The 54,606-nt window shown below is 70.7% G+C and carries 60 protein-coding genes and 1 tRNA gene (2 of these 61 only partly in view); 27 read left to right on the forward strand and 34 right to left on the reverse strand.

Annotated elements, in window-relative coordinates:
* The 4 genes from ABRP24_RS01095 to ABRP24_RS01110 all read left to right on the forward strand — a co-directional run.
* Positions 1–205, forward strand: the 3' portion of a protein-coding gene (locus ABRP24_RS01095; protein ID WP_027466565.1) for a CoA ester lyase. 668 nt of this gene lie to the left of the window's left edge; 205 of the gene's 873 nt are visible here — the last part of the coding sequence; its start codon lies off the left edge, out of view; it ends in the stop codon at positions 203–205.
* Between the two features lie 10 nt (positions 206–215).
* Complete coding sequence (locus tag ABRP24_RS01100) at positions 216–683, forward strand: DUF6264 family protein (protein ID WP_071244096.1); 468 nt, start codon at positions 216–218, stop codon at positions 681–683.
* Between the two features lie 144 nt (positions 684–827).
* Positions 828–2,075, forward strand: coding sequence for an FAD-dependent oxidoreductase (locus ABRP24_RS01105; RefSeq protein ID WP_349847778.1), 1,248 nt, complete (start codon positions 828–830; stop codon positions 2,073–2,075).
* 76 nt (positions 2,076–2,151) lie between these two features.
* Positions 2,152–3,030, forward strand: coding sequence for an aldo/keto reductase (locus ABRP24_RS01110; protein WP_349847777.1), 879 nt, complete (start codon positions 2,152–2,154; stop codon positions 3,028–3,030).
* 95 nt (positions 3,031–3,125) lie between these two features.
* On the opposite strand, the gene ABRP24_RS01115 is transcribed toward ABRP24_RS01110, so the two are convergent.
* On the reverse strand, positions 3,126–3,578 hold the full coding sequence (locus tag ABRP24_RS01115; RefSeq protein ID WP_027466569.1) for a hypothetical protein: 453 nt from the start codon (positions 3,576–3,578) through the stop codon (positions 3,126–3,128).
* 149 nt (positions 3,579–3,727) lie between these two features.
* Between ABRP24_RS01115 and ABRP24_RS01120 the strand changes: the two genes are divergently transcribed.
* Positions 3,728–4,693, forward strand: a complete 966-nt coding sequence (locus tag ABRP24_RS01120) for an NAD(P)H-quinone oxidoreductase (protein ID WP_176709410.1) — start codon at positions 3,728–3,730, stop codon at positions 4,691–4,693.
* On the opposite strand, the gene ABRP24_RS01125 is transcribed toward ABRP24_RS01120, so the two are convergent.
* From ABRP24_RS01125 to ABRP24_RS01150, 6 genes are all read right to left on the reverse strand, one after another.
* Positions 4,690–5,466: an amino acid ABC transporter ATP-binding protein gene (locus ABRP24_RS01125; RefSeq protein WP_349847776.1), complete on the reverse strand. Its 777-nt coding sequence runs from the start codon at positions 5,464–5,466 to the stop codon at positions 4,690–4,692. The genes ABRP24_RS01120 and ABRP24_RS01125 overlap by 4 nt on opposite strands.
* Positions 5,463–6,341 carry an amino acid ABC transporter permease gene (locus ABRP24_RS01130; protein ID WP_110862374.1) on the reverse strand — a complete coding sequence of 293 codons (879 nt, stop codon included), beginning with the start codon at positions 6,339–6,341 and terminating at the stop codon, positions 5,463–5,465. The genes ABRP24_RS01125 and ABRP24_RS01130 overlap by 4 nt, the downstream gene beginning before the upstream one ends.
* A 4-nt stretch (positions 6,342–6,345) precedes the next feature.
* Complete coding sequence (locus tag ABRP24_RS01135) at positions 6,346–7,167, reverse strand: ABC transporter substrate-binding protein (RefSeq protein WP_027466573.1); 822 nt, start codon at positions 7,165–7,167, stop codon at positions 6,346–6,348.
* A gap of 83 nt (positions 7,168–7,250) precedes the next feature.
* Positions 7,251–7,769: a cupin domain-containing protein gene (locus tag ABRP24_RS01140; protein WP_250895887.1), complete on the reverse strand. Its 519-nt coding sequence runs from the start codon at positions 7,767–7,769 to the stop codon at positions 7,251–7,253.
* The gene (locus ABRP24_RS01145; protein WP_349847775.1) at positions 7,766–9,151 is read right to left on the reverse strand and encodes an amidohydrolase family protein; all 1,386 of its coding nucleotides are present in this window, start codon (positions 9,149–9,151) and stop codon (positions 7,766–7,768) included. Before ABRP24_RS01145 ends, ABRP24_RS01140 begins: the two co-directional genes overlap by 4 nt.
* Positions 9,148–10,866, reverse strand: a complete 1,719-nt coding sequence (locus ABRP24_RS01150; protein WP_349847774.1) for an adenosylhomocysteinase — start codon at positions 10,864–10,866, stop codon at positions 9,148–9,150. The genes ABRP24_RS01145 and ABRP24_RS01150 overlap by 4 nt, the downstream gene beginning before the upstream one ends.
* An 81-nt stretch (positions 10,867–10,947) precedes the next feature.
* Here ABRP24_RS01150 and ABRP24_RS01155 point away from each other — a divergent pair, with 81 nt between their 5' ends.
* Both ABRP24_RS01155 and ABRP24_RS01160 read left to right on the forward strand, forming a co-directional pair.
* Positions 10,948–11,217 carry a glutaredoxin family protein gene (locus ABRP24_RS01155; RefSeq protein ID WP_017888006.1) on the forward strand — a complete coding sequence of 90 codons (270 nt, stop codon included), beginning with the start codon at positions 10,948–10,950 and terminating at the stop codon, positions 11,215–11,217.
* Positions 11,218–11,320: 103 nt separating this feature from the next.
* Complete coding sequence (locus ABRP24_RS01160; RefSeq protein ID WP_027466577.1) at positions 11,321–11,596, forward strand: GlsB/YeaQ/YmgE family stress response membrane protein; 276 nt, start codon at positions 11,321–11,323, stop codon at positions 11,594–11,596.
* 215 nt (positions 11,597–11,811) lie between these two features.
* Here the strand turns inward: ABRP24_RS01160 and ABRP24_RS01165 are convergent, their stop codons facing one another.
* Together ABRP24_RS01165 and ABRP24_RS01170 are read right to left on the reverse strand one after the other, a co-directional pair.
* Positions 11,812–12,405: a TetR family transcriptional regulator gene (locus tag ABRP24_RS01165; protein WP_349847773.1), complete on the reverse strand. Its 594-nt coding sequence runs from the start codon at positions 12,403–12,405 to the stop codon at positions 11,812–11,814.
* Between the two features lie 77 nt (positions 12,406–12,482).
* Positions 12,483–14,543, reverse strand: a complete 2,061-nt coding sequence (locus ABRP24_RS01170) for an MDR family MFS transporter (protein ID WP_027466578.1) — start codon at positions 14,541–14,543, stop codon at positions 12,483–12,485.
* A 169-nt stretch (positions 14,544–14,712) separates the two neighbouring features.
* Between ABRP24_RS01170 and ABRP24_RS01175 the strand changes: the two genes are divergently transcribed.
* Positions 14,713–15,663: a phosphotransferase gene (locus ABRP24_RS01175; protein ID WP_349847772.1), complete on the forward strand. Its 951-nt coding sequence runs from the start codon at positions 14,713–14,715 to the stop codon at positions 15,661–15,663.
* 72 nt (positions 15,664–15,735) lie between these two features.
* Entirely contained in the window at positions 15,736–16,125 is a 390-nt protein-coding gene (locus ABRP24_RS01180; RefSeq protein ID WP_027466580.1) for a hypothetical protein, read from the forward strand.
* A gap of 34 nt (positions 16,126–16,159) precedes the next feature.
* Here the strand turns inward: ABRP24_RS01180 and ABRP24_RS01185 are convergent, their stop codons facing one another.
* Positions 16,160–17,617: an SPFH domain-containing protein gene (locus tag ABRP24_RS01185; protein WP_071244079.1), complete on the reverse strand. Its 1,458-nt coding sequence runs from the start codon at positions 17,615–17,617 to the stop codon at positions 16,160–16,162.
* A gap of 177 nt (positions 17,618–17,794) precedes the next feature.
* On the reverse strand, positions 17,795–18,622 hold the full coding sequence (nadE, locus tag ABRP24_RS01190) for an ammonia-dependent NAD(+) synthetase (protein ID WP_071244153.1): 828 nt from the start codon (positions 18,620–18,622) through the stop codon (positions 17,795–17,797).
* 452 nt (positions 18,623–19,074) lie between these two features.
* Between nadE and ABRP24_RS01195 the strand changes: the two genes are divergently transcribed.
* Both ABRP24_RS01195 and ABRP24_RS01200 read left to right on the forward strand, forming a co-directional pair.
* Positions 19,075–19,512, forward strand: a complete 438-nt coding sequence (locus ABRP24_RS01195; RefSeq protein ID WP_349847771.1) for a MarR family transcriptional regulator — start codon at positions 19,075–19,077, stop codon at positions 19,510–19,512.
* A 227-nt stretch (positions 19,513–19,739) separates the two neighbouring features.
* Complete coding sequence (locus tag ABRP24_RS01200; RefSeq protein WP_349847770.1) at positions 19,740–21,167, forward strand: MATE family efflux transporter; 1,428 nt, start codon at positions 19,740–19,742, stop codon at positions 21,165–21,167.
* A gap of 204 nt (positions 21,168–21,371) precedes the next feature.
* Here the strand turns inward: ABRP24_RS01200 and ABRP24_RS01205 are convergent, their stop codons facing one another.
* A complete protein-coding gene (locus ABRP24_RS01205) occupies positions 21,372–21,971 on the reverse strand; it encodes a copper resistance CopC family protein (RefSeq protein ID WP_176709421.1) in 600 nt (199 codons plus the stop codon).
* A gap of 41 nt (positions 21,972–22,012) precedes the next feature.
* Entirely contained in the window at positions 22,013–22,180 is a 168-nt protein-coding gene (locus ABRP24_RS01210; protein WP_155896891.1) for a hypothetical protein, read from the reverse strand.
* 231 nt (positions 22,181–22,411) lie between these two features.
* On the opposite strand from ABRP24_RS01210, the gene ABRP24_RS01215 reads away from it, so the two are divergent.
* A complete protein-coding gene (locus tag ABRP24_RS01215; RefSeq protein ID WP_349847769.1) occupies positions 22,412–23,125 on the forward strand; it encodes an alpha/beta hydrolase in 714 nt (237 codons plus the stop codon).
* Between the two features lie 91 nt (positions 23,126–23,216).
* On the opposite strand, the gene argG is transcribed toward ABRP24_RS01215, so the two are convergent.
* Positions 23,217–24,659 carry an argininosuccinate synthase gene (gene argG / locus ABRP24_RS01220; protein WP_042540079.1) on the reverse strand — a complete coding sequence of 481 codons (1,443 nt, stop codon included), beginning with the start codon at positions 24,657–24,659 and terminating at the stop codon, positions 23,217–23,219.
* A gap of 147 nt (positions 24,660–24,806) precedes the next feature.
* On the opposite strand from argG, the gene ABRP24_RS01225 reads away from it, so the two are divergent.
* The 5 genes from ABRP24_RS01225 (at position 24,807) to ABRP24_RS01245 (ending at position 27,255) form a co-directional block, all read left to right on the forward strand.
* Positions 24,807–25,325, forward strand: coding sequence for an RNA polymerase sigma factor (locus tag ABRP24_RS01225; protein WP_371836722.1), 519 nt, complete (start codon positions 24,807–24,809; stop codon positions 25,323–25,325).
* Between the two features lie 32 nt (positions 25,326–25,357).
* Positions 25,358–26,236 carry a hypothetical protein gene (locus ABRP24_RS01230; RefSeq protein WP_349847768.1) on the forward strand — a complete coding sequence of 293 codons (879 nt, stop codon included), beginning with the start codon at positions 25,358–25,360 and terminating at the stop codon, positions 26,234–26,236.
* A gap of 44 nt (positions 26,237–26,280) precedes the next feature.
* Positions 26,281–26,436: a hypothetical protein gene (locus tag ABRP24_RS01235; protein ID WP_349847767.1), complete on the forward strand. Its 156-nt coding sequence runs from the start codon at positions 26,281–26,283 to the stop codon at positions 26,434–26,436.
* A gap of 17 nt (positions 26,437–26,453) precedes the next feature.
* Complete coding sequence (locus ABRP24_RS01240; RefSeq protein ID WP_371836723.1) at positions 26,454–26,693, forward strand: HTH domain-containing protein; 240 nt, start codon at positions 26,454–26,456, stop codon at positions 26,691–26,693.
* A 118-nt stretch (positions 26,694–26,811) separates the two neighbouring features.
* Positions 26,812–27,255, forward strand: coding sequence for a type ISP restriction/modification enzyme (locus ABRP24_RS01245; protein WP_349847766.1), 444 nt, complete (start codon positions 26,812–26,814; stop codon positions 27,253–27,255).
* Positions 27,256–27,287: 32 nt separating this feature from the next.
* Here the strand turns inward: ABRP24_RS01245 and ABRP24_RS01250 are convergent, their stop codons facing one another.
* The 3 genes from ABRP24_RS01250 to ABRP24_RS01260 all read right to left on the reverse strand — a co-directional run bounded on the left by ABRP24_RS01250 (position 27,288) and on the right by ABRP24_RS01260 (position 29,805).
* Positions 27,288–28,628 (reverse strand): hypothetical protein, encoded by a 1,341-nt coding sequence (locus ABRP24_RS01250; protein ID WP_349847765.1) that lies wholly within the window; start codon positions 28,626–28,628, stop codon positions 27,288–27,290.
* Between the two features lie 388 nt (positions 28,629–29,016).
* Positions 29,017–29,283, reverse strand: coding sequence for a hypothetical protein (locus ABRP24_RS01255; protein ID WP_349847764.1), 267 nt, complete (start codon positions 29,281–29,283; stop codon positions 29,017–29,019).
* A gap of 288 nt (positions 29,284–29,571) precedes the next feature.
* A complete protein-coding gene (locus tag ABRP24_RS01260; RefSeq protein ID WP_349847763.1) occupies positions 29,572–29,805 on the reverse strand; it encodes a hypothetical protein in 234 nt (77 codons plus the stop codon).
* Positions 29,806–29,878: 73 nt separating this feature from the next.
* On the opposite strand from ABRP24_RS01260, the gene ABRP24_RS01265 reads away from it, so the two are divergent.
* Entirely contained in the window at positions 29,879–30,058 is a 180-nt protein-coding gene (locus ABRP24_RS01265; protein ID WP_349847762.1) for a hypothetical protein, read from the forward strand.
* A gap of 3 nt (positions 30,059–30,061) precedes the next feature.
* Here the strand turns inward: ABRP24_RS01265 and ABRP24_RS01270 are convergent, their stop codons facing one another.
* Positions 30,062–30,706: an RES family NAD+ phosphorylase gene (locus ABRP24_RS01270; protein WP_349847761.1), complete on the reverse strand. Its 645-nt coding sequence runs from the start codon at positions 30,704–30,706 to the stop codon at positions 30,062–30,064.
* Positions 30,703–31,542, reverse strand: coding sequence for a hypothetical protein (locus ABRP24_RS01275; RefSeq protein ID WP_349847760.1), 840 nt, complete (start codon positions 31,540–31,542; stop codon positions 30,703–30,705). The genes ABRP24_RS01270 and ABRP24_RS01275 overlap by 4 nt, the downstream gene beginning before the upstream one ends.
* A 255-nt stretch (positions 31,543–31,797) precedes the next feature.
* Here ABRP24_RS01275 and ABRP24_RS01280 point away from each other — a divergent pair, with 255 nt between their 5' ends.
* Positions 31,798–32,043, forward strand: a complete 246-nt coding sequence (locus tag ABRP24_RS01280; protein ID WP_371836724.1) for a hypothetical protein — start codon at positions 31,798–31,800, stop codon at positions 32,041–32,043.
* A gap of 52 nt (positions 32,044–32,095) precedes the next feature.
* Positions 32,096–32,713, forward strand: coding sequence for a tyrosine-type recombinase/integrase (locus ABRP24_RS01285; RefSeq protein WP_349847758.1), 618 nt, complete (start codon positions 32,096–32,098; stop codon positions 32,711–32,713).
* 144 nt (positions 32,714–32,857) lie between these two features.
* Here ABRP24_RS01285 and ABRP24_RS01290 read toward each other — a convergent pair.
* The 3 genes from ABRP24_RS01290 to ABRP24_RS01300 form a co-directional block, all read right to left on the reverse strand.
* A tRNA-Arg gene (locus ABRP24_RS01290) sits at positions 32,858–32,929 on the reverse strand.
* Positions 32,930–32,942: 13 nt separating this feature from the next.
* Positions 32,943–34,046, reverse strand: coding sequence for an epoxide hydrolase family protein (locus tag ABRP24_RS01295; protein ID WP_349847757.1), 1,104 nt, complete (start codon positions 34,044–34,046; stop codon positions 32,943–32,945).
* 48 nt (positions 34,047–34,094) lie between these two features.
* Complete coding sequence (locus ABRP24_RS01300; RefSeq protein WP_214521592.1) at positions 34,095–34,820, reverse strand: GntR family transcriptional regulator; 726 nt, start codon at positions 34,818–34,820, stop codon at positions 34,095–34,097.
* Between the two features lie 176 nt (positions 34,821–34,996).
* Here ABRP24_RS01300 and ABRP24_RS01305 point away from each other — a divergent pair, with 176 nt between their 5' ends.
* The 3 genes from ABRP24_RS01305 to ABRP24_RS01315 are packed head-to-tail and all read left to right on the forward strand — an operon-like array spanning position 34,997 to position 37,873.
* Positions 34,997–35,692 carry an HAD family hydrolase gene (locus ABRP24_RS01305; protein ID WP_349847756.1) on the forward strand — a complete coding sequence of 232 codons (696 nt, stop codon included), beginning with the start codon at positions 34,997–34,999 and terminating at the stop codon, positions 35,690–35,692.
* Entirely contained in the window at positions 35,689–36,756 is a 1,068-nt protein-coding gene (locus tag ABRP24_RS01310; RefSeq protein ID WP_349847755.1) for an alcohol dehydrogenase catalytic domain-containing protein, read from the forward strand. The genes ABRP24_RS01305 and ABRP24_RS01310 overlap by 4 nt, the downstream gene beginning before the upstream one ends.
* A 7-nt stretch (positions 36,757–36,763) precedes the next feature.
* The gene (locus ABRP24_RS01315) at positions 36,764–37,873 is read left to right on the forward strand and encodes an alpha-D-ribose 1-methylphosphonate 5-triphosphate diphosphatase (RefSeq protein ID WP_349847754.1); all 1,110 of its coding nucleotides are present in this window, start codon (positions 36,764–36,766) and stop codon (positions 37,871–37,873) included.
* Between the two features lie 28 nt (positions 37,874–37,901).
* Here the strand turns inward: ABRP24_RS01315 and ABRP24_RS01320 are convergent, their stop codons facing one another.
* The 10 genes from ABRP24_RS01320 to ABRP24_RS01365 form a co-directional block, all read right to left on the reverse strand.
* Positions 37,902–39,002, reverse strand: coding sequence for a TIGR03364 family FAD-dependent oxidoreductase (locus ABRP24_RS01320; RefSeq protein WP_349847753.1), 1,101 nt, complete (start codon positions 39,000–39,002; stop codon positions 37,902–37,904).
* Entirely contained in the window at positions 38,999–40,744 is a 1,746-nt protein-coding gene (locus ABRP24_RS01325; RefSeq protein WP_349847752.1) for an ABC transporter permease subunit, read from the reverse strand. Before ABRP24_RS01325 ends, ABRP24_RS01320 begins: the two co-directional genes overlap by 4 nt.
* Positions 40,741–41,577, reverse strand: coding sequence for a phosphonate ABC transporter ATP-binding protein (phnC, locus tag ABRP24_RS01330; RefSeq protein WP_349847751.1), 837 nt, complete (start codon positions 41,575–41,577; stop codon positions 40,741–40,743). The genes ABRP24_RS01325 and phnC overlap by 4 nt, the downstream gene beginning before the upstream one ends.
* A gap of 35 nt (positions 41,578–41,612) precedes the next feature.
* Positions 41,613–42,554, reverse strand: a complete 942-nt coding sequence (locus ABRP24_RS01335) for a phosphate/phosphite/phosphonate ABC transporter substrate-binding protein (protein ID WP_349847750.1) — start codon at positions 42,552–42,554, stop codon at positions 41,613–41,615.
* 192 nt (positions 42,555–42,746) lie between these two features.
* The gene (locus tag ABRP24_RS01340; protein WP_349847749.1) at positions 42,747–43,619 is read right to left on the reverse strand and encodes an EamA family transporter; all 873 of its coding nucleotides are present in this window, start codon (positions 43,617–43,619) and stop codon (positions 42,747–42,749) included.
* 371 nt (positions 43,620–43,990) lie between these two features.
* Positions 43,991–44,857, reverse strand: coding sequence for a CPBP family intramembrane glutamic endopeptidase (locus ABRP24_RS01345; RefSeq protein WP_349847748.1), 867 nt, complete (start codon positions 44,855–44,857; stop codon positions 43,991–43,993).
* A complete protein-coding gene (locus ABRP24_RS01350) occupies positions 44,854–45,738 on the reverse strand; it encodes a CPBP family intramembrane glutamic endopeptidase (RefSeq protein WP_349847747.1) in 885 nt (294 codons plus the stop codon). The genes ABRP24_RS01345 and ABRP24_RS01350 overlap by 4 nt, the downstream gene beginning before the upstream one ends.
* A gap of 172 nt (positions 45,739–45,910) precedes the next feature.
* Positions 45,911–46,405 carry an HNH endonuclease gene (locus ABRP24_RS01355; protein ID WP_349847746.1) on the reverse strand — a complete coding sequence of 165 codons (495 nt, stop codon included), beginning with the start codon at positions 46,403–46,405 and terminating at the stop codon, positions 45,911–45,913.
* 352 nt (positions 46,406–46,757) lie between these two features.
* Positions 46,758–47,729 carry a C40 family peptidase gene (locus tag ABRP24_RS01360; RefSeq protein WP_349847745.1) on the reverse strand — a complete coding sequence of 324 codons (972 nt, stop codon included), beginning with the start codon at positions 47,727–47,729 and terminating at the stop codon, positions 46,758–46,760.
* Between the two features lie 242 nt (positions 47,730–47,971).
* On the reverse strand, positions 47,972–48,667 hold the full coding sequence (locus ABRP24_RS01365; protein WP_027466592.1) for a metal-dependent transcriptional regulator: 696 nt from the start codon (positions 48,665–48,667) through the stop codon (positions 47,972–47,974).
* A 184-nt stretch (positions 48,668–48,851) separates the two neighbouring features.
* On the opposite strand from ABRP24_RS01365, the gene serC reads away from it, so the two are divergent.
* Positions 48,852–49,967 (forward strand): phosphoserine transaminase, encoded by a 1,116-nt coding sequence (serC, locus tag ABRP24_RS01370; protein ID WP_349847744.1) that lies wholly within the window; start codon positions 48,852–48,854, stop codon positions 49,965–49,967.
* Positions 49,968–50,045: 78 nt separating this feature from the next.
* Here the strand turns inward: serC and ABRP24_RS01375 are convergent, their stop codons facing one another.
* Positions 50,046–50,921 (reverse strand): DUF3027 domain-containing protein, encoded by an 876-nt coding sequence (locus ABRP24_RS01375; RefSeq protein WP_349847743.1) that lies wholly within the window; start codon positions 50,919–50,921, stop codon positions 50,046–50,048.
* A gap of 4 nt (positions 50,922–50,925) precedes the next feature.
* Positions 50,926–51,303, reverse strand: coding sequence for a cold-shock protein (locus ABRP24_RS01380; protein WP_017888041.1), 378 nt, complete (start codon positions 51,301–51,303; stop codon positions 50,926–50,928).
* Positions 51,304–51,412: 109 nt separating this feature from the next.
* Here ABRP24_RS01380 and ABRP24_RS01385 point away from each other — a divergent pair, with 109 nt between their 5' ends.
* The 3 genes in view from ABRP24_RS01385 to ABRP24_RS01395 are tightly spaced (at most 48 nt apart) and all read left to right on the forward strand, a layout consistent with a single transcriptional unit that may run on beyond the window.
* Entirely contained in the window at positions 51,413–51,658 is a 246-nt protein-coding gene (locus tag ABRP24_RS01385; RefSeq protein ID WP_035809225.1) for a hypothetical protein, read from the forward strand.
* A gap of 28 nt (positions 51,659–51,686) precedes the next feature.
* Positions 51,687–53,453, forward strand: a complete 1,767-nt coding sequence (locus ABRP24_RS01390) for a helicase-associated domain-containing protein (RefSeq protein ID WP_349847742.1) — start codon at positions 51,687–51,689, stop codon at positions 53,451–53,453.
* Positions 53,454–53,501: 48 nt separating this feature from the next.
* Positions 53,502–54,606, forward strand: the 5' portion of a protein-coding gene (locus tag ABRP24_RS01395) for a DNA repair helicase XPB (protein ID WP_349847741.1). It continues 593 nt past the right edge of the window; 1,105 of the gene's 1,698 nt are visible here — the first part of the coding sequence; it begins with the start codon at positions 53,502–53,504; the stop codon falls past the right edge of the window.

Raw genomic sequence — 54,606 nt, forward strand, 5'->3', positions numbered from 1 at the left:
CAAGCTGTGCCTGGACACCGAGCAGCTCCCCGTCATCAACGAGGTCATCTCTCCCACGCCGACCGACGTCGCCTGGGCGCAGGACTTCCTCGACGACTTCGAGGCCCGCGGTCGGGTCATCCGCGACGGTTCCGACCTGCCGCGGCTGGGTCGGGCGCAGAAGATCCAGCGGCTCGCACAGGCGTTCGGGGTCGAGGCGCGGTAGGACTGCACGCATGACCTGGTCCAACGTCCCCGGCCCTCCGCCGCAGTCCTCCTCCGGCCCCACGGACGCGCAGCGCGCGGCGTGGGAGCGCGGTGGCACCACGCTGTTCCCGCCGGCGAAGCTCGCCGACCGGATCTCGACGGTGCTGCTCCTGGTGTTCGGTGCCGTCATGACCGCGATCACGGCGGTCGTCGGCATCGTCGCGATCGCCTCGGCCACGGCAGAGTGCGACGCCGCGGCCGGGTGCACACCCGGTGGGTACTTCGGTGGCGCGGCCATCGCGGTCGGTGGCGCCTTCGTGATCGGGGTCGCCACGATCGTGCTGTCGATCGGCGCGTGGATCCGACGGAAGCCGTCGTGGTGGATCGCGGCGATCGGCTTCGTGCTCGCGATCGTCGTCATCGCCTGGGGCGGGGTCGTCTTCGTGAACGCAGTCGACAGCGGGTCCGGATCGTCGTCGGTGTCCGCCAGCGCCTGACCGGCGCGCACCGAATCCACCCTTCCGACCGGACACCGGTCGTCCGCCGCGTGTCGGGCCTGCGAACGCGTGTGCGTTCCGGCCTGGAGGCGCGGGTCGGGGCCGCCACGCGCCTCCGGTCCGGACCGGGGTAGCGTCCCGGGCATGGTGACGGTGTCGCGGACGACGGTCGCGGTGGTCGGTGGCGGCCCCGCAGGGGTCGTCCTCGGCCTGCTGCTCGCCCGCGCCGGCATCGACGTGCGCGTGCTCGAGCGGCACGACGACTTCAACCGGGACTTCCGGGGCGACACGGTGCACGCCTCGACCATCCGGCTGCTCGACGAACTCGGACTCGGTGCAGCGTTCCGGGCGTTGCCGCAGTCACGCCTCGACGACTTCTCGCTGCCGATGCCCGACGGCTCGCGGCTGCTGCTCGGTGACTTCTCGCGTCTCGCGCCCCCGTACGACCACGTGGCGATGGTGCCGCAGTGGGACCTGCTCGACCTGCTCGTGACCGCCGCCCGTCGGGAACCGTCGTTCCGCATCGCGATGGGCCTCGCGGCGACCGGACTCATCGAGGAGAACGGAGTCGTGACCGGGGTTCACCTGCGGCCGAGGGACGGGGCCGACGAGCCCGAGGAACTCCGCGCCGACGTCGTGATCGCCTGCGACGGGCGGAACTCGGTGCTGCGTCGCGGCGCCGGGCTCGTGCCGCGAGCGTTCCGGGTGCCGTTCGACACCTGGTGGTTCCGGTTGCCCCGGCACCCCGGGGACGCGGCGAGCGCCCTCACCCCCGCGTTCTCGGACCGGGACGTGCTGCTGAGCTTCCCGCGGCCGGACTACCACCAGGTCGCGTACTTCGCGCCGAAGGGCTCGGACGCGGCCCTGCGCGCCGCGGGGGTGGCGGCCTTCCGTGCCCGGGTGGCGCGGCTCCGACCGGACTTCGCGGACCGGGTCGACGCGATCGCCTCGATGGACGACGTGCACGTGCTCGACGTCCGCATGGACCGCCTGCGCCGGTGGTGGCGCCCGGGGCTGCTCTGCATCGGGGACGCCGCACACGCGATGTCCCCCGCCGGCGGGGTCGGCATCAACCTCGCGGTGCAGGACGCGGTGGCGACGGCGACGATCCTGGTGCCGGCACTCCGACGGGGGCTCCGCGGTGGCGGCCTCGCCCGGGCGCTCGCAGCCGTCCAGCGTCGTCGGACCCCGCCCGCAGCCCTGGTGCAGGCCGCGCAGGCCGTGCTGCACCGGGTCGTGTTCGAGCGAGCCTTCGCCGGCCACCTGCAGGACGGTCCGCCGCTGCTCCCGGTGCTGCTCGCGCGCTGGGTCCCGCCGGTCCGGGGCCTCTACGCCCGCGGCATCGCGTTCGGTCCGCTGCCGGAACACGCGCCGGAATGGGCGCGTCGGTGACCGGGGCTCGTCGGTGCGGGCGCCTCGTCGTGCGGGAACTGGGCGTCGGCGTCGGGGCCGGGCGCATGCTGGGCCGATGAAGCAACGAGTCATCGGAGACGTGTCCGTCAGTGCCATCGGTCTGGGCGGGATGCCCATGTCGATCGAGGGCCGGCCGGACGAGCGTCAGTCCATCGCCACGATCCACGCAGCGCTCGAGAACGGTGTCACGCTCATCGACACCGCCGACGCGTACCACCTGGGCGGCCACGACGAGGTGGGGCACAACGAGGAGCTCATCGCGCGGGCCGTCCGGGAGTTCCACGACGACACCTCGGACGTGCTCATCGCGACGAAGGGCGGACACCTGCGCCCCGAGGCCGGCAACTGGGCACAGAACGGGCACCCGGAGTACCTGAAGGAGGCGGCGAAGGCCTCGGCGAAGCGGCTCGGCGTCGAGCAGATCGGCCTGTACCAGTTCCACCGCCCCGACCCGGCCGTGCCGTACGCCGACTCGATCGGGGCGCTCGCCGAGCTGCTCGACCAGGGCGTCATCCGGATGGCGGGCATCTCGAACGCCGACCCGGATCAGATCCGCACCGCGAACGAGGTGCTCGGCGGACGCCTGGCGTCGGTGCAGAACCAGTACTCGCCGAAGTTCCGGTCGAGCGAGCCGGAGCTCGAACTGTGCGACGAGCTCGGCATCGCGTTCCTGCCGTGGAGCCCCCTCGGTGGCATCGGGAGCGCGGCGGACCTCGGGACGGCGTTCGAGGACTTCGCGTACATCGCCCGCGACCGTGGGGTCACCCCGCAGGTCATCGCGCTGGCGTGGGAGCTGCAGAAGAGCGACGTCGTCGTGCCGATCCCCGGTGCGTCGCGGCCGCAGTCGATCCTGAACTCGATCACGGCGCCGACCGTGCGGCTGCGGCCGGAGGACGTCGCACGCCTCGACGCCTCGCAGCCCGCGGCGGTCTGACGCCAGTTCCCCCGACGGGGGAAGCACGACGCCCCGCCGCTCCTGGTCCAGGAGCGGCGGGGCGTCGTCACGTGCGGGGCTGCGCGTGGGACCGCTCAGCTCTTGGCGGGGCAGACCGCCGAGACCTGGTCGAGGGTGGTCTGCACCTCGGTCTGGGCCTTCTTGACCTCGGCGGAGTCCTCGGCCGCACCGGAGCGGATGGCGGAGCTGTAGCCCTTCGCCGCGCCGGAAAAGTCCTCGAACGTGTCGTGGACCTGGTCGTTCGAGACCTTCGTCAGCGCCGAGTCGATGCGCTGGACGAACTCGTCGACGAGCGCCGCACGGGCCTTCGGGTCGGCCGGGGCAGAGCTGGAACCCTGCTCCTTGAGGAACGACGCGAGTTCGTTCTCGAGCAGGGAGCAGGCTTCCCCCTTGGTCTGAGCGGGTGCCGCGGCGGCGGTCTTCGAGGCCGACGGTGCGCTGGACGAGCCCGAGTCGCCGCCGGAGCAACCGGCGAGCAGCGTGAGTGCGAGGCCGGCGGTGGCCAGCGCGATGAGCTTCTTGGGCATGGTGGAGAGTCCCCCTCGATCTGTCCGCACTCCCCCGGATGAGGTGCAGATCCGTCGTCGAGCGTACAGGGAACCTCCATAGGGACACCGGCGGCGGTTGTGGGCGACCGGCAGCCGGCCGGAGGCGGGTGGCGCGTACCGTCGAGGGCATGCGAGCCATCACGTTCGACGACGCTTCCATGTCCGTCACCGACCTGCCCGACCCCGAACCCGGCACGGACGAGGTCCTGATCGAGGTCGCCGCGGCCGGCGTCAACAACGCCGACCTGCAGCAGCGCGCCGGGAACTACCCGCCGCCGCCCGGGGCGTCGGAGATCCTCGGGCTCGAGGTCTCCGGCACCGTGCGGGCCGTCGGCGCGGGCGTCACGACCGTGGCGGTGGGCGACCGGGTGTGCGCGTTGCTCTCCGGCGGCGGGTACGCGGCACTCGTGGTCGCGCCGGTCACCCAGGTGCTGCCGGTCCCCGAGGGCGTCGACCTGGTCGAGGCGGCCGGACTGCCCGAAGCCGCGTGCACGGTCTATTCCAACATCGGCATGCTCGCCGGACTCCGTCCCGGGCAGACGCTCCTGGTGCACGGGGGTACGGGCGGCATGGGGTCGCACGCGGTGCTGTGGGCGAAGGCCCTCGGGGCGACGGTGATCGCGACGAGCGGCGGCGACCGCAAGGTCGCCGCGTCCCGGGACCTCGGCGCCGACCTGGTCATCGACCACCGCACGGAGGACTTCGTGGAACGCGTCATGGCGTTCACCGACGGTGTCGGCGTCGACGTCGTGCTCGACGTCGTCGGACCGTCCTACCTGGAGCGGAACCTGCAGGCCCTCGCCCCGAACGGGCACGTCGCGGTCATCGCCTCGGGCAGCGGCCGCACCGCCGAGCTCGACTTCGGGGTGCTGATGCGGAAGCGCGCGACGATCAGCGGCACGACCCTGCGCGCACGGCCGCTCGCCGAGAAGGCCGCCATCGTCGAGGCGGTCCGCTACAACGTCTGGCCGCTGGTCGCCGACGGCCGGGTGCGCCCGGTCATCGACTCGGTGCTGCCCCTGGCCGACGTCGAGGAGGCCCACCGCCGCGTGCGCGACGGCGAGGTGATCGGCAAGGTGCTGCTGACGCCCTAGGCGTGCACGCGGGCGAGGAACTCGACGAGCGCCGGGTGCTGCGGGTGGTCGAGGACGTCGGCGGGGGAACCCTGTTCGACGACCTCGCCGCGGTGCAGGAACACGATCCGGTCGGCGACGTTCCGCGCGAAGTGCATCTCGTGCGTCGTCATCAGGATCGTCGAACCCTGTCGCTTCAGCTCCGTGACCAGGTCGAGCACCTCACCGACGAGCTGGGGGTCGAGGGCGCTCGTGACCTCGTCGAGCAGCAGGAGCTCCGGGTCGGACGCGATCGCCCGGACGATGGCGACGCGCTGCTGCTGCCCGCCGGACAGGCGGTCGGGGTACGCATCGGCGAACGAGGCGAGCCCGATCCGGTCGAGCAGCCGGCGAGCAGTGTCCTCGGCCTGCGCCTTGCCGACGCCGTGCACCTGCCGCGAGGCGAGCGTGACGTTGTCGAGCACGCTCATGTGCGGGAACAGGTTGAACTGCTGGAACACCACGCCGATGCGCGCCCGCACGGCGTCGACGGCGATGCGCGGGTCGGCGATGTCCGTGCCCTGCAGCAGGATCTCGCCGTCGTCGATGCCCTCGAGCAGGTTGACCGTCTTGAGCAGCGTCGACTTGCCGGAGCCCGAGGCCCCGATGACGCAGATGACCTGGTGGCGGTGGACCGTCAGGTCGATCCCGCGCAGGACCTCGTGCTCGCCGAACGCCTTGCGCAACCCGCGCAGTTCGAGGACCGCGGCGTCCGTACCGGACGCACCACGGGTCTCCAGGCCGGCCTCGCTCATACGGTCCCTCCGATCTGCTCGCGCCGCTGCTGGCGACGCGCGATCGCGTCCGTGACGCGGATCAGCGGCAGGCTGATCACGACGAACAGCAGCCCGGCGACGAAGTACGGCGTGAAGTTGTAGGTCTCGGCCTGCGCGATCTGGGCGGAGCGGACCGCGTCGACGGCCCCGAGGATCGACACCAGACCGACGTCCTTCTGCATCGACACGAAGTCGTTCATGAGCGCCGGGGTGACCTTGCGGATCGCCTGCGGCAGCACCACGAGCCGCAGCGTCTTGGCGTGCGAGAGTCCGAGCGACCGGGCGGCCAGGCGCTGGGAGGGGTGCACGGCCTCCATGCCGGCCCGGAGCACCTCGGCGATGTAGGACGAGTAGGTCAGGGTGATCGCGATCGTGCCCCAGACCTCGGCGGGGAGCCGCGGGAACACCCCGAGCCCGGGGATGCCGTAGCCGACCAGGTAGAGCACGATGATGAGCGGCAGGCCGCGGAACAGGTCCGTGTAGCCGGTCGCGAGCATCCGCAGCGGGAAGAACACCGGGTTGCGCAGACCGCGGACGACCGCGAGCAGCGTGCCGAAGACGGCGACGCCGATGGCGCTGAAGAACAGGATCCGGACGTTCAACCAGAGGCCCAGCAGGATGTCCGGGAACGTGTCGACCGCGGTCTCCGGGTCGAAGAACGACTGCTGCACCGCCGCCCACCCGGGGGTGTTCACGACGCCGAAGTACACGACGGCGAGCACGACCAGGGTGGAGACGACCGACACGACGACGGAGCGACGGCCACGCTGGCGACGGTAGAGCCGACGCTCGAGCTCGACCTGGCTCGGCGCGGGTGCGGCGACCGGGGTGCCGGCCCCTGCTGGCAGGGTCATCCGGTTACTTCAGGACCGGCGTACCGGTCTCCGACGAGAGCCACTTGGTCTGCAGGTCCTGCAGGGTGCCGTCGTCGTCGAGGGTCTTCAGGGCCTTGTCGACCTTGCTCGTGAGCTCCGAGTCCTTCGGCAGGACGAAGCCGAACTCGTCGCCCTTGCCGTCGGACGGGAACTGCGCGGACACGGTGCCGTCGTCGAGCTGCGCCGAGGCCATGTAGAACGCCGTCGGCAGGTCGGTGACGATCGCGTCGATCTGCCCGGACTTGAGCGCGAGCACGGCGTCGTCGTTGGAGTTGAACACCTGCGGCGTGACCCCGAGGACGTCCTTGACGCTCGCGATGCTCGTCGAACCGGTCGCGACGCCGATGGCGTCCTGCTTGAGCGCGGCGATCGTGGTGTCGTCGGCGGCCTTCGACCCGGACGTGGTCACGACCGCCTGGGTCGTCGTGTAGTAGGCGCTCGACATGTCGACGGCCTTCTTGCGCTTCGCGTCGATCGAGAACTGCTGGACGTTGAGGTCCCAGTCCTTCGGCCCCGGTGCGATGGCGCTGTCGAAGGTGCTGCGCTTCCAGACGACGTCGGACTTGCCGTAGCCCATCTCCTTCGCGACGGCGTACGCCACGGCGGACTCGAAGCCCTTGCCGGACTCGGGCTTGTTGTCCTCGATCCAGGGCGAGTACGCCGGGTCGCCGGTGGCGATCGTGAGCTTGCCGTCGGTCACGGTGCCGTCGGCGTTGCTGCTGCCCCCGGCGGAGCAGGCCGACAGGGCGAGGGCGGCGACCGCGGCGGTGGCGACGGCGAGGGTGAAGCGGAGGTGACGGGTCACGGTCGGGCCTTCGTGCGAGGGGGGTGGGGGCAGGTCGAAGTGTACTTCGCGGTGGGATACCAACGCGAAACGGTGTCGCGGTGCTACTCGGCGGCAGGGTCCCCGTCGTCCGCCATCGTGAAGTCGTCGAACGAGAAGCCCGGCGACACCAGGCAGCTCAGCAGCACCTCGCCGTCGCCCGGGATCGTCCGCTGCCACACGCCACCGCGAACGAACGCCTGCGCGTCGTTCACCCGGTCGCGTCCGGCGTCCGGGCCGAGGGTGATCGTCGCGCCGGGCTCGGGGACGTCACCGTCGCCGCCGAGCTGCAGGTCGACGGTGTCCGGCCCGTGCCACATCCAGATCTCGTCGCTCGTGACCCGGTGCCAGGCGGAGGCCTCGCCCGGGGGCAGCAGGAAGTGGATCAGCGTGGCGGCGGGACGCTCCCCGGCGGGGGTGGTGACCGTCGCCGGCGAGGTCCAGGTGCGGACGTACCAGCCACCCTCGGGGTGCGGTTCCATCCCGAGGGCGATCGCGCGCTTCGGCACGTCGAGCCACTCGATCAGCTCACCGGTGACGGTTCGGCGTGCGGCCATGCCGGGGTGGGGTGCGGACTCGGTCATCGTTCCTCCTGGTGCGGTGCGGGGGTGTCCGTGTGCGGGGAAGCCGGCTCGGTGACCCCGCCCGCCACGGCGCGCACGACCCCACGGATCACGGTGGCGGCCGCCCGCCCGGCGCCGTCCTCGACGAGCTCGGCGAGCGCGTCCGGCACCGTGCGGGCGTCGACGTCGAAGACCGCCAGGTCGGCGCGCGCCCCGACGGCGAGGTGCCCGATGCGGTCCGGTCCGACGGCGAGCCCCATCGCGTGCGCACCACCGAGGGTCGCCGCTGCGAGCAGTCGCTCGTGCAGGTCACGGTGCCCGTAGCCCTGGGCTCGGGCGATGCGGTGCAGCGCGGTGACGTCGGCCATCAGGTCGAGGGACGGCGACGACGACAGGGAGTCGGTGCCGATGGCGATCGGGCTCCCCTCGCGCAGGTAGTCCGCGACGGGCGGCGGGTCGAGGCCGATGACGGCGTTGGAGCGGGGGCACAGCGCCACCGCCGTGCCGCGGGCGCGCAGGAGCGCCCGGTCGGCGGCGGTCATGTACACGCCGTGGGCGATGTGGCAGTCCGGCCCGAGCACGCCGAGGCGGTCGACGAACGCGGTCGCGCTCGCACCGAAACCCAGGGCCCGCAGTGCCCGGAACGACGGCACGTTCGCCAGGTGCCAGTCGTTCCCGTGACCGACGCCGTCGACCCCGTCGAGCCCGGGCACCGGACCGAGGGCGGTGCGCTCCCCCTCGAACGCCGCCTCACCGAGGTGCAGGTGCAGCCGCAGGCCGCGCTGCCGCACGATGTCGGGGAGCTCGAGCAGCGGGGCGACCTCGAGCGAGTACGGCGCGTGCGGCGACAGGCCGGCACCGGGTGTCGTGGGGATCCGGTCGAGTTCGTCGAGCACCTGGTCGCGACCGTGCGACTGCCAGGCGTCATTCTCCCAGTCCATCACCTCCCAGTACGCGATGCCGCCGAGCCCGGCGTCCTGCAGCGCGGTCGAGGCCTCGATGTCGGTGACGATGTCCGCGATGCTCGTGACACCGGCCAGGATCGAGGCCCGTGCACCGTCCGCGGCTTCGGCCCGCCAGTCGTGCGGTTCGGAGTAGTCGACGTTGAACGCCGCGGCCCAGTCCTCGAACCCGTTGTACTGGCGTCGGCCGACACCGGACATGCCGGTGTACTGGAGGTGCGAGTGCGCGTTCACGAGTCCGGGCAGGAGCGCGCCGCGCCACTGCCGCTCGGTGAACGTCGCGCCGGACCCGGTGAGCTGGTCGATGACCCACGACCGGTCGCCGACGTGCAGGATGCGGCCGTCCTGCACGGCCACCGCGCCGTCGGCGATCGGCGGCGCCGTCATCGGGACGACGACGCGCGCCGAGTGCACGGTGACCGGGTGTGGACGAGCGATCATGCCGGGTCTCCGAAACGGTGGGTCCGGACGTCCGGCTCGCGGTCCGCCGGGTGCTCAGCGGGGAGGCCTGGGCCCACGGGTCGGCTCCCGAAGGCCGCGAGCGCCGCGCGGGCGGTCACGTCGTCGACCGCGGGGTCGATCGGCACGACGGCACGCTCCAGCTCGTCGCCGCGTTCCAGGAGCATCCGGACGGCGCCGAGCTGCACGGCGAACGACAGGTCCATGATCTCGACCGGGTTGCCCTCGGCCGCGGTGATGTTGATGCAGCCGCCGTCGTCGAGCACGATCGGCCCGCCGTCGGCCCCGGGGAACACGAACCGCTCGGCCTTCGGCCCCACGTCCTGGCGCCGGGCCCCGGCGGCGAGCGCGTCGTCGATGGCGATCTCCTGGTCGACCCCACCGGCGACGGCGAGGACCGCACCGTCCGCGCAGGCACGGAGCACGTCGAGGTCGATGGTGTCCGGCACCCCGGTGGCGCTCATCACGAGGTCGGCGTCGCGCACCGCCTCGACGAGCGGGGCCACGGCGTACCCGGCGAACCGCGCCTGCAGGGCGCGGACCGGGTCGGTCTCGGCGACCGTCACCCGGAACCCGAGGGCGGTGAGCACCAGGGCGACACCCTCGCCGACGTGCCCGAACCCGGCGACGACCGCCGCGCCTCCCGGCATCACCCGGTGTGTGCCGGACGCGAGCCCGTCGACCAGGTCGAGCACCGCGAACACCGTCGACTGCCCGGTGCCGTACCGGTTGTCGAAGAACGTCTTGGTGCGGGCGTCGTTCACCGCGATCACGGGGATGCCGAGCTCGCCGCGCGCCGCGAGGACACGCAGGGGTCGCAGGCCGCTCGTGGTCTCCTCGGCGGCGCCGAGCATCGTCGGCAGCAGGTCGGGGCGTTCCTGGTGGGCGAGCCGGATGACGTGCGAGCCGTCGTCGAGCAGGATGTGCGGCGCGGTGTCGAGCATCGCGAGGGCCAGCTGCTTCTGCTCGGGGAGCGTCGCCGTGCTGCTCGCGAACACCGTCAGGCCGGCGGACCGCAGTGCGTCGGCGACGGCGTCGTCGGTCTCGTCGGCGTGGGCGTAGACGACGACCTCGGCACCGGCGTCACGGAGCAGCAGGCTCAGCACCGCCGTCTTGGGCTCGAGGAACATCGCGACGCCGATGCGCGTGCCGCGCAGGAGTCCGCCGTCGCGGAGCTCCGCGGCGACCGAGCGGGCGACCGGCATCGACCGTCGTGCCCAGCGCAGGCGGGCGTCCGCCGCGGGGTCCTCCTCGGGGTCGCGGCCGGTGGACACCAGGAAGACGTCGTCGGACAGCATCGGGACGGCGAGCACGCCGGGGCGGGCGGGTGCGACGGGGCCGAAGGCGTCCTCGTCGACGGCGGGCAGGTACCGGCCGGCGTCGATGACGACCAGGGTGGTGCCGCGCGGGCGGTCGGCGGCCTGCTCGACCGCGGGGGTCGATTCGTCGGGCGTGCCGAGGCACCAGAGCTGATCGACGAGGTCGGACGGCTGGTGCTGGTGGTCCGACTGGTTCGACTGTTCGACCTCGCGCGCACCGAGTGCGGTCAGCAGGTGCCGCAGTGCCGCGGCATCCCGGGGGTCACCGCCGACGATGCGGAACCGGCGGGCGGCGACGAGCAGGTTGGTCGCCGCGGCGAAGCGCCGAACGGCCGCCGAAGCCCAGGCCAGCGTCGCGGGGTCGGGTGCTGGCGGCATGTGCCAATCGTAGGGCGAGCGGGGCGCGGGTCCGGCGGCGCTCCGGGAATGCCCGGGGGCGCTCCGACGTACTCTCTGCACATGAGCGATGCGACGACTGCCCCCGACCGCGTGACCATGTTCGGTGCCGACTGGTGCCGCGACTGCCGTCGGTCCAAGGCGCTGCTCGACACCCTCGGCGTGGACTACGAGTACGTCGACGTGGAGCAGGACCTGTCCGCGGCCGACCGTGCCGAGGCCATCAGCGGCCGGAAGAACATCCCCGTCGTGGTGCTGCCGAACGGCAAGCACTTCGTCGAGCCGTCGGACGCCGAGCTGCGGGCCGAACTCGAGGCCTCCGGCGTCGTCTGATCGGCGAACCCGACAGTCCTCCCAGGAACCCCGGAGTTTCGTCGGATGTCGGCCCTGACTCCGGCAACCATGCCGCGGCAACCGCACCCACGAGGAGGACACCGTGCTCGGTCTCATCATCAGCTTGATCATCATCGGACTCATCGCCGGCGCTCTCGCCCGGCTCATCATCCCCGGCAAGCAGAACATCGGCATCCTCATGACGATCGTCCTGGGCATCGTCGGATCGTTCGTCGGCGGGTTCCTCGGGTTCCTGATCTTCCAGCACGACCCGATGGACGGCTTCTTCCAGCCGGCCGGCATCATCGGTTCGATCATCGGCGCGATCATCGTGCTGTTCATCTACACCCGCGTCGCGGGCCGCGGCTCGCGCCGCTAAGCACGACGCTGCCGGTCTGACCGGCGAACAACCACAGTCACCCCGAACCGCGTTCCCGCGTGGTTCGGGGTGACTTTGCTTGTGCGGGCCGACTGCGGGCTGCGACCGGGTCGTGTCGTCCGCCACGGCCTGGAGGCGCGGCGCGGGTCGGACCCGCACCGCGCCTCCAGGCCGTGGTCGCCCCCGCGCCGGGGGCGACGCGATGGTCACGCTGGTCAGGCGGTGGCGAGCCGCCCCATCTCGCCGACGACCGCGCGCAGCCGCGCAGCCAGTTCGTCGCGGGAGCCGTCCGCTGATCGGTGGGCGGACTCGATCACGGCGGCCATCACGAGGGTGGTCGCGGTCCGCGCGGTGTCCTCGTCGACGCGCTCGGCGGCCACCGCCAGCACGGTCTGCCGCGCGTGCGCCATCCACTGCATCATCGCCGGGACCATCTCGGGGCGGGCTCGGACGAGCTCCTTCATGCGCCGGCGGTCCTGCGGCAGGGTGACCGTGTGCGCGACGAGGTCGCAGAGGTCCGACACGAGCGGCCCCGTGGCACCGAGGAACGCTGCGCGTGCCGTGTCCGGGACCGTCGTCGCCGGCAATCCGAGGGCTGCTTCGGCCTTCGACGGGAAGTAGTTGAAGAACGTCCGCGGGGAGACCCCCGCGTCCGCGCAGATCTGCTCGACGGTCACCCCGGCGAGTCCGTGGTCGGTGACGAGGGCGAGCGCCGACCGGTGGATGGCGGCCCGGGTCTGCTGCTTCTTGCGCTCCCGCAGGCCGCAGTCGGTCAGGGCGGTGGCCTCGGTGGTGGTGAGCTCGTGCACGTGCTGCGCTCCGTCTTGTTCTCGGGTTGGTGCGACGCCGAGCCCCCGCGTCCTGTGACGAGGAGGCCCGGCGTGACTCAGACCTGCGCCCGACCACCCTGGACGGGGATCGAACCGGTGACCGGGGCGGTGGGCGAGCCCATCGTGTCCGCGGCCCGCACGGCCTGCGCTTCGAGGTCGTCGGCGGTGCCGGCGTCGTCCGCCTGCTCCTGCAGGGCCGAGCTCTTGCGGAGCGGCGGCGCCTTGAAGAAGAAGCTCAGGACGAACGCGAGCAGGATCACCGCGAAGCCGACCCAGTAGACGGTCACGGCCGAGGCGTTGAACCCGGACATGAACGGCCGGGTCAGAGCAGCGTCCGCACCGTTGAGGTACGACGTGTCGCTCGTCTCGGCGTTCGAGTCGCTCGAGTCGTTGGCACCCTTGTCGATCTGCTTCGACAGTTCCGGTGCGAGCTGGTCCACCCAGTAGGTGCGCTGCGCCGAGTCCGACCAGTCGACGACGAGCCGGCCGCCCTGCACGCTGGCGTGCGCCTTGTCTGCGGCAGCGGTGAGCGCCTGCTGCTGCACGGCGTCGGGAGCCCCTGCGGTGGCCTGGGTCACCTGGTCGGTGGCGGTGTCGAGGCCGGACTGCACCTGCTTCTGGAGCGGGGTCACGATCGGGTTCCAGATCTGGTCCATGACGCCCTGGTTCGCCTTGGCGCTGGCGACCTCCGGGTCGAGCGCCGCACTGAGGGCGGGCTTGAGGTTCGACTCGTCCGCCGTGGCGTGCAGGATGTTCGCCGGCATGAGCGAGAACAGGACGGACAGCAGGACGGCGGTGCCGAGCGTGCCACCGATCTGGCGGAAGAACGTGGCGGACGACGTCGCCACACCCATGTCACGCGGCTGCACCGAGTTCTGGGAGGCCAGGGTGATGCTCTGCATGAGCTGGCCGAGCCCGAGGCCGATCAGAAACATGCCGATCATCAGGAACCAGAGCGGCTTGTCGATCGTCATGAACGTCAGGACGACGTAGCCGAGCGACACCAGGGCGGTGCCGATGACCGGGAAGATCCGGTAGCGGCCGGTGCGGGCCACGATCTGCCCCGAGGCGATCGAGGCGATCATCAGGCCACCGATCATCGGCAGCGTCGCGAAGCCGGACTCGGTCGGCGTCAGACCGGTGACGATCTGCAGGTACAGCGGGATGGTGAGCATCGCGCCGAACATCGCGAAGCCGACCAGGAAGCCCAGGATGGTCGCCATCGAGAACGTGCTCGAGCGGAAGAGCTTGAGTGGGATGATCGCGTCGTCCTGCATGCGGGTCTCGATCACCAGGAAGGCGACGAGGCCGAGCGCACCGATGACGTAGCAGGCGATCGCGCTGGCCGAACCCCAACCCCACGTGCGGCCCTGCTCCGCGACGAGGAGCAGCGGCGCGAGCGTGACGATGACCGAGGTCGCGCCCCACCAGTCGATGCGCGGCTTGGCCTTGGCCTCGCCGAACTTCGGCAGGTGCAGGAACGCGATCACCATGAGGAGCGCGGCGACGCCGATCGGCACGTTGATCAGGAACACCCAGCGCCAGCCGGTGATGCCGACGATCGAGCTCGCACCGGCGAACAGTCCACCGATGAGCGGGCCGATCACGGACGAGATGCCGAAGACCGCCAGGAAGTAGCCCTGGTACTTCGCGCGCTCACGGGGCGCGAGGATGTCGCCCATGATCGCGAGCGGGAGCGACATCAGCGCACCGGCACCGATGCCCTGGAACGCGCGGAAGGCGGCGAGCATGGTCATCGACGTCGACAGGGTCGAGAGCAGCGACCCGAGGATGAAGACCGCGATGCCGAAGATGTAGAGCGGGCGACGGCCGAAGACGTCGGAGAGCTTGCCGTAGATCGGCGTGGTGATGGTCGACGCGATCAGGTAGGCCGTCGTGACCCAGGCCTGCTGGTCGAGGCCGTGCAGGTCGTCACCGATCGTGCGGATCGCCGTGCCGACGATGGTCTGGTCGAGCGACGACAGGAACATGCCCGCCATCAGGCCGTAGATGACGAGCAGGATCTGGCGGTGCGACATGATCGGCTTCCCCGGCGTGCTCGCCGGGGAGTCCTGTCGTCCGCGCGACACCTCGACGGGTGCGGTGGCAGTGGACATGCGGGGTTCCTCACAGGGGATGTGGCGTGGTGGTCGTCGGCCTGGTCGGGACCCCGAACGAGGGTCAACCTTGCAGGCTCTGCAACTTTACACCGCAAGCACCTTTGCTGCCAACGCAAAGTTGCCGAGCGTGCACGTTCGTGTACGGGTTCTCAGGTAGCGTCTGTGCATGGGGCGAACCACCTGGACCGACGTACCGACGACGCTGCGGCAGCAGGTGGAGGGGGTGCTGGGCGGTCCGGTCGTGACCGCCGAGTCCCAGGCGAGCGGGTGGTCGCCCGGAAGCGCCGACCGGGTGACGACCGCGGCGGGGGAACGAGCCTTCGTGAAGACGGTGTCGCGCTCGCGCAACGAGGCCGCCCTCGACCTGCACCGCCGCGAGGCCGAGGTCATGGCCCAGCTGCCGACCACCGTGCAGGCACCGCGGCTGCTCGACGCGCTGCACGCCACGGTCGACGGCGACGACTGGGTCGCGCTCGTGCTCGAGGACGTCGCAGGGCAGCACCCGGGCGGGCACCTCGACGGATCGGACACGACGGCCGTGCTCGACGCACTCCACACACTGCCGCTCGCGACCGATGGGCTGGCGACGCTCCCCCGCATCGCCGAGGACCTGCGCGAGGAGTTCGGTGCCTGGGACCGGATGCTGGCGGACGGCTCGAACGCCGTCCGCGTCGCCGAGGTCGTCCCGCCGCACGTCTTCGACGCCGGCCCCGCGATCGCCCGCGCGGCATCGGGGGCAGCTGCCCTCGTCGACGGCGAACACCTCGTGCACGCCGATTGCCGAGCGGACAACCTGCTCGTCGACGACGCCGGGCTCGTCTGGGTGGTGGACTGGCCCTGGGCGAGCGTGGGCGCGCACTGGCTCGACCCGCTGACCTACCTGCTCGACACGATCGTCCGCGGTGAGGACGACGACGTCGAACACCACCTCGCCACGCACCCGGTCTTCGCCGGGGTGCCCGCCGCCACGATCGACGCTGTGCTGGCCGGGCTCGCCGGACTGTTCTTCGAGCACGCCCTGCCCCCGGCACCGCCGAACATGCCCACCATCCGCGACTTCCAACGGCGCGAGGGCGTGGCGGCCGCCGAGTGGCTGCTCCGCCGCTGGGCCGCCTGACAGCGCATCCGCCCGAGCGGGGGACGCGTGGTGTCCAGGGAGCGCAGCGCACCGGAGCGTACGGTCCACCGCATGACTGATGAGCACCGCACCCCGCGTCCCGAAGACGACGCCGCGCGCCTCGGTCTCGTCGTCGTCGGAGAGGCAGCAGCCCTGCAGTCCGGCGACGAGGCGGCACTGGACGCGAGCGAGCAGAACATCCGCGACACGATCGACGAACTGGTCGACGAACCCCTGACCCCGCGGCAGGAGGAGGTCGTCGAGCGACTCGCCGCGGCAGGCGGCACCCTGACCGCCGGACTCAGCGGTGCCCTCGCCGCCCAGAGCGGTCGCAGCGTCGACGACGTGCTCGAGGGTGCGGCCCGCAGTGTCGTGTGGCAGCAGCGGCTCGCGGACGAGCGTGAGGACGCCGGCACGCAGCAGCGCGACCCGCAGAACGAGAACGGGCACGACGAGGGCTGATCCCCCGTCGCGCCCGCTGCAGGCACCCGCTCGGTTACTCGGCCGGCTCGACCTGTGGCACCGACTGCTCGCGCACGACGGCACGGGCAGCCGCCTGTCCCGTCGTGGTGCTCTTCACGATGTCGCTCAGGGTGAACCCGGCGGTGGCGCCGAGCAACGCGTCGACCTCGCTGAACTGGCTGACGACGCTCTTCGACAGGGCACCGGCGCCCTCGGAGGACACCACGGTGAGTGTGTCGATGTTGCTCATCGGCGCCGCGAGCTCGCGGGCGATGCTCGGCAGCGTCTCGATCGCCTTGACGCGCAGGACGGCCTCGGAGTGCTGCGCGAGCGCGTCGGCCTGCGCCTTGGTCGCATCGGCCTCGGCCTGACCCTTCGCACGGATCGCGTCGGCGGCGGCTTCACCCTCGGCGCGTGAGGCATCGGCGGCGAGCTTGCGGGCGTCCGCCTCGGCCTTCGCCTCGGCCGCGACGGCCTCTGCGGAGATCCGACGGGCCTCGGCCTGGGCGCGTGCGGTCTCGACCTGGGCCCCGGCGGCGGCTTCGGCCTCGACGCGGGTCTTGCGCGCCTGGGCCTCGGCGACGGCGGAGACCTCGGACTCGAGCTCGGCACGGCGCAGCTCGGCACGCTTCTGCGCGGTGATCTGCTCCTGCTCGACGACACCCTGGGACGCGCGCGCCTGGGCGAGCGGGCCGGCGGCAGCGGCTTCGGCGGACGCACGGTCGGCGTCGAGCTGCAGCGCGGCACGGCGGATGGCCAGGGTGTTCTCGGCCTCGGCGATCGCCTGGTCGGCGGTCGCGCGGGCTTCTCGCGCTTCACGGTCGGCCTGGGCCTCGGCGTTCTCGGCCTCGAGTCGCACGCGTGCTCGCTCGGCACGGCCGAGGTCGCTGATGTACTCGTTGCGGTCCGAGATGCCCTTGATCTCGAACGAGTCGACGTCGAGCCCCTGGCTGTGCAGGGCGTCCTTGGCGACGTCGAGCACAGCGACGGTGAGCTGATCGCGCTTGCGGATGATGGTCGACACGTCGGTCGCACCGATCGAGGCGCGGAGCGAACCGGACAGGACCTCGCGCGCGAAGTCGTCGATCTTCTTCTCCTGCCCGAGGAACCGCTGTGCGGCCGCCCGGATCGAGGCGTCGGTCTCGCCGACCTTGACGAGCGCGACGGCCTCGACGTCGATGGTGACACCGCGGGAGTCCTGCGCGTTGACGTTGATGTCGATCGCACGCGAGCTGAGCGACAGCTTCGCGACCTTCTCGAAGAAGGGGCGGACGAGCACGCCGGCGCCGAGCACGACCTTGATGCCGGACTCGACGGTCTCGGTGCCGTCGGCGTTCTTGACCTTGCGGGAGCGCTTGCCCGTGATGATGAGCGCTTCGTCGGCACCGGCGTTGCGGTACACGACCTTGGCGTAGATCAGCGCGATCACGGCGAGGACGATGATCCCCACGATGATCAGCGGGACGGCTCCGAGCGCGAACAGGACTTCCATGACTCCCCCTTGAGAACCAGGCGCCAGCCTGGATTCCGCATCTGTTGTTCCGTTGGCTCCCATCCTAGGAGCGCACGCGGACAGCGGGGCCGCGCTGGGGAGGGTTGGGGACAACAGACGGGAGGCGCGGTGCAGGATCACCTGCACCGCGCCTCCCGTCCGGGGTTGCGTCAGCGCCTACGCGCCCGCACGCCACCACTCGTCGAAGGGCGTCGCCGGCACCTGGCGCTTGTGCTCCGTCGCGCGGTAGCGCGACTCGATCGCCTCGGCGACCTCGACCGGCACGTCGTGGCCCTGCAGGTAGGCGTCGATCTCGGCGTAGGTGAGTCCGAGGTTCGCCTCGTCGGTCTGCCCGGGCAGCTCGTCGAGCAGGTCGGCGGTGGGCGCCTTCTCGTACAGGCGGGCCGGTGCGCCGAGGTGCTCGAGCAGCTGCCGCCCCTGGCTCTTCGACAGCCCGGTGAGCGGGGTGAGGTCGACGCCGCCGTCGCCGTACTTGGTGAAGAAGCCCGTGACGGCCTCGGCCGCGTGGTCCGTGCCGACCACCAGCAGGCCGCGCTGCCCGGCGATCGCGTACTGGGCGACCATGCGCATGCGCGCCTTGACGTTGCCCTTCACGAAGTCGCTCAGCTCGACGCCCGAGGCCGCGGTGTCCTCCATGACCCCGTCGACCCCGTGCTCGATGTTCACGGTGACGCCCGGGTCGGCAGCGATGAACTGCAGGGCGAGCTGGGCGTCGTCCTCGTCGGCCTGCACCCGGTAGGGCATGCGGACGGTCGTGAACTCGGCCGGGTGCCCCTCGGCTCGGAGCGACTCGACCGCGAGCTGGGTCAGGCGGCCGGCCAGGGTGGAGTCCTGCCCGCCGCTGATGGCGAGGAGGTACCCCTTCGCCCCGGTCGTCAGCAGGTAGTCGCGCAGGAACCCGACACGACGGGCGACCTCCTGCTCCGGGTCGATGGTCGGCTGGACGTTGAGGTCCGCTGCGATGGCGGCTTGGAGTTCACGCACCACCCCAGTATCACGCCGATCCGGCTCCGTGGACCGGCGGGTTCCGAAGACGTCGATCGGATCGACCGGGAGGTCCGGGGCGGCGGTGACCCGATCACCACCGCCCCGGGGATCCGCGACGACCCGAACGCGTCGCGGATCCGGTGAGGCGGACGCCGGTACCCGCCGGCGCCCGTCCTGGTCAGGCGCGACGAACTCGTCGCGCCTGGATCGCGGTGGGTGATCCGTGGTGTGGCACGATGCCTCCTGCTCCGACGGGGTCTCCGCCGCTGATCCGCCCCCGGTGGTGAGCCAGGGGATGTGGGGCCCGTCGAACGGGCCGGAGGCGGCTGGTGAGGCCGCTTGCTGCGGAAGGTATCAGGGTCCGGGCAGGACTCGACACCCCCGTTCTGGGGTCACGGGTCGGGCTGGGTTCGTTGACAGTTCGATGCCTAACAGTTAGAGTCCTGATCATGCAGGCACCGGACTTCACGACACCGCTCCAGCTCATGCGGTGGATCGGATGGGCACAGCGCAAGGGCGCCGAGGAGTGGGTCCGTGAGCGCGACCTCACCCACGAGCAGTCCTTCGTGCTCGGGTACCTGCAGGAACACCCCGGCGCCATCCAGCGGGACATCGCCGAGGCCACCCGGACCAGCGCGGCCAGCGTCTCGAGTCTCCTGCAGGGACTCGAGCGGCGTGGCCTGATCGAACGACGACCGGACGCCAAGAACGGGCGGACGAAGACGGTGCACGCCACCCAGGCGGGCATCGACCTCATCGCCGGGTTCACCGACGCGATGGTCGCCCTCGACGACTCCCTGCTCGCACCGCTCGACGAGGACGAACGCGCCACCCTGCGGCGGCTGCTGCAGAAGGTGACCGCGGAACTCGCGCCGCCGACCCGCTAGCCGCACCACCCGCGCCACCGCACCAGCGCACCAGCGCACCGCACCGACCCGCTCCACGCACCACGCGCCTCCCGGCCGGATCCGCCGGCGCGCCCTCGCGATCCCGCGATCCCGCGATCCCGCGATCCCGCGATCCCGCGACCCCGCGACCCCATCGGTCGCGTGCTCCCCCCTGCCGTGCCGGCGTCCGTCGGCGCGCCCACCGTCATGCCCGGAAGGGAACCGTCATGTCCTCCACCACCACCGCTGCGGCGACGAACCGCTGGTACCTCTCCGCTGCCCCGATCGCCCGAGCCCTGGTGCACCTGTGCGTGCCGATGGCCGCCGCGATGGTCGTCAGCGCCCTGTACAACGTCATCAACGCGGGCTTCATCGGCGCCCAGCACGACACGTCCCTGCTCGCCGCGATCACCTTCGGCACGCCGCTGCTCGGCCTGGTGATGGCCGTGGGTGGGGTGTTCGGCGTCGGCGGCAGCGCCTTGATGTCCCGGTTGCTCGGAGCATCGGAACACGATCCCGACAAGGCGCGGGACATCAAGCACGTCGCCTCGTTCGCCCTGTGGGGAGCCGTGGTGACCGGCGCCGTGCTCGGCGTCGTCGGACTCCTGCTGCTCCGCCCGCTCGTCGCCGTCCTCGGCGCCGACGCGGCAGCGGTCCCCGCCACGAGCGAGTACGTCGCCGTGATGCTCGCGTTCGTCCCCGTCCTCGCCGCATCCTTCGCGCTCGAACAGATCGTCCGCTCCGAAGGTGCCGCGCGGCAGGCGATGATCGGCCTGGTCCTGTCCACGGTCGGCAACCTGGTGTTCGACGTCCTGTTCATCCTGGGGCTGCACTGGGGTGTCGGCGGTGCCGCACTCGCGGTGGGCCTGGCCAACGTGGTCTCGATCGCCTACTGGGTGACCTGGCTGCAGCGGAACAGCGAGAACGTCAGCTTCGCGCCGAAGTGGTTCACCCTGCGTGCGGACATCCTGAAGCCCGTGTTCGGCATCGGCGTCGGCGAGCTGCTGCAGTCCGCGTTCCTCATCGTCACGACACTCGTCCTCAACAACCTCGCCGCCACCTACGGTGACGACCCGCTGGCAGCGATGGGCGTCGCGGTCCGCATCGCCCAGGTGCCGGAGTTCCTGGTGATGGGCGTGACCATCGGTGTGCTGCCGCTGCTCGCCTACGCGTTCGGCGCGGGCGACGCCGATCGACTCCGCTCCGGCCTGCGCGCCGCGGCCCTGACCGTCGGCGGCATCGTGCTCGTCTTCTCCGGCACCGTGTTCGTGTTCCGCGAGCAGGTCTTCACGATCTTCTCCGGTGACCACTCGGTGCTCGCGATCGGCATGACGATCCTGACGGCACAGCTCGTCGCCGCCGTCGTCAACGGGTTCACGGGACTGCTCACCTCGCTGTTCCAGGCGACCGGGATGGTCATGCCCGCGATGGTGCTGTCGATGGCGCAGGGCGTGCTGTTCATCCCGATCGTGATCGCCGGCAACGTGTGGTTCGGGCTGGCCGGGATCATCTGGGCACTCACCGTCACCGAGGGCATCGTGTTCGTCGCCGCCGTCGTCCTCTGGCTGGCGACGCGGGGTCGCATCGCCCGAGGCCTGGCCGAGGGCAGCGCGGCACGCGCCGACGCTGCTCTGGAGGCCACCCCCGTGGCGTGAGGCGCGTCGCCCCCGGCGTCACGCACCACGTGCGGACGGGAGGCCCGGTGCCGGACCGGCACCGGGCCTCCCGTCCGTTGCGTGGTCGCGTGACGTGCGCCGCGTGCGCTTCGTGCGTGCGCTTCGTGAGCAGGAACGGTCGGGTGCGCGCGTGCGACCCGACCGTTTCTGCTCACGAAGTGCGCGACGGGCGCCGCCCGCGCGCTACGCGCTGCGGCCGCGGCGCAGCAGCAGCACGACGACCGCGCCGGCCACCAGGACGGCTCCGGCGCCGAGGCCGATCCACACGCCCGGCGCGATGCCCGGCGACGAGGACGGAGCACCGTCCGAGGCTCCGGTGGCCGTCGCGGTGGCACTCGGCGTCGGAGCGGTGCTCGCCGTCGGGGTCGGGGTGGCACTCGCGCTCGGGGTCGACGCCGGGGCTGCGGCCCGGTACTCGAACGCGAGCGTGCCCTCGATCGGGTGGCCGTCCGGCGACACGTACCGCCAGAGCACCGTGTAGCTGCCCTGGTCGAGGTCGACCGCGCGGCGCATGGTCGTCCCGGAGACCGTCACGTCACCCGTGGCGACGTCGGCACCGGAGGCATCCGTCACCTGGATCCGGAGTCCGGCGTCGAGGCCGGCGAGCGGCGCTTCCGAGAAGGTCAGGTCGACGGATTCGAGCGGTTCGGTGACGACCGCCCCGTCCGCCGGGGTACTGCTGGTCAGGGCCGAGTGGGCCGACGCGGGCTGGACACCGACGAGCGTCAGCAGTCCCGCCGCGACGATCGCCAGTGCCGCCGCCGTGGTTCGGGCTGTGCGCATGCGCAGACTCTACCGACGGCCGAGCGGCAGCCCGCTGGGGGTCAGAGCTGCTCGCCGAGGAAGTCCGCGTAGGTGGGCTCGTAGCGCGCTTCGCTGACGCTGACGAGCTGGTGGCCGGTTCCTTCGAGGCGTTCGGCGACGAGGGCGGCGAGGTCCTCGGGCGAACGGAGCCCGTGGCGGTGCCACGCGTTCTGGATGGTGGCGGTCATGGTGACCAGCCCTTCGTCGAGATGATGCGCATCTCGGATCCGCCCGGGTCGACCCGCTGTGCCAGACCCCACAGATCGTGAGGAGCATCGTGACGACGAGTCCCTGATGACTGACCCGGTACCGCAACGATACGGTCGGGCCGGATCGCCGTCGAGGCGGATGCGCTTCGCGGCTGACGGACGCGACGGACGCGACGGACCGGCGCGGCGGGTGCGCTGTAGCGTCGGCGCATGGAGATCCTCTTCGTCCACGGCGCGCTCGTGCGCGACGGCGACTGGTGGTGGCAGCCCACCGCCGACCTGCTGTTCGAGGGCACCGGTGTCCGCAGTCGATCGGTGGCGCTGCCGTCCTGCGGCGAGGGCCCGTCCGGCCGCCCCGAAGGCGGTCTCGCCGAGGACGCGGCAGCGCTCCGGGCCGCGCTCGACCGCAGCGACGGCGCGATCGTCGTCGGGCACTCGTACGGCGGCACGGTCGTCGCCGAGGCCGGCCAGCACGATGCCGTCGAGCACCTGGTCCACGCGTCGTCCTACCTGCCCGACGTCGGATCGGCCCAGGCCGGGATCATGTCGGACGAGCCCGACCCGGTGGCGATCGGTGATGCCGGGGACGGAGCCCTGGCACTGGTCGGGTACGACGCCTCGTCGTTCGGCGCGCGGTTCCTGCAGGACGCCGTCCCGCAGGTGCAGCGGGCTGCGTGGGACCGCGTCACCGCACAGTGCGCTGCCGCGTTCGTCACGCCGACGACCGCCGCGGGCTGGCAGGGCGTCGACTCCACCTACCTGGTCTGCACCGAGGACCGGAGCACCACCGTCGGCCTCCAGCGAGCGCATGCGGCACGTGCGACGCGGAGCGTCGACGTCCCGACCGGGCACCACCCCTTCATCACCCGACCCGACCTGGTCGTCGAGCAGGTCGAGCTGCTGCTCGGAAGCGCCGCGGCTTGAGACGTCGCGACGACGGACGGGAGGCCCGGTGCCAGCTGGCACCGGGCCTCCCGTCATCAGGGGGTCGCGCCCAGGGCGCGGGTCCGCTCGATCAGTCGGTGCCGGAGTCGAAGGCCGCGCCCTCGGACGCGAGGTCCGTGCGTCGACCCATCGCGTCCTCGGCGTCGGAGGCGACGATCGCGCCGCCGAGGATCTCCTCGGCCTCGCCCGCCTCGAGCTCGCCGACGAGCTCGGCCGTCGCGCCACCGATGAGGCCGGCGGCGGCGTACTGCTCGAGCCGCGAACGGGAGTCCGCGATGTCGAGGTTGCGCATGGTGAGCTGGCCGATGCGGTCGTCCGGGCCGAAGGCGGCGTCGCCGACGCGCTCCATCGACAGCTTGTCCGGGTGGTACGACAGCGCGGGGCCCGTGGTGTCGAGGATCGTGTAGTCGTCGCCGCGACGCAGGCGCAGCGTGACCTCGCCGGTGACGGCGGAGGCCACCCAGCGCTGCAGCGACTCGCGGAGCATGAGGGACTGCGGGTCGAGCCAGCGGCCCTCGTACATCAGGCGACCGAGGCGGCGACCCTCGTTGTGGTACGAGGCGACCGTGTCCTCGTTGTGGATCGCGTTGAGCAGGCGCTCGTAGGCGATGTGCAGCAGCGCCATGCCCGGAGCCTCGTAGATGCCACGGCTCTTCGCTTCGATGATGCGGTTCTCGATCTGGTCGGACGCACCCAGGCCGTGGCGGCCACCGATGGCGTTCGCTTCGTAGACCAGGGCCACCGCGTCCGTGTACTCGACGCCGTTGATCGCGACGGGGCGACCGGCCTCGAACCGGACGCTGACGATCTCGGTCGCGACCTCGACGTCGTCACGCCAGGCGGCGACACCCATAATCGGCTCGACGATGTCCAGGCCGCTCGACAGCTCTTCGAGGCTCTTCGCCTCGTGCGTCGCGCCCCAGATGTTCGCGTCGGTCGAGTACGCCTTCTCGGTGGAGTCGCGGTACGGGAACCCGCGGGCGACGAGCCACTCGCTCATCTCCTTGCGGCCGCCGAGCTCCTCGACGAACTCGGAGTCGAGCCACGGCTTGTAGACGCGCAGGCGCGGGTTGGCCATCAGGCCGTAGCGGTAGAACCGCTCGATGTCGTTGCCCTTGTAGGTGGAGCCGTCGCCCCAGATGTCGACGCCGTCTTCCTTCATCGCGCGGACGAGCATCGTGCCCGTCACCGCGCGGCCGAGCGGCGTCGTGTTGAAGTACGTCTTCCCACCGGAGCGGATGTGGAACGCGCCGGTCTGCAGGGCGACCAGGCCTTCTTCGACCAGGGCGCTCTTCGCGTCGACCAGTCGGGCGATCTCGGCGCCGTACTCGTGGGCGCGGCTCGGGACGGCGTCGATGTCCGGCTCGTCGTACTGGCCGATGTCGGCCGTGTAGGTGCAGGGGATCGCTCCCTTCTCGCGCATCCAGGCAACGGCGCAGGAGGTGTCGAGACCCCCTGAGAACGCGATGCCGACTCGTTCGCCGACGGGGAGACTGCTCAGGACCTTGGACACGGGGTCAATCGTACGGGGCCAGCGGGCTCGACTACCGTCCGGGGCGACGGTTGTGGAGAACTGATCGGCCACGACCCGGAACCGATCCAGGGCGACCGGACAATACAGGGCATTAACCAGATCACGGGGGACCGGTCCGACTGGGCCCTGGGCGTCGCCGGGGACGGCCGTGCGGTCGGTCGGCTCTTCGACCGGCACGCGGCGCGGCTTCGGCGTCACGTCAGAGCGCTCGTCCCGACGCCGGACGACGCAGAAGACGTGATCGCCGTGGTGTTCCTCGAAACCTGGCGGAAGCGGGACCGCGTCCGTTTCGTCGACGACTCGATGCTGCCGTGGCTCCTCGTCACGGCGACCAACACGGCGCACAACCTGACGCGGTCATCTCGGCGCCACCGCTCGTTCCTCGGCAGGTTCCCGGTCGACGATCCGGCACCCGACCCAGCGGACGCCTTCACCGACGCAGAGGCGGTGACCGCGCTCCGTGGTCTCCCGATCGCAGACCAGCGGGTCCTGTCCCTCTGCGTGCTCGAGGGGTTGAGCGAGCGTGAAGCCGCGACCGTCCTCGGCGTCCCACCCGGCACCGTCAAGTCCCGGCTCCACCGTGCGAAGGCGCGGCTTCACAAGCAGTACTCGGCGACAGCGGAACCCCTCGGAGGCACACTGTGAACCACGATCAGATCTCCCCTCGTCTCGCAGCGATGCGCGACGCACTCGTCGCAGAGGTCGACGCGACCAGTGCCACCGGAGCACCGCGCCGTCGACGTCGCCGACCGACCCGTGGCACGGTCCTCACGATCGCGACGGCGTTCCTGGCGGGATCGGCCGTCACGGGCGGGATCACCGCGGCTGCCCTCCCGTCGAACAACCCGGACGCCGAGCTGGAGAGCACCCTTGCGACGTCGACGCGCTACATGGTCGAGGAAGCCAACCACGCCACGATCCTCGGGACTCCGGCCTTCGCGGTCACGCAGGGCGATGGTTCGTTCTCGCTCGGTGCCCGCCCCGCGGACGCCGACCAGGTGACACTCACGGGGGAGTGCATCGACCCGGGGACCTTCACCGTGGCCGTCGACGGGACGACCACCGTCGGACCCACCCGCTGTACCCCGGGCACGACCGGCGGGGTGAACAGTGAGCATTGGAGCCTGTCCACGGCGCCCGGTTCCGGACACTCGGCGGCGACCATCAGCGTGACGAGCGGCGGGTCCGCCCGCTACGCCGTCTGGGCCTCGTGGGTCGAGTCTGCGCCGATCGCGAAACCCTCCGCCCAGCAGCGAGCCGAGATCCGGGACGACCGGATCACCGTCGACGAGTACCGCGCCGCCTTCAACCGGCTCGAGGCCTGTCCGACGCAGGCGGGACACCCGATGGACGACGTGCCGCTCTCGTGGTTCGCGAACGGGTCGTGGACGAGCAGACCGGTGGGCACGGGCCCCTGGTACCTGTACTCGACGCCGGCCGAGGGTCTCGAGGTGTTCGACACCCAGTGCTACCCGCGGGAGTTCGGCCAGGTCGACGCGCTCTGGCAGGCGGAACACCCGATGCCGGAGGACCCGCCGGCCCAGCCCGCCGGCTGATGCACCATGGTGCAGAGACTCCTGCGACCGAGGAAGGGAACGAGATGACTGCCGAAGCCCTCGACGTGCGGGCGGAACTCCGGGCTTTGATCGAGCGCCGTTCCGTCGCACTCGACGCGATCGTGCAGATGACCGGGATCTCGGAGTCCACGCTCTCCGCGTACCTCGAAGGCCCAGGGACCGAGAGCACCAGGGTCTGACCGTCCTCGGGATAGGGCTGACTCCCGACAAATCGCAGCGGGTCGCCGTCCTCGCAGCCATGCTGGCCGCTGCTCGGAGCGTGCCCGACGACGACCGCGTCCGGGGCATCCTCGTGGGTCTCACGCAGGTCTCCGGGCTGACCGTCGCGAACATCGCGTCGCTCACCGGCATCGCAGAGTCCGGCCTCGACGCGCTTTCGATCGATCTGACCGGGGTGAGCGCTGCCGTGGAGTACACGATCGCCACCCGGACCTAGACGTTCACCAGTCTCCGCATCGCAGAAGAAGTCGCTGGCGCCGGCGGGTCGGTCCTGTTCCTCGTGCCCTCAATCGCGCTGCTCCCAGACTCTGAACGAGTGGTCCGCGGAACGGACGATGGACATACGTAACTTCGCGGTCTGCTCGGACAGTAAGGTCAGCGGGGTTTCTGAGGACTTCGCCGTCGCTGACCTCGCCTACCCGGCAACCACGAACACCGCGCAGCGCCTGACCGAGGTCGCCGGCATCCCGGCGGAGGCGCATGATTACGAGCTTGGCTCCCGCTCGGCCCACGACTGGATCCTCGAGCGGTACCAAGTCAAGACCGACAAGGCCTCCGGCATCGCCAACGACTGGGGCGTCGACACGGTAACCCAGCGTATATCGTCGAGCTGGTCCAACGCATGGTCACCCTTAGCGTCGAAACGGTGCACATGGTGCAGGCCCTGCCGCCGCTGCGATACCGGGAAACCTCTGTATAACCCCGATCGAGGCGGGCGCGGACCCCGCAAAAGGGGTGGCGCTCCCGTTTTCCCCCATGAGCTCAGGGCGACGGACTGACGCCAGACAGACTCCAGGGCCATCCTTTGTCGCTAGAAGGGCGCGTCCGGGTCTTGCGGTGCGGCCGCCGCATTCAGAGGCTTCGCTCCCGCCGACCACTCCTTCTTAACCGCCACAATGACCTGCCGGTTTTTTCCCATGGCCTTCAAAACCTTTTTGAAATCCATAGATTCTTTCCGCGCCGTACCGGAAAGGCCCCTTTTGACCAGCTCAATGAACATCGTCCGCGTGACGTACTTCGCGTTGTCATAGGTGAGTCGAAAGCCGCCTCGTTGACCTCCTTGAAGGGCATCGTCGGCAAGAGCAAGCCGGAGCCAATCCGCAGGAACATACATGCCCCTGAGGACCTTGTCGTCCAACTCGCGGGCCGCGTCACCTCGTACAAACTTGAACCAAAACGGTGAGTCCACCATTCTCCAGTCTTTGCTCCGAGGACTCTGCTGCTTGCCCCTGGGCATCAGATTCAGCTGCTTCTTTAGTTCTCCCCTTCTTAGGTAGACCCATTCTGCGGCTCCGTCAACTGCCTTTTCGCGCTCGAGCCGCTTATACTGCACAAACGTGAAGCTGTCCGAAACTTGATCCCAGTAAAAGAGGTCAACCCCGAGTTCGACTTCGAGCAATTTTTTATTGACCGAGAACACGGCAAGAACTTCTTTCTCGTTTCGGTCCACGAAGACGGAAGCGCTTGCTGCCCTTTGGTCGACTTTCAAGATGCCGTCGAATCGTTGTAGGTCGAGAGGCATGAGCTCTTCTTCAAGGTCGGCCTCGTAGGCTTTGTTCAGAATGGAATCCAGCAAGTCATTGTCTGCCAGTCCTTCTTGGTCAACCTCGAAAACGTCAGCTGGTAATTTGATCTCGGCAAGCTGTGCTGCGAGGGAGACGGCGTCGCGCGCTTCGATTCTTGCTTGCTGAATACCTGCCTCGTACTCAAGCTCAGGCTGGGTAAGCCTATCAAGCCATACCCCAACGCCTTCATCCTTTGTTCGAAGGATCTGAAGCACTCGATCCGTTTTTGCAGGAGCCAAAAAGCTGGCTGAAAAGTTTGAGAGTAGGTTCTGCCCGTCTTTATCGTTGGCCGTCTCGAGTTCAGAAAGGGGGATCGGCAGTGGGAAGCGGTAAATGGGTCGGAGTGCGGCTCGGACTGCTCCCGCGGCAACGCCGCTGATGCTGAATACCTGGACCAGTGCGACAACGACGGCTTTCTCATGTTGGTCCACGTCTGTTTGCAAGGCCACGCCGACGTCGCCAACAGAAGGGGCCTCATTCTTCCCAAAAACCTCGGTGACGCGATCGACACTCATGTGTTCAATTTGATTTGCTCCTTGCGCGTTGTAGATAAAGAGGCGAAGCGAGAGGCCGTCTTGTTTGGTCACCTTGATTCCCAGCTGTTGGCGGTTCAGTCCTAGTAGGCATCGTAGGGGCGCCGTGGCTGGCACCGCTCGCGTTTCCGGAGCCACGACACGCCGCGTACGGCTGAGCCTCACTGTCTCATATCGCTACGGTTGCGAGAGATCTCGCCGCTGTTGTGATCGCGTGCGCGACTTCCGCGCAATCCCGTAGTGTGGCGAGTCTTACAACCGTGTGTCGCGAGTGCCAGCCGGTGTAGCGGTCAGGAAGGTTGGTTGCGAGACAGAAGCAGCGTTTTGGTGTAGCTCATCCGATAGGCGTGCGTATCGACCGCCTCACCGCGCAGCAACCGGGCAACCTGGTGGTGACGACTGGGTGGAATGCTTGAGCGCTCTCCAATAGGTGCCGCCTTCTTCACGTTGTCGCAAAGCCGTTCAACGAGCTGATCGCCTGCGCGAATCGCTCTCGGAATCGGCGCTGCTGACCGCTGCCAGGAAATGGGATGAAGTCGTTGTGAACCACCGGCAGGTCGGCGTTCCGCATGGGCGCGCTCAGTAGCTCGAAGACGTTGCGCTTCACGAGCAGGATGCCCTCAGGTTGTAGTGATGACGCCAGGGCGACAGTCGTTTCGATGTTCCGGCGGAGCGCCGCCTCTCGTCCCGCTGCGCCGTAATAGTTCACCGGCTCTGCAGCGAGGTCGATCAGAAAGACCCCATCCGCCTTGAGCCTGGCAAGCCAAGGTGTCTTCGCGTTCGGACCGCTGGCGACTGGTGAAGCACCATACAGGGCACGGACAACCTCGCGGAAGAGGCCGTCCTTCGAGGTCAGCGTCTGGTCGTGGAAGAAGCGTCGATTAGCAATGTCGCCGTCGTCGTCAGGCGCGCTCTCGTCGACGAGTAGCAGGCGGACGCGGTCCGGCCGCCAACGTGCTCGGCGCTCGGCCTACCAGTGTTCTTCGGACATTTGGGATCAGTCGGAGGAACTCGCCTGCGAACCCTTTTTGTCCGTATCCGGAGTATCGACGGAGGGATTCTCGGCGAGTTGCTTAGCCACGCTGCGTTCGCGGAGCTTGCCGACAGCCCATTTGCCGCCCACGACTAGGCCAGTAGCACCTAAGGTGATCAGGGCGCCGACCGCGCCACCCTGCTTCGCGCCGTCGCCAAAGCCCTTGTGGTATCCGTGTCCCCATGCCGGATTGCCCATATGCGTCTCCTCTGCCAGTCTGATCTTGGCATGGAGAGACCGCTCGGCCGTCGGGAAGCAGAAACTCTGGGCCGTGACCGAGACGCTTCGCACCGGCGTTCCCGTTCCGCTTGAACTCGCCCGGAACGCCGCTAACCGCCACCGAGCCGGCATCGAAGCGTTGGCGCTCCTCGCCGACCTCGAGCGAGCGGGCCACGGCGAGCGCGTCGAGAAGCCGTTCTACGGGTGGGTCGTTCGCAGCAGCGACCGGTAGCGGTCAGGCGCCGTAGTCGAGACCCCAGTGCACCTGCGCGGCGGCGGCCGACAAGTCAGGGTGGGCTGCCGGGTCGGTCAGCGCTCGTGCGTACGACGGGTAGTCGGGCCAGACGGGGATGCCGGCGGCGTTCGTGAACAGCGCGATGGCGTCCCCACCGGACACCTTCGCCGTGTACAGCAGCCCGTCGAGGTCCGTCCACTGCCGGTGCGCGGCGCGCGCCCACTCCCTCGTGGTGGCCTTGTCGGCAGCGTTGAACGACGCTGACGCACCGTTCGTCGCCCCGAAGTCGGACCGGATGTCGAGTAGCCGCATCGGCCGGGCCGGCGTCCACCCGTACAGCCACAGCGCCTTGTTGTGGACGGGGATCATTCGGGTTCGCTGGAACGTCTCCGTCACCGCGACGAGCATGGTGCCGGCGACGTACTGCACCCCCTGCGGCTTGTGGTCACCGGTCGGCGGATCCTGCGGGTCGAACCGTTGCCCGTCCACTGGGCCAAAATGCCTGAGTTCATCCCAGCCGGGGCGCCCGGTCTTCTGCTCGTGCACACGCCAAACCCGGTTGGTCCACGACACCCAGTGCCGGTCGTCGGCGACCAACGGTGTCGGCGGCGCCGGGAACACGTCCGGCGCGTCAGCAGCGCTCACCAGACCGTGCCAAGGTCAGCAATAAGGCGCGTCACCGGCGCAGGGTCCTGCCCCTCCGCGAGCCAACGCCGCGGCGCCCACGGGCGCCCGCCGACCAGCAGCTCGTCCTGCGGAGTGGTCATGAACCCCTCGAGGGCCACGGGTGTCGTCCCATCGGGGATGGCGGGAACCACCTGCTCGAGCCCGTCGAGAGTGTCCCAAGCGTCCGCGATCAGAGGGGAGTCCTCCATCTCCCGGAGCACGTTGCCGTCGGCATCCCGAACAGAGATCCGAACAAAGTAGGGGCCCTTGTCCACGATGTCGCCCCAAGTCAATGCGAATGGTTCGTTCGGTTCAGAGCGCTCAAAGGATGCGCGCGGAAGGAGGTCATCTATTGCGCTGAGCGCATCACTGGTGCGTGTACCTCGTGGACCTCGGTAGCTCGGGTCGTTCGTGGACACGAATTGCCAGGTGGGGATCCGGTGCTGTCCTTCGATAACGAAGGACCAGAGCCTCTTCTTGCCGAGGCGGTGACGGATAGCGTCCGGGCCGACCCCGAGACGGTCAGCGGCTTCCTTCGTGGTGAGGGAGGAGCGGAGGAGTCGAGCCTGCTGCTGCGCGGGAGTTTCAAGATGAGCGGTATCGGCGTCATCGACGAGGCCGGAGCTCGCGGCGAGGAAGGCATGCTCACCCTCTGAGAGAGGCGCTTCGACGACCGCGCTGATAGTCGCGGCCTGCTGCACCCAATCCGCCATCTCGGACACGGAGAGACGCAGGATGTCCGCGGCGGTGTGCAGCTTGGCCAGATCTCCCGTGGAGAACCCCTGCACTTCGCCGTCCAGTTCGAATCTCGCCATGTTTTCTCCTCGTTCATGCCGGATCCTACGCCGGAAAGCCCGTGAAGGGGAGGGGCCCGCGGCCGCCCTGCCCTCCAAACCCAGGGCGGACGCGGGGGTCTTGGTCACCAGGGTGCGGGCAGCGCCGTCACCTCTTCGTGGAGGTCGCCGGCGATGTCACGGATCTGCGCGGTGAGGGTTTCGACAGAGCTGGAGCAGGAGCCCATCAGGCCAAGTGGCCCCACGGTAGCCGAGCTCGCAGAGAAGTGGTGGGCGATGAAGAGCGCAGGGCGCCTCGCCGAAAACACGCGTCTGGCGTACCGCGATGTCATCGACCGCTTGATTCTGCCCAAGCTCGGTGAGACGCCGATGCGGGATGTGCGCGCCGATGTGCTCGCCAGCTCTTCGAAGAGCGCCAGGTTCGCCGTGTGCAGGCTGAGCACGCTCGTACGCTGCTCAATCAGATGCTCGGCGCTGCGGTGGCGTGGGAGTGGCGTACCTCGAATCCGGTCAGCGGCTTGAAACCCCTCAGCAACGAGCACCCCAAGGCGGACCCCCGCGACGACGACGAGCGATGGCTCGGGTCGGCGGACCTCGCATTGCTGCGCAAGGGTCTCCGCGGGATGCGGTAGCGGTCGTACGTGCCAGCCATGGTGGAGCTGATGCTGGGTCTGGGCCTCCGTATCTCCGAAGCGATTGCGCTCAGGCCAGGGATATCGAGTGGGAGCACCCAGATGGAGTCCTCGTACACATCCGGCGCGCCGTCATCACCCCCGCATACGGCCAGCCGTTCCTTCAGGCTCCTACGAAGAGCGGCCCAGACGGGGCCCACGCTGTATTCGCACCGCCTTTCGTCGTCGAGATTCTCGGGCACCTTACCTCGGCTGCTGGGCCCGAAGGCTTCCTTCTCGTGAGCCGTGACGGCGGGATGGTGAGCGCTCGGAGCGCGCGCACTTCTCTCCGCACGGTGCGCGAGCGGGAGGGCCTCCTGCGGGTGACGCCGCATACCTTCCGCCGGACCGCCGGGCGGGCGGCCGCGGACGAAGGTGGCGTGACTGCCGCTACCGCCCTTCTGGGTCACGCGAGCGAGGCCACCGCGACGGAGTCGTACCTCCCGAAGGCGAGCAAGGCACCCGCTGACGCGCGAGTAGCCCTCCAGACGCTCGCCCCGACGCAGACGCCGACCGACTGACCCGGCCCCGACATTAACGAAGCGGCTGCATCCACTTGGATGCAGCCGCTTTTCATGTCGGACCGGCGGTCATAAACGCTGAGTAAACGTTGACCTGGGGGGGGGGAACCTGGACTCGCGGACCCACGTACTTCCGCTTGTTTGTGCCCCTGGAGGGACTCGAACCCCCAACCGTTTCCTTAGGACGGAACTGCTCTTCCATTGAGCTACAGAGGCTGGCCTGACCACTCTAGCGGCGGAAGCCCTGCAGGAACGCGTGCAGTTCGTCGACGAACAGGTCGGGCTGCTCGAACGGCGCGAAGTGCCCACCGCGGTCGAGTTCGTGGTGGAACACGAGGTTCGTGGTGCGTTCGAGCCACTCGCGCGGCGCCCGCACGATGTCGCCGGGGAAGATCGAGAACCCGGACGGCACCTCGACCCGTCGCTCCAGCTGCTCCGCCGGGATCGCCGCGTTCGCGTGGTACATCCGCATCGCCGAGCCGATCGTGCCCGTGGCCCAGTACTCGGTGAGCAGCGCCAGCACCTCGTCGCGCGTGTAGACCGACCACGGGTCCCCGTCGCAGTCGCTCCACGCCCGGAGCTTCTCGAGGATCCAGGCGGCGAGACCCGCGGGCGAGTCGTTCAGCCCGACGGCGGCGGTCTGCGGCTTCGTGCGGTGCAGCATCGCGTAGGCACCCTCGGCGGTGCGCCACCGATCGGTCGCGGCGACGAACTCCCGCTCGGCGGCGGACAACGTCGACGCATCGAGGCCCGGCCAGGCGAGCCCGCCGTCGATGCGGTGCACCGCGACCACCCGGTCGGGGTGGTCGAGTGCCAGGTAGCGGGCGACGTGCGTGCCGATGTCGCCTCCGGACACCGCGAACCGCTCGTACCCGAGGTCCGTCATCAGCGTCGCCCACATGCCGGCCACCTGCCGGGCGTCGAGAACCTGCGGCGGTGCATCCGAGAATCCGTAGCCGGGCATGTCCGGCACGACGACGTCGTACCCGGCGGCGACGAGCATCGGCAGCACCTTGCGGTACCGCCAGCCGGAGTCCGGCCAGCCGTGCGCGAGCAGGACCGGCAGGGCATCGGACCGCTCGGCACGGGCGTGCAGCACGTGGATGCCGATGCCGTCGACGACGACACGGCGCGAGGGCAGCGCGGCGAGCTCGGCACGGTGTGCGTCGAAGTCGAACCCGTCGGCCCAGTACTCGACGAGCGGGCGCAGGACGTCGAGGTCCACGCCGAGCGACCAGCCGACCCCGGCGGGCGCGTCCGGCCAGCGCGTGGCACGAAGCCGAGCGCGCAGGTCGTCGATGGTCGCGTCGTCGATGTGCGGTGTCTCGCCCATGTCGGCGACGCTAGTCAGCGCCACCGACGAACGGAAGCCCGCAGCCGATCAGGTCAGCGGTGCGTCCCGACCGGCCTCGAACAACACCCGGATGGCGTCCGCCCGGATCCACCGCTCGCTCAGGCAGAGCGGTCGCTCGTCGTCGCGGTCCGACGTCAGGCTCTCGATGAACCAGCCGAGCGTGACCTCGTCGAGGTCCAGGTGCCGGGCGACGTCCTCGGACACCACGTCGGCGGTCGCACGGACCCATCGGCGGTGCGGCGTGGATCGTCCCACCTGCCGGAGCACCTCGTACAGCGAGTCACTGACCTGCAGCGCCTCGGCGAGCTCGGGCACGATCGCCGGCGGGACCCACTCCACGCCCCACGCAGCCGGCAGCCCGTCGACCAGTGAGCGCCGGGTCAGGCGGTGCACGGGCGCGCCCGGTTGCAGGTCGAGGGACTCGGCGATGCGCGGCGGGACCGGGACCAGTGCACACGACAGCGTCACGCTCGACGGCTTGCCACCGGCGGCGCGGACGGTGTGACTCCACGACGGTGCCGCCCGCGAACCGATCAGGTAGTCGATGCGGCGTGCGACGAAGCTGCCGACGCCCTTCACCCGGCGGATGCGGTTGCGCCGCTGCAGGTGCTGCAGCGCTGCCCGGGCGGCGGACCGCCCGACGCCGAACCGCGCCGCCAGCTCCGCCTCGCTGGCCACCCGCGAGCCGATCGGCAGATCGGCCAGCTCGCCCTCCAGGGCGGCGGCGATGTCGAGGTATCGGGTCTCCGGCACGCTCGGACTGTAGCCGGTCCCCCTGGCGGACCGCATGCCTGTCCGGACAGGCCGTGACGAGCCTCCCGGCGTCGTTCACCTGGCGGACACCTGCGCACCGTCTGCCCGCCACGGGGCGCTCCGACGCTGGTCGGACCGCGCCGGTCCCGGCGTGACGGCACGAACCCAGGAGTCCCATGATCTCGCTCGTCTGCCTCGACATGGCAGGAACCACCGTCGACGACGGTGGCGTCGTCCTCGACGCCTTCCGCACCGCGCTCACCGACGTCGGCCTCGAGCACGGGAGCTCGGAGCACGACCGTGCGGTGCAGTACGCGGTCGACACCATGGGCCAGTCGAAGATCGCCGTGTTCACGGCGCTCTTCGACGGGGACGGCGACCGAGCCGAGGCTGCGAACACCGCGTTCGAGCGCGCGTACGCCCGCACCCTCGACCGCGGCGTGCGGCCGGTGGACGGCGCCGTCGAGACGCTCGTCGCACTCCGCGCAGCGGGGCGACGGATCGCGCTGACCACCGGGTTCTCGCCCGCGACGCGCGACGCGGTGCTCGACCTGCTCGGCTGGCGGCCGCTGATCGACCTCGCGCTCTCCCCTGCCGACGCCGGCCGCGGGCGCCCGTACCCGGACATGGTGCTCGCCGCCCTGCTCCGGACCGGCACCGACGACGTCCGTGACGTGGCGGTCGTCGGGGACACCGTCGCCGACCTGCTCACGGGACACCGTGCCGGCGCCTCCGTCGTGGCGGGCGTGCGGACCGGGACGCACCAGGACGCCGACTTCGCGACCGTCCAGCACACCCATGTCCTCGACTCGGTCACCGAGGTGCCGTCGGTGCTCGCCGAGGTCGAGGACGCCGCCCGGGTCCTGGCGTGACGCCGGTGCGCGCCGCCGCCCGGTACGCCCTGTGGCACGGCGTCGGCGCCCCGGTCACCGTCGAGTCGCTGCCGTCGACGACGCTGCCGGACGGCGGTGTGCTCGTCGAGGTCGAGCTGGCCACCGTGTGCGGCAGCGATCTGCACACCGCGCTCGGCCACCGTCCGGGTCCGACACCGAGTGTCCTCGGCCACGAACAGGTCGGCCGCGTCGTCGCGGTCGACGCCGTGCCGCCGACCACCGTCCAGGGACAGCCGGTCCGGGTCGGTGACCGCGTCGTGTGGTCGGTCGCCGCGTCGTGCGGCGACTGCGACCGGTGTGCGTCGGGCATCCCGCAGAAGTGCCGCTCCCTGCGGAAGTACGGTCACGAGGCCGTCACCGCGGACTGGACGCTGAACGGCGGCTTCGCCACGCACTGCGTCCTGCTCCCCGGCACGGCGATCGCGGTCGTCCCCGCGCACGTGCCGGCGGCCGTCGCCGCGCCGGCGGCCTGCGCCACGGCTACGGTGGCCGCGGCTCTCGACGCGGTGCAGCGACCGCTCGACGGCGCGCGGGTCCTGGTCACCGGTGCCGGCATGCTCGGGATCACCGCCGTCGCGATGGCCGTCGACGCGGGTGCCACCGTGACCGTCTCCGACCCGAACGCGGGCCGACGTGCCCGGGCGGTCTGCTTCGGCGCGGCGCGGGCCGTCGCCCCGGGTGACGCGATCGGGTCCTTCGACGTCGCGGTCGAGCTGTCCGGCCACCCCGATGCGGTCGAGGCGGCGGTGGACTCCCTCGACGTCGACGGTGTCGCCGTGCTCGTCGGCGCGGTCTCGACCAGCCGTCCGGTGACCATCGACCCGGAGCAGATCGTGCGGCGGCTGAACCGGATCGTCGGAGTCCACAACTACGCGCCCCGTCACCTCGCGACCGCGGTGGCCTTCCTCGCGCGCAGCGAGCTGCCCTTCGCGGACCTGGTCGAGCGGTCGGTCGGCCTCGACGCGGTCGGGCACGCCGTCACGACACCGCCGTCGGACGGGTTCCTGCGCCGCGGGGTCGACCCCGCGGTCGCCGTGGTGTGATGGCTGCGTGACGACCTTCACCGCTGCCCGTGTCCACCGGGGCGACGGCGGGACCCCGGGTTCGTCCTTCGCAGTGCGCGACGGCGTGGTCGTCGAGGCGTCGGACGGACCGGTGGTCGACCTCGGCGACGTCGACGTCCTGCCGGGTCTGGTCGACCTGCACGCCGACTCGCTGTCCCGCTTCGAGCAGCCGCGCCCCGGCGTCCCGGTGCCGCTCGGGCACGCGCTCGAGTCCTTCGCCGCCGACGCCCTGCTCGCCGGCGTGACGACCGCCCTGCTGTGCTGCTCGGTGGAGCACGCGACGGCTCCGGCGCGCAGCGCCGAGCACGCCGCCGCCGTCCTCGACGCGGTCGCCGCGTCCGACCTGCCGGTCGACGTCCGCGTGCACCTGCGCGTCGACGTCACCCACGACGACGCCGTGGCGGCGGCCGGGAGGCTCGTGGCGGCGCATCCGGATCGGGTCACCCTGGTCTCGTACATGGACCACACCCCCGGACGCGGCCAGTACTCGACCGTCGCCGCCTGGAGACGGGCCTACCGCGCACTCGACCGCGCCGACGACGAGGTGCTCGATGCCCGCCTTGCGGCGTTCCACGCCGGTGCCGAGGGCATCGGCCGCCGACGAGCGGCCATCGCCGAACTCGCGAACCGGGCCGGTGTCGTCATCGCAGCACACGACGACGAGACGCCCGAGGCCGTCCTCGAGGCCAGGCGGCTCGGCGCCCGGATCTCGGAGTTCCCGGTCACCGAGCGCGCTGCGGCCGCGGCGATCGACGCCGGGCTCGGGGTCGTCGTCGGTGCCCCGAACCTCTGGCGGGGCGGGTCGCACGGCTCCGGGCTGTCCGCTCGCGCGGCGATCGCGGCCGGTCGGGCCGACGTGGTGGCGTCGGACTACCAGCTCGGGTCGCTGCTGCCGGGGCTGCGAGCGGCCGCCACCGCCGGGGTCGCACCGTTCGCCGAGCTCGTCGCGACGGTCACCCGGAACCCCGCGGAACACGTCGGGCTTCCGGACCGGGGGCTCCTCGCACCGGGTCGCCGTGCGGACTTCGTCGCCGTGCGCGAGGACCGTGTGGTCGGTGTCTGGCGCGACGGCCGGCAGCGGCTGTTCCGCGACTGACGGTCTCCCCCGCCGAAGACCACCGGGGTCAGCCGAGGACCGTCGGCGCGATGCCGAGGCCGGTCGTCATACCGATGCCCGTGGTGACCGTCACGACGTCGACGCCCGGAACCGGTTGGTCGATGAGGAACTCCCGCCCCGGGGCCGAGGCGTAGACGCCCTGCCACCGGTCGACCACGGAGACCGGCGCACCGAACAGCCGCTCGGTCTCGGTGACGAGCAGCCGGAAGCCGTCCTCGTCCTGGAACGGCGGCGCATCGACCCCGCGCTCGTGGGTGTCGCCGACGATGACGCTGCCGTCCGGCGGCGACGTGTACATCTGGTTGAGGTCCCAGCGGATCCCCTCGGGCAGGTCGGCGGCGAGCCGGTCCCGCAGGGCACCCGCTCCGGGCATCGCGGCGAACCCCGAGTAGCGCAGCATCGACCACCCGGTCAGCAGCGGTGTGGCGAGCGGGAAGGCGAGCGGGATCGTCGCACGCAGCATGTGGAGCCGGCAGCGGACCAGGCCGATCGACTCGGCGAGCTCCGGGAAGAGCTGGTCGAGGTCGTGGTTGGTGCAGACGACGATCCGGGTCCCCTCCACGACGCCACGACCGGTGCGGACGGCGCCGGTGGTGACCTCGAGCGCGGGGGTGCGCCAGTGGAAGGTGACCCCCTGCCCGGCGAGCCAGCGCGCGATCGCGGGTGCCGCCTCCCGGGGGTCGACCTGCAGGTCGTGCGCGAGGTGCGCGCCGCCGAGGGCCGAGCCGGGGTCGACCGGAACCGCCGCGGCGATCTCGGCCGCGTCGGCCAGCCGCAGGTCCGCGCCGGAGTCGCGGTACTCCTCGAGCACCGCCAGCTCCTCGGGGCGACGGGCGACGACGTGTGCACCGCGTTCGCGCGCCGTGAACCCGGCGAGCTGCGCGAGTTCGAGCCAGCGGCGGCGTGCCTCCTGCGCGTACCCGGCCGCCTCCCCGGTCTGCGGGGTGACGCAGGCGTGCCCGAAGTTCCGGACACTCGCACCGACGACCGCGGCCGCACGGTCGACCACCGCGACGCGGGCGCCCTGCCGGAGTGCCTCGTAGGCCATGCCGAGCCCGACGATGCCCGCGCCGACCACGACGACGTCGTACCGTTCCGTCGCGCTCACCGGAACACCCGCCGCAGCCACATGGCCAGGCCCTCGGTGACGAGCACCGTGACCAGGATGAGCAGGACGATCGCGGTGACGGACGCGTAGTTCGATCCCTGCGCTGCATTGAGGAGGTAGTAGCCGATGCCGCCACCTCCGACGATGCCGAGGATCGTCGCCGCACGGATGTTCGTGTCGAGCAGGTAGAAGGTGTGCCCGAGCATCGCGCGGAACCCCTGCGGCACCGTCGCCGAGGCGTAGCGCTGCAGGCGACCCGCGCCGGTGGCGGTGACGGCGCGCTCGGGCCCGGGAGCGACCTCTTCGAGCGAGTCCGCGATCAGCTTGCCGAGGAGCCCGATGCCACCGAACGCCAGGGCGAGGGTCCCCGCCTGCGCACCGAGCCCCGTCACGACGATGAGCACGACCGCGAGGATCGTCTCCGGGATCCCGCGGACGACGACGAGCAGCAGCCGTGCGCCGCCCCGGACCCCGCGCCCGGGAGCGACGTTGCGGGCGGCGAGGGACCCGATGACGAGCGAGAGCAGCAGCGCGAGGACGGTCGCGGCGAGGGCGATCGCGACGGTGTCGAACATCGCGCCGAACATGATGCCGGCGCCGTAGCTGCCGAAGGACGGCGGCCAGAACTGCACGGCGACGGCGGGGATCTTGCCCCACACGGTGACCAGGCCACCCCAGGCGATGTCGCAGACCACGACACTGCCGACGACGACGGCCAGGGCGACCCAGCACCAGATCGCGTTCCGGACCCGGACGGGGGTCCACGGACGACGGAGGGTGCCCTCGACCGTCGCAGCGACCGGTCGCCGCGTGGCCGGTACGGCCTCGGCTCGCTGGCGGTCCCGCCGACGCATCCACCGACGGGCAGCCGTGGCACCGATGCCGCGCCCGGCCGGGGCCACACCGAGCATGGCGGCGCGAACCGAGCTGGAGACGATCTCCATCAGGACGCACAGGCCGAAGATGACGATGGCGTACCCGATGCCGAGTGAGTAGTCGAGCGACTTGAACGCGAAGGACATCTCGCGGCCGAGGCCGACGATGCCGACGTACCCGAGGATGACCGACCCGCGCAGGTTGATGTCGTTGCGGTGCAGGATCGTCGCGACCCACGACGGCAGCACCTGCGGGAGCACCCCGGCGGTGAACTGCTGCGCACGGCTCCCCCCGGCTGCCCGGATCGCGTTGCGCGGTCCTTCGTCGATCTGCTCGATGGCGTCCGCGAAGAGCTTCGAGATCATCCCGACGGAGTGGATGCCGATCGCCAGGATCCCGGGCAGCGGACCGATCGTGAAGACCAGGACGAACACCATCGCGAGGACGACGTCCGGCACGGCCCGGGTCAGGACGCTGACGAACCGCGCGGCGGCCACCCACCCGCGGCCCGGGCTGGTGTTCGCTGCCGCCAGGTACGCGACGGGGACGCTCAGCGCGGCGGCGAGCAGGGTGCCGAGCAGGACGAGCCCGACGGTGAGCGCGGTCTGCTGCAGCAGCACCGGGGCTTCCGGGAACCGAATGGTCCCCACACGCTGGAAGAAGTGCTCGGCGTTCGACCACGACGCGATGATGTTCGGGATCGAGATGTCGACCCGCGCGACCGCGACGCACGCCAGCACGCCGAGGGCGACGAGGGTCAGCACCGCAGCGGTGCGCTCCGGCGAGACCCGGCGGCGGGGTGCCCGACGGGCCACGTCCTCGGCGAGCGCCGCCGCGGTTCCGGGTCGGGTGTCGAGCGTCGTCACGAGGTCCGCTCCCCCGCGTCGAGTGCGTGCAGCTCGGCCTCGATGGTGGCGAACTCGTCGGTGCTCGTCGCGACCTGCCCGTAGATCTCCATGACCTCCGACTTGCCGAGGCCGTCGGTCCTGGTGTCGAGCACGACCTCGCCGTGCCGGAGCCCGATGATCCGGTCCGCCCACGACAGGGCCAGGTCGACCTGGTGCAGGCTGCAGAGCACCGTCAGCCCACGGTCGGCGGCGATCTCGCGGATGAGGCGCATGACCTGCCCGCTGGACTCCGGGTCGAGCGAGGCGACCGGTTCGTCGGCCAGGAGCACCGTCGGGTCCTGCATGAGGGCCCGGGCGATCGCGACGCGCTGCTGCTGCCCGCCCGACAGGGTGTCGGCCCGCTGGTAGGCGCGGTCGAGCAGTCCGACGCGGTCGAGGTGCCCGAGTGCGGTGCGACGGAGGCCGCGCGGGTACGACCAGAGGCCGAGCCGCGGGCCGCGGAGGGTCGCGAGTGCTCCGGTGAGCACGTTCTCGAGCACGGTGAGCGCCGGCACGAGTTCGAACTGCTGGAACACGAACCCGACGCGGCTCCGCAGCTCGCGCAGACGACGCCCGGTCAGGCGGTGCACCTCGGTCCCGTCCACCCGGACGCTGCCGGACGTCGGGAGCTCGAGCGCGTCGACGTGCCGGAGCAGGGTGCTCTTGCCGGAGCCCGACAGCCCGAGCAGCACGACGACCTCGCCCTGCCCGACGCGCAGCGACACGTCGCGCAAGGCCGTCGTGTCGCCGAAGCGCTTCGTCAGGCCGGTGATCTCGACGGCCGGGGTACCGACCGGTGCGTGGTTCGTCATGGTGCTCCTCGGGCTGCCGTCTCGCGGTCGCCGGGTCAGGCCTGGCAGGTGGTCGACTTCGTCGTCTTGCAGATGTCGCGGATCAGGTCGTAGTACTCGTCGTCGACGGGCTTGGTGCCGTAGAAGACGCTGCGGAAGCCGTCGCTGTCGGCGCTGGTGACACCGGCGTCGATGATCTGGTCGATGGTGACGTCGGACAGTGCCTTCGTCAGCGTCTCCTTCTCGGCCGACGGCAGGGTGTCGGAGACGACGATCGGGGCGCCGGGGACCATCGTCTTGGCGACGACGCGCACGTCGTCGTTCTTCTCGACCTCGCTGTCCTCGGCGAACCCGGCGTCGCACTCGGTGCCCGCCGCGACCTTCTGGACGCTGACGTCGTGCTTGCCGGCGAACACCGGGGTGACGTCGGTCTTCGGGTCGACGCCCGCCTTGAGCAGGTTGTAGCTCGGGAACAGGTAGCCCGAGGTCGACGAGGGGTCGACGAAGCAGACCTTCTTGCCGGCGAAGTCCTTCAGCGAGTCGATGTCGCTGTCCTTCGGCACGATGGCCTCGGAGTAGTACCCGGGCTTCTGCCCCTCGGCGGTGATGATGGAGGAGATCGGGGTGATCTTCGCGCCGTTGTTCTTCGCCGTGACGTAGGTGAACCCGGAGAACGACGCGACGTCGATCTTGCCCGCGACGGACGCCTCGATGAGCGCGGCGTAGTCGGTCGACTCGTGATACTCGACCTTCTTGCCGGTCTCCTTCGCGATGTAGTCCATCAGCGGCTGGTAGTTCGTCTCGGTGTCCACGGAGTCGGGGACCACGCCGAACACGATGGTGTTCTCGTCCGCGGCGTACTGCACGGCGTCGGAGCCACCTGCGGGGCTGCTGTCCCCGGTCGCGGCGGTGGAGCCTGCGGAGCAGGAGCTGAGCGTGGCGACGAAGGCCAGGGCGCCGGCCAGCGCGACGAGCGACTTGCGTGCGGAGATGGGCATGATGACCTTTCGGGCGGTTCGGGGGGCGGGTCCGGTGCGGACGACCGCAACTGTCGCAGCCGACCGGTGGAGCGGAGTTCCGTCCCGGTACACGCGGCGTGGACGGCAGGTGAACTCGGTTGGCACCTGTCCGGACAGGCCGCCGTCGCAGCAGTCGCGTCGCTGTCGCCGTCGCCGTCGTCGTCGTCGTCGTCAGAGCGCGAGCAGCGCGATGCCGCCGAGCACGACCACCGCGGCACCGACCCGGGCGAGCGCACGGCCCTCGCGGAGCACCAGCACCCCGAACAGGCTGACGAGCACGACGCTCACCTCACGCATCGGGGCGACGAGCGCCACGGGAGCGATGCCGATCGCGACCAGCACGAGGATGTACGACAGCGGCGACAGCACCCCGAACGCGAGCACCCGCGGCCAGTGCTGCCGCAGCACGGGCAGGACCTCGCGCCGCCGCGACCCGAGGGCCAATCCGAAGAACACGACCTCGACCGCCGTGCACCCGACCATGAACGCGACCGGCGCGACGCCGAGGTCGCGGACGACGTAGGCGTCCCAGATCGTGTACGCGGCGATCGCCACCCCGGTGAGCAGACCTGCGACGAGCCCGGGGTCGATCCGCCTCGGCGGGAGCTCCGTCGACGTCGTCCCCCGGTCGGCGAGCCCGACGGCGACCACACCGACGAGCACCAGGAGCCCGCCGACCAGGGCGATCCAGTGCGGGCGCTCACCCAGGAGCACGATCGCCAGGACGACGCTGATCGTCGGCCCGGTCCCCCGCGCCGTGGCGTACACCGTCGACAGCCGCCCGACCCGGTACCCGCGCTGCAGCACCAGCATGTACAGGACGTGCAGCACCCCGGATGCGGCGACGCCGAGCACGAACCCGCCGGGGTCCGCGTCGCCGAGTCCCCCGGTGAACGGGACCACACCGATCCAGGCCACCACGCTCGACACCGCGCCGAGCCACAGGAACGGCATCCCGATCCGGCTCACCCCGTGGGCGATGACGTTCCACCCCGCGTGGGCGACCGCGGCGGACAGGACGAGGAGGACGGCGAGCGGTGTCACGGCAGGACCTTCTGCCCGGCGCGCGGCGCGACGGGCGAGGTCCTCCAGGCTTTTGTCCGTTCAGATGACGGCCCGCGTTCGGTGGCGGACCGTGGCGCCGCTCGGACCAGTCGGACGGGGAGTCCCGGAACCCTAGGCGCTGTCGGGACGGACGCTAGCAGCGCGGCCCACCCGGCCGCCAACCTGTCCGGACAGGCGCGAGCCTGCGTTCAGGTGGCGTTCTGCGAGCGTTCCGGTCCGTCGCCGTGGCGCATCCGGCCCGACGACGCACGACGGACGGGAGGCCCGTGGCGGGGCCGTCACGGGCCTCCCGTCCGTCACCTGGTGCGTTCGACGCCCCCGGCGCTCGATGCCCGTCAGTCGCGGTCACTTCATGCGGTCTCGCCGCCGCCGGTGGTTGTGTGGCGTTCCCGGCGGCTGCGGAGTGTCTCGCGCGCCACGCTGATCGCGATCGCGACCGAGAGCGCGATCAGGATGATCTCGATGACTCCGGCGGTTGCCGGGGGCTCGGCGCCCTCGTGGTCGCGGCCCGCGGTCTGCAGGAACAGCGCGGCGTCGTTGAGCCCGTGCAGGAGCATCGGCACCCACAGCTTCCCGGTGGCGCGGCGGGCCGCGTAGAAGAGCGCTCCGTCCATGCTGAGGAACGCAACCTGGAACAGGACCAGGCCGAGCGGGAGTCCGGCGATCACGAAGCCGACCACGTGGGCGAGGCCGAACATCACCGAGGAGACGATGAGGACGACGAACTCGGAGTGGTGTGCGCGGAGCGCGGTGACGAGGATCCCGCGGAAGAACAGCTCCTCGCCGACGCCGACGCCGAGCGCACCGATGAGCACGACGACGATGATCCCGGCCGACGCCTCGGACCACGGCACGAGGCTGAACAGGATGGCCGTGCCGGTCAGCGACAGAGCCGGCGCTGCAAGCCACCACCAGCGCCGGGGTTGCCCGACGGCGACGGAGCGCTCGTGCCAGATGTCGTTCCACCAACCCGAGCGCCGAGCGAAGAACACTCCGGCGACGACCATGATGCCGACCGGGACCCAGGTGCCGACGAGCCAGTCCGCGATCGGGTGGTGCTCCCCGTCGACGACGGCGCTGAGCAGGTTCCCCACGCCGGCGGCCATGAGGACGTAGACCACGCAGGCCACGAGCGCGATCCAGAACAGCCGCGGAACCTCACGACGCCAAGCAGGCAGTCGGTCGGTTGTGGTCGATGAGATGGGGTCGGTGCTCATGCTGCTGCTCCGGTCTGGTGGGTCTCGGGGTCGGAGCTGCTGACTCGGCCCTTGATGAAGAAGAGCACCAGGAGTGCGAGCACCGGGTAGGCGAAGTTGAAGATCCCCGCGAAGCCGATCAGCCCGGCGTCACCGGCGGCCGCAGCGGTGGTGTCGATGCCACCGGTCGCCAGGATCGTGGTCGGGTCGGTCGCCGCGTGCAGGAGCATCGCGGGGACGATGCTGCCCGTGACCCGCATAGACAGGTAGAACATCATGCCGGCGCCGAACGTGTACACGACCGTGACGGCCACCGTGACGAGCGGTGTCCCTCCGATGGCGTTCGAGGCGTGCATCAACCCGAACAGCAGCGACGACAGCAGCGCGACGGTGCGTTCGGTGTGGTGCCCGCGTCGGAGGAGGTTCACGGCAACGCCACGGGCGATGAGCTCCTCGGCGAACCCGATGCAGAGACCGAGGAAGAGCACCGCGAAGACCACGGAGACCGAGTACGACGACCAGTTCGTCGCGACGAGCCGGATCACGATCGGGACGAGCAGCAGGACGACGGCGATCCACATCCACCCGCGTCCGGGCAGTGGCTGGCGACCGAAGACCTCGCGTCCCCATCCGAGCGTGCGGACGAAGACCAGGGTGAGCAGCCCCATCACGATGATCGGCAGGGCGACGCCCACGATGACCCCGCGGGGTGTGGCGAACACCTCGTCCGCGGTGATGCCGCTGGCGAGGGTGTGGGCGTTCAGCCAGCCGAGCCCCTCGTAGACCGCCAGGTAGAGGACGACGGCCAGCACCGCGCGCCACCAGCCGCCGCGGTTCCAGAACCGCTGCCACGGGTTCCGACCGGCTGCCGTGTCGGTCGAGCGCTCTGTTCCTGCGGCCATGCTGTCCTCGCGGGTCTCGGTCGTCGGGGCACGTGGTGACTCGTCCTCACGTCAGCGTAGTGCGAACTCGGATCGCTCCGAGCGCCGTGAACGCGCGACGGGACGGACTGGAGGCCCGTGGCCGTGCCCGCCACGGGCCTCCAGTCCGACACGCGGCGCGCCGCGGCGGCCGCTACGCGGCCACGAGGTACTCGTCCCACTCCGCCTGCGGACGCTCGATGCCGCGCACGACCCACGAGGACCCGTGCGGCACCTTCGGCGGGAACCGGAGACGCCACCCCATCTCCTGCGGGGTGCGGTCGCCCTTGGTGTTGTTGCAGGCCAGACAGCAGGCGACGAGGTTGTCCCACGAGTCCTGCCCACCGCGCGACCGCGGCTGCACGTGGTCGATCGTGGTGGCGTGGCGGCCGCAGTAGGCACAGTGGTTGCCGTCCCGACGCAGCACACCGCGACGGGACACCGGCACGAGCCTCGAGTGCGGGATGCGCACGTAGCGGGTGAGGATGATGACGGACGGACGGTCGTAGCTCGACGTCGACCCGGTGACCGGGTGTTCGACGTCGGCGGCGACGATGGCGGCCTTCTGGTTCATGACCAGCACGAGGGCTCGTCGGAACGAGATCACCGCGAGGGGCTCGTAACCGGCGTTGAGGACGAGAGTGCGCATGGGTTCCCTTCCGACGTGCCTGGACGGCTTCCAGGCGCTGCGGGTGCGTCGGACCGACGACGCGAACGGGTGAGGACGACCTGTTCACACCCCTGGAACCACGAAGAGCACCACCCGGATGGGCAGTGCTCTCGTCATGCAGGGGCGTGCTCGTGCACGCAGGCTGTGCTCGACCATATGTCGACGCGCGCGCGCCGACCCATGGTGCGGGTCGTGCGGAACATCGACATGAGGGTCTCCTGTTCGCGCCGGTGCGGACCGGTGCAGCGTCAGGTTAACCCAGAAACCGGCCCGGCACGAGAGTGCGCGGGCCGGTTCCGGTGAAGTTCACACGCCGGAGGGGCAGTGGTCGCTAGATGCCGAAACGGACGATGTGGTAGTCGCTGGTCCAGATCGGGCGGATCTGCACGGTGCCACCGGGCTTCGGGGCGTCCATGATCATGCCGTTTCCCATGTAGAAGCCGTCGTGCGCCTCGTTGTTGAAGATGACGACGTCACCGGGCTGCGCCTCGGACTCGGGGATCGTGGTGCCGGCCTGGTCCTGCAGCGGCACCGAGTGCGCGAGGTTGATGCCGTACTGGGCGTACACGAACATGATGAAGCCCGAGCAGTCGAAGCCCGACGGGTCCGCGCCACCGAAGACGTAGGGGGTGCCGATGTACTGCTTGCCCGTGGCGACCACTGCCGGCAGCGAGAACGGGGTGTCGGCGGCGGACGAGCTGGCCGCGTACTCGGCGGCCGTCGGTCCGGTGTACGAGGAGTACTGCTTCGCCGTCGCGGCACGGGCGGACTGGGTCTGCTCGGCCTGCTCGGCGGCTTCCTTCGCTGCGGCGGCCTGGTCGGCGGCGGCCTGCTTGGCGGCCTTCTCGGCGTCGAGCGTCGCGGTGGAGGTCGCGCCGAAGCCGTCACGGCTCGTGTCGGCGAGCGCCACGGCGTCGGAGACCGACAGTTCCTGGCTCTGCGTGGCCCGGACCTGACGCTGGGCGTCGGCGGCGGCGGTCGAGTTGCTCGAGGTCGTCGCTGCGAAGGCCGGGGCGACCGCGACCGTACCGAACATGCCGACGGCCACGGTGAGGACGACCGGCGCGAGGAACTTGCGCTTGCGCGACGACGAGCTGGCCTTGGCGGTGTTCGCTGCGGCCGCGGCCTGCGCGGCACGACGACCACCGGGCAGCGGGGCGGAGCGCACCGGCACGACCTTGCGGACCGGGCGGCCCTCGGTCTCGCGCACGGCCCGCCGGGTGAGCGGGGCGGTGGTGGCGTTCTCGGTGTTCGTCGGGTTCGCGGGCGTCTGGTCGTCCGCGGCGGTACCGGTCTGCGTCAAGAGGTGGTTCTCCAACGTCTCGTCATCACGCCGCCGTGGGTGTCCGGCGGTGTGCAACCCCATCCGTTCGTCATCGTTTCCGATCGAGGCAGGAGACGGGTTCGAGACGTCCTGCCACGGGTCTCCGGCTCAGGGGCAGCGCGGCGACTCGGACGAGTGTACGGAGGCGTCGTTACCGTGTCGAGACCAAACGCCCCGTGGGTAACGAAACGGTAAAGACTCTCAGGGAGGAACAGGAACGGTCAGTCCCGTTCGATGTAGACGTGCTGCGCGACCTCGATGGGCAGCTCGATGCCCGAGTCCTCGCCCTCGACGCGGACCGCGACGTAGGCGCCCGCACGCTGCACGCTCGCCATGCGCCCGGGCATGACCCCGGCGGTGCGGAGCTGGTGCAGGAGCTCCGGTTCGAACTGCACGGGCTCGCCCAGGCGTCGGACGACCCCGGTCGTGACGGCGTCGGTGCCCTCGGTCGCGGCGACGATGTTCTGGACACCGTCGAGGAACCCGGCGGCCGCGGGGCCACCGATCTCGGCCAGTCCGGGGATCGGGTTGCCGTACGGCGATTCCGTCGGGTTGCCGAGCATCTCGAGCAGGCGGACCTCGACCTGCTCGCTCATGACGTGCTCCCACCGGCAGGCCTCGTCGTGCACGAAGGCCCAGTCGAGTCCGATGACGTCGGCCAGCAGGCGTTCGGCCAGACGGTGCTTGCGCATCACGTGGGTGGCACGGGAACGACCCTCGTCGGTGAGCTCCAGGTGGCGGTCACCGGAGACGACGACCAGGCCGTCGCGCTCCATGCGGGCGATGGTCTGCGAGACCGTCGGGCCCGAGTGTCCGAGGCGCTCGGAGATGCGCGCGCGCAGCGGCACGATCGCCTCTTCCTCGAGGTCGAGGATGGTGCGAAGGTACATCTCCGTGGTGTCGACGAGATCGGTCACGGTCCGCCTCTCATGTCTGGGCCCAGCGCCGACCACACTACTTGTTCGCACCGACGAACACCGACCGGCGCCCGGGTGCACGTGAGAAAGGGTCATCCGACGCGGTGGACGGGCGGGTCGAACCCTCCCCGTCCGGCCGGTACACGGGCTCGGGCAGGCGGATCGTCGTCGGTAGGATCGGTGCATGGCAGACATCGTCATCCCGGCCGAACTCCTCCCCACCGACGGTCGCTTCGGCTGCGGTCCGTCGAAGATCCGCGGCGCCCAGCTCGAGTCCCTCGTGACGCGCGGCGCCACGATCCTCGGCACCTCGCACCGCCAGAAGCCCGTGAAGGACCTGGTCGGCAGCGTCCGCTCCGGCCTCGCCGACCTGTTCCAGATCCCCGAGGGGTACGAGGTCGTCCTCGGCAACGGCGGCTCGACCGCGTTCTGGGACGCCGCCGCGTTCGGCCTCATCGAGCGCCGTGCCGAGAACCTGTCCTTCGGCGAGTTCGGGTCGAAGTTCGCCAAGGCCGCAGCGGCCCCGTGGCTCGAGGCTCCGCACGTCGTCGAGGCACCGGGTGGCTCCCTCGCCGCACTCGAACCGGTCGAGGGCGTGGACGTCTACGCCTACCCGCACAACGAGACCTCGACGGGTGTCATGGCCCCGGTGGTCCGCGCGACCGGTGACGCCGGCGCCCTCACCGTCGTCGACGCGACCAGCGCCGCCGGTGGCGCCCTGTTCGACGTCAGCGCCACCGACGTCTACTACTTCGCCCCGCAGAAGAACTTCGCCTCGGACGGCGGCCTGTGGCTCGCGCTGCTCTCCCCCGCCGCGATCGAGCGGGTCGAGCGGATCGCCGCCTCCGACCGGTACATCCCGGAGTTCCTGTCGCTCAAGAACGCCGTCGACAACTCGCGCCTGAACCAGACCCTGAACACCCCGGCGATCTCCACGCTGCTGCTCCTCGACGAGCAGGTGCGGTGGATGAACGAGTCCGGTGGCCTGGCATGGGCGGACCTCCGCACGAAGACCTCGTCGTCGACGATCTACGACTGGGCCGAGGCCAGCGCCTGGGCGACCCCGTTCGTCACCGACCCCGCCGCTCGCTCCCAGGTCGTCGCCACGATCGACCTCGACGACTCGATCGACGCCAAGGCCGTGGCCGCGACCCTGCGTGCGAACGGCATCGTCGACACCGAGCCGTACCGGAAGCTCGGCCGCAACCAGCTGCGCGTCGCGACGTTCACCGCGATCGACCCGGACGACGTCGCGAAGCTCGTGCGCGCGATCGACTTCACGATCGACGCCCTGCGCTGACCTCGGGGACACCCGCCGGAACGAGGACGGGCCCGGCACCACCGGATCGGTGGTGCCGGGCCCGTTCGTCGGTCCGGGTCAGGCGCGGTGGAAGCCCGGGTCGGCCTCGCCGGCGTCGAGCTGGTCGACCTCGAGATCGGCGTCGGGCTCGAACGGCTGCACGCGGCGGGCACGGCGGCGACGGGGCGGTTGCGGGGCCTCGTCCTCGGTGTCGGTGTCGGTGTCGCTCACATCGGCGAGCGCATCGACGTCCACACCCTCGATGTCGTCGTCGTCCGACTCGTCGAGGTCGTCCTCGTCGGCGTCGAACTCGTCGTCATCGTCATCGTCATCGTCGTCGTCCGACTCGTCGTCGTCCTCGTCGTCATCCGAGTCGTCGTAGTCGTCGTCCTCGTCCGAGTCCTCGTCGTCTTCGTCGTCATCGGACTCGTCGTCGTAGTCCTCCTCGTCGGAGTCCTCGTCCGACGCGTCCTCGGCGCCGTCCTCGCCCTCGTGCTCCTGCGCGGCCCGGTACTCGGCCAGTCGCTCGGACCACGGCACCCACTCGGGCGCGACGAGCGAGCCGTCCCCGGGCATCAGCTCGACCTCGAGGACGGTCGGTTCGTCGTCGCCGACCTTGGCGACGCTGACGGTCCACCGCCACCCGGGGTAGCCGGGCAGCCGGTTGGCGAACAGGACGGACACGACGCCGTCCCCTTCGTCCACGGTGCCGACGGGCGCACCGACGGTCGACTCCGGGGTGACCTCGAGCAACGCCTCGCGCGCCAGGTCGGTGTAGTCGATGGGCGCTGCGTCGATGGGCGCTGCGTCGATGGACGCTGCGTCGATGGACGCTGCGTCGGTCGACGCTGCGTCGGTCGACGCTGCGTCGGTCGACGCTGCGTCGGTCGACGCTGCGTCGGTCGACGCTGCGTCGGGAGCCGTCTCGGCCCCTGCTGTCTCGGACTCGGTCATGGGGTCACGCCTCCAACTGGTCTGCGACGTGCCGCAGGATGGCGGCGATGCGATCGCCGTTCTTCGGGTAGCGGCCGTGGCGGAGGTCTCCGCTGATCCGGTCGAGTTCCTTCACCAGGTCCTCGACGATCACGGCCATGTCGTCCGCGGAGCGACGGGTCATCCGCGACAGCGACGGCTGGGGCTCGAGCAGCCGCACGGACAACGCCTGCGACCCCTTCTTGCCCTGGACGACGCCGTACTCCAGCCGCGTGCCGGCCTTGACGGTCACGACGCCGTCGGGCAGCGAGGACGCGTGCAGGAACACCTGGTCGCCGTCGTCTCCGGTGATGAAGCCGAAGCCCTTGTCGTCGTCGTAGAACTTGACCTTGCCGGTGGGCATGCGTGGACTCCTCGAGGTCGTGGTACGGCCGTGGTGCGTCGGATATCCTGGGTCGATGGCCAAGCCGACCCGATCAACCGGGAACCCGCAGGACTCCGCAGAACCCCCGGTGACGTTCAATCGTACCGAACGCGCTCTGGCGTTCATGATCGGTGGGATCATCATCCTCGGCTTGCTCTGCTTCGTCGCGATGATCATCATGTGGCTCACCGCACCGGCTGCCCAGGGTGCGATGCCGTGGCCGGTGGTCATGGCGATCCCGCTCTTCGGCTTCCCGATCGCCATGGTGCTGGTCTTCACGCTCCTCGGCATCACCTGGACACGTCGCGCACGAGCGAACCGGACGGCTCGCTGACGTCCGCCCCGGACGCTGGCACCGGACGATGACGACCACCGCCGACCTCGCCGCCCGACTCCGGGCGATGCCGGACGATGCGCTCGAGCGCCTCGTCGCGGCGAGGCGACTCCCCACCGCTGCACTCGCCGAGACGGGCCCGCAGCGCATCACCGACTTCTTCGACCTCGCCGAGGCGCTCCGCAGCGACGACGCCGTGGACGCCGCCGTCGAGCACCTTCCGCGCGCGACGATCCTCGCGCTGCGTGACGGCGGAGCCGTCGACGCGCTCGGCCCCGCGATCGAGCTCGGCCTCGCCGACGAGGACGGCGCAGTCGACGACGCGGTCGCCGCACGCGTGGCCGCCCACCCCGACCTCACCTCGCTCGACGAGCAGCCTGGAGGCCCGGAGCAGGTCCGCCCCGCTGCTCCCGCCCTCGACGCCGCGGCGCTCGAGCGTGCGCGCACCACCGGCGCGGAGCAGGCGTTCGCGACGATGACCGTGCTCGCCGAACTGCTGCGGGCGGTCGACGCCGGCGCGGTCCGCGAACTCGTCAAGGGCGGGATCGGCATGCCGCTCGCCCGCACCCTCGCCGAGCGCATCGGCACCGACGCCGAACTCGTCGCGGGTCGCCTGGCGCTGCTCGACGGCATCGGGTTCGCCGACCCCGACACCGGACGCTGGATCGTCACCGACGCCGGGCACGCCTGGTTGCTCGCCGGGTGGCCGGAGCGCTGGGTGTCGCTGGTGGCCGCGTGGTCGGACACGCTCCCGCCCGCCGTGCACCAGGTGCTCGACCTGGCCGACGGGGACCTGCGCGACCTCGTGCCGCTCGGGCGCTGGGCGTACCCGGCGGGGTCCCGCTGGCTCGATGCCCTGCTGCTCGACGTCGCCGGCACCGCGGCGTCGCTCGGCCTGGCGGTCGACGGCATCGTGACGAGCACCGGTCGGGCGCTCCTCGACGGTGACGCCGAGCAGGCCGCCGACGACCTGCCGGCCACCGTCGAGCGGGTCTACCTGCAGCACGACCTCACCGTCATCGCACCGGGGCCGCTCGCGCCGGTGGACGACGACGCCCTGCGCACCGTCGCCGTGCTCGAGGCGCCGGGCCTCGCGGCGCGCTACCGCATCTCCGAGGACACCCTGCGCGCGGCGTTCCGGGCCGGACACTCCCGCGACGACCTGCTGTCCCTGCTCGGACGGCTGTCGGCGACCGGGATCCCGCAGCCCCTCGCCTACCTGATCGACCAGGTGGCCGGACGCGACGGCAGCATCGTCGTCGACCGGGGGCCGGGTGGCGTCGGGACCGAGGTCCGCGGCACCGCCGACCAGCTCGACCTCGTCGGGGTGGACGCCGAGCTCCGGCAGCTCGCGTGGGAGCGGCCCGACCTGACGACGCTGACCACGCGCTACCCGCCGCACGTCGTGCACACCGCGCTCGAGGACCAGCGCTACCCGGCCGTCCTGACGACCGCAGCCCGCCCCGAGGCGCACCACGGGCCTCCCGGCCGGCGCAGCCCCACCGGACGCTCGCCGGAACAATCGGCGCACGCACTCGTCGAACGGCTCCGCCTGACGACGCAGCGCGGCGACTCGGAGCCGGAGCAGGAGTGGCTCGGTCGGCAGATCGACCTGGCCGTGCGCGGACGCACGCCGATCCGTGTGACCGTCCGGATGCCGGACGGCTCGGAGCGGCCGTTCTCGATCGTGCCGACCTCGGTCGCGGCCGGACGCGTCCGCGGGCGGGACACGGCCGTCGACGTCGAGCGGACCCTGCCGCTGTCGCTCGTCGTGTCGGTCGAGAGCGACGCCTGAGCCGCGCGGTCACCCGCACGCAGGTGCCGACGGCTAGGCTGGCAGGTCATGAACGGACCGCTGATCGTGCAGAGCGACCGCACCGTGCTCCTCGAGGTCGCGCACCCCGATGCCGAGGACGCACGCCACGAGCTCGCGGCCTTCGCCGAGCTCGAACGCGCTCCCGAGCACGTGCACACCTACCGGATCACCCGCCTCGGACTCTGGAACGCGCGCGCCGCGGGCCACGACGCCGAGGCGATGATCGACACCCTGGAACGCTTCGCGAAGTTCCCCGTGCCGCAGAGCGTCACGGTCGACATCCGCGACACGGTCTCGCGCTACGGACGGCTCGTGATCCGTCGCGAGGAACGACCCGACGCACCCGTGATCGCGAACTCCCCCACCGAGGAACTCGAGCGGCTGCCGCTCCTGCTCCTCACCGCCGAGGACCCGTCGGTGCTGGCCGAGGTCATCCGGTCGAAGCGCATCAAGCCGCTGCTCGGTGACATGCGGTCCTCGACCGAGGTCGAGCTGCAGCCGTGGGCGCGGGGACAGATCAAGCAGGAGCTCGTGAAGCTCGGCTGGCCGGCGGAGGACCTGGCGGGCTACACCCCTGGCCAACCCCACCCGATCGACCTGGACACGGCCGAGTGGCACATGCGGCCGTACCAGGAGCAGGCCGTCGACACGTTCTTCGCCCAGGGCTCCGGCGTCGTCGTGCTGCCCTGTGGTGCGGGCAAGACGCTCGTCGGCGCGGGCGCGATGGCGACCGTCAAGGCGACCACGCTCATCCTCGTGACGAACACCGTCTCGGCGCGGCAGTGGCGCACCGAGCTCCTCAAGCGCACGACCCTGGCGCCGGAGGACATCGGCGAGTACTCGGGCAGTGTCAAGGAGATCCGGCCGGTCACGATCGCGACCTACCAGATCCTCACCGCCCGCCGGAAGGGCGAGTACACGCACCTGTCGCTCCTCGACGCCCTCGACTGGGGCCTCATCGTCTACGACGAGGTGCACCTGCTGCCCGCGCCGGTGTTCAAGCTGACCGCCGACCTGCAGGCCCGCCGACGCCTGGGCCTCACCGCGACGCTCGTGCGCGAGGACGGCCGCGAGGGCGACGTCTTCTCGCTCATCGGGCCGAAGCGATACGACGCCCCGTGGAAGGAGATCG

Origin of the sequence: Curtobacterium sp. WHRI 8282 (assembly GCF_040223925.2) — a bacterium.
Classification (GTDB): domain Bacteria; phylum Actinomycetota; class Actinomycetes; order Actinomycetales; family Microbacteriaceae; genus Curtobacterium; species Curtobacterium flaccumfaciens.

Bases quoted from the DNA above. Each gene is read 5' to 3' on its own strand.
- ABRP24_RS01100 (WP_071244096.1), top strand. From the start codon at position 216: ATGACCTGGTCCAACGTCCCCGGCCCTCCGCCGCAGTCCTCCTCCGGC.
- ABRP24_RS01105 (WP_349847778.1), top strand. From the start codon at position 828: ATGGTGACGGTGTCGCGGACGACGGTCGCGGTGGTCGGTGGCGGCCCC.
- ABRP24_RS01110 (WP_349847777.1), top strand. From the start codon at position 2,152: ATGAAGCAACGAGTCATCGGAGACGTGTCCGTCAGTGCCATCGGTCTG.
- ABRP24_RS01115 (WP_027466569.1), bottom strand. From the start codon at position 3,578: ATGCCCAAGAAGCTCATCGCGCTGGCCACCGCCGGCCTCGCACTCACG.
- ABRP24_RS01120 (WP_176709410.1), top strand. From the start codon at position 3,728: ATGCGAGCCATCACGTTCGACGACGCTTCCATGTCCGTCACCGACCTG.
- ABRP24_RS01125 (WP_349847776.1), bottom strand. From the start codon at position 5,466: ATGAGCGAGGCCGGCCTGGAGACCCGTGGTGCGTCCGGTACGGACGCC.
- ABRP24_RS01130 (WP_110862374.1), bottom strand. From the start codon at position 6,341: ATGACCCTGCCAGCAGGGGCCGGCACCCCGGTCGCCGCACCCGCGCCG.
- ABRP24_RS01140 (WP_250895887.1), bottom strand. From the start codon at position 7,769: ATGACCGAGTCCGCACCCCACCCCGGCATGGCCGCACGCCGAACCGTC.
- ABRP24_RS01145 (WP_349847775.1), bottom strand. From the start codon at position 9,151: ATGATCGCTCGTCCACACCCGGTCACCGTGCACTCGGCGCGCGTCGTC.
- ABRP24_RS01150 (WP_349847774.1), bottom strand. From the start codon at position 10,866: ATGCCGCCAGCACCCGACCCCGCGACGCTGGCCTGGGCTTCGGCGGCC.
- ABRP24_RS01155 (WP_017888006.1), top strand. From the start codon at position 10,948: ATGAGCGATGCGACGACTGCCCCCGACCGCGTGACCATGTTCGGTGCC.
- ABRP24_RS01170 (WP_027466578.1), bottom strand. From the start codon at position 14,543: ATGTCCACTGCCACCGCACCCGTCGAGGTGTCGCGCGGACGACAGGAC.
- ABRP24_RS01175 (WP_349847772.1), top strand. From the start codon at position 14,713: ATGGGGCGAACCACCTGGACCGACGTACCGACGACGCTGCGGCAGCAG.
- ABRP24_RS01180 (WP_027466580.1), top strand. From the start codon at position 15,736: ATGACTGATGAGCACCGCACCCCGCGTCCCGAAGACGACGCCGCGCGC.
- ABRP24_RS01185 (WP_071244079.1), bottom strand. From the start codon at position 17,617: ATGGAAGTCCTGTTCGCGCTCGGAGCCGTCCCGCTGATCATCGTGGGG.
- ABRP24_RS01195 (WP_349847771.1), top strand. From the start codon at position 19,075: ATGCAGGCACCGGACTTCACGACACCGCTCCAGCTCATGCGGTGGATC.
- ABRP24_RS01200 (WP_349847770.1), top strand. From the start codon at position 19,740: ATGTCCTCCACCACCACCGCTGCGGCGACGAACCGCTGGTACCTCTCC.
- ABRP24_RS01205 (WP_176709421.1), bottom strand. From the start codon at position 21,971: ATGCGCACAGCCCGAACCACGGCGGCGGCACTGGCGATCGTCGCGGCG.
- ABRP24_RS01210 (WP_155896891.1), bottom strand. From the start codon at position 22,180: ATGACCGCCACCATCCAGAACGCGTGGCACCGCCACGGGCTCCGTTCG.
- ABRP24_RS01215 (WP_349847769.1), top strand. From the start codon at position 22,412: ATGGAGATCCTCTTCGTCCACGGCGCGCTCGTGCGCGACGGCGACTGG.
- ABRP24_RS01230 (WP_349847768.1), top strand. From the start codon at position 25,358: ATGCGCGACGCACTCGTCGCAGAGGTCGACGCGACCAGTGCCACCGGA.
- ABRP24_RS01235 (WP_349847767.1), top strand. From the start codon at position 26,281: ATGACTGCCGAAGCCCTCGACGTGCGGGCGGAACTCCGGGCTTTGATC.
- ABRP24_RS01245 (WP_349847766.1), top strand. From the start codon at position 26,812: ATGGACATACGTAACTTCGCGGTCTGCTCGGACAGTAAGGTCAGCGGG.
- ABRP24_RS01260 (WP_349847763.1), bottom strand. From the start codon at position 29,805: ATGGGCAATCCGGCATGGGGACACGGATACCACAAGGGCTTTGGCGAC.
- ABRP24_RS01275 (WP_349847760.1), bottom strand. From the start codon at position 31,542: ATGGCGAGATTCGAACTGGACGGCGAAGTGCAGGGGTTCTCCACGGGA.
- ABRP24_RS01280 (WP_371836724.1), top strand. From the start codon at position 31,798: ATGAAGAGCGCAGGGCGCCTCGCCGAAAACACGCGTCTGGCGTACCGC.
- ABRP24_RS01285 (WP_349847758.1), top strand. From the start codon at position 32,096: ATGGCTCGGGTCGGCGGACCTCGCATTGCTGCGCAAGGGTCTCCGCGG.
- ABRP24_RS01295 (WP_349847757.1), bottom strand. From the start codon at position 34,046: ATGGGCGAGACACCGCACATCGACGACGCGACCATCGACGACCTGCGC.
- ABRP24_RS01305 (WP_349847756.1), top strand. From the start codon at position 34,997: ATGATCTCGCTCGTCTGCCTCGACATGGCAGGAACCACCGTCGACGAC.
- phnC (WP_349847751.1), bottom strand. From the start codon at position 41,577: ATGACGAACCACGCACCGGTCGGTACCCCGGCCGTCGAGATCACCGGC.
- ABRP24_RS01335 (WP_349847750.1), bottom strand. From the start codon at position 42,554: ATGCCCATCTCCGCACGCAAGTCGCTCGTCGCGCTGGCCGGCGCCCTG.
- ABRP24_RS01345 (WP_349847748.1), bottom strand. From the start codon at position 44,857: ATGAGCACCGACCCCATCTCATCGACCACAACCGACCGACTGCCTGCT.
- ABRP24_RS01350 (WP_349847747.1), bottom strand. From the start codon at position 45,738: ATGGCCGCAGGAACAGAGCGCTCGACCGACACGGCAGCCGGTCGGAAC.
- ABRP24_RS01355 (WP_349847746.1), bottom strand. From the start codon at position 46,405: ATGCGCACTCTCGTCCTCAACGCCGGTTACGAGCCCCTCGCGGTGATC.
- serC (WP_349847744.1), top strand. From the start codon at position 48,852: ATGGCAGACATCGTCATCCCGGCCGAACTCCTCCCCACCGACGGTCGC.
- ABRP24_RS01375 (WP_349847743.1), bottom strand. From the start codon at position 50,921: ATGACCGAGTCCGAGACAGCAGGGGCCGAGACGGCTCCCGACGCAGCG.
- ABRP24_RS01380 (WP_017888041.1), bottom strand. From the start codon at position 51,303: ATGCCCACCGGCAAGGTCAAGTTCTACGACGACGACAAGGGCTTCGGC.
- ABRP24_RS01390 (WP_349847742.1), top strand. From the start codon at position 51,687: ATGACGACCACCGCCGACCTCGCCGCCCGACTCCGGGCGATGCCGGAC.